Origin of the sequence: Kineosphaera limosa NBRC 100340, assembly GCF_000298215.1 — a bacterium.
Lineage (GTDB): Bacteria > Actinomycetota > Actinomycetes > Actinomycetales > Dermatophilaceae > Kineosphaera > Kineosphaera limosa.
The window spans coordinates 1-51,639 of sequence record NZ_BAHD01000051.1; the positions used below are offsets into that span (position 1 = coordinate 1).

Below are 51,639 nucleotides of genomic sequence, written 5' to 3' on the forward strand. Positions count from 1 at the left end.
TCTCCGGCGCGGGCTTGTCGGCCGCGACCGTGGCAGCCGGCTCCTTGCCCGAGGGCGCCGCATCCGAGGCAGCGTCCGCCGCCGGGTCCGAGACCGTGCTTGGCGCCGAGGTGCCCTGCCCGGCCTGCTGCGCGCGCATCGCTGCCAACGCATCCGAGGCCGAGACCGGACCGCCGGCGGGCGGCGCCCCCGTCGACGCGCCATCGGGCTCGGGCGAGTGAGCGCGCATCGCGGTGACGGCGTCTGAGGCGTGGGCCGCCGTGCTGCCGCCGCCGGATGGGGTCACTGAACCGGGGTCCTCGCCGCCGGCCGCCTGCGCGCGCATGGCCGCCAATGCGTCGGAGGCCGACACCGCCTGGCTCGAACCGGCACCCGCCTCCTCCGAAGCGGCCGGCGCCTCCTCGGTCTCCGGAGTGTGGGCGCGCATCGCCGTGACCGCGTCGGACGCGTGGGCGGCGGTGCTGCCAGCCCCCGACGGCTGCGGCGTGTCCGCCCGCGCCTCAGCGCGCTCGCTGGCGCTGGGGGCGGGCTGCGGGATGTGGTCCACCTCCGCATTGGAGTTCAATCCACCGCCGGGCACCGACACCTCGGCCCGGTCGACCGGCAGCGCGGCGGTCGCGGCCGAACCGCCAGCAACCTCCGGCGCCGCCGAGCCGGCCTCGACCGGCGGGGCGCCTTCCGGCGCCCGCACGGCCGCCAGCAGCATCTGCGCGACATCGACGACCTCGACCTCCGCGCGGGCCTTCCCGCTGGCCTGGGCTGCGGTCAGCCCGTCGGAGAGCATGACGCGACAGAACGGACAGCCGATCGCGATCCGGTCGGCCCCGGTCCCCACGGCCTCGGCCGTGCGGTCCTCGTTGATGCGGGTGCCGAGCTTCTCTTCCATCCACATGCGGGCGCCGCCGGCGCCGCAGCAGAACGACTTCTCGCCCGAGCGGGGCATCTCCTTGAGCTGGACGCCGGGCAGGGCGCCGAGCAGCTCCCTTGGCGGGGCGTAGACGTTGTTGTGCCGGCCCAGGTAGCAGGGGTCGTGGTAGGTGACGCTGGGCGCCGTCGAGGCGACATCCTGGGCCGACGCCTGCCCGGGGCGGGCGACCGGCACGAGCTTCTTCTCGCGCACCAGCCGGTTCAGCAGCTGCGTGTGGTGCACGACCTCGTAGTTGCCGCCGGCCTGCGGGTACTCGTTGCGGATCGTGTTGAAGCAGTGGGCGCAGGTCACGACGATCTTCTTGGCGCCGGCCTCGTTGAGGGTCTCGATGTTCTGCGCGGCGAGCATCTGGAAGAGGATCTCGTTGCCGGCGCGGCGAGCGGAATCACCGGTGCACGCCTCACCCTCGCCGAGGATCGCGAACGAGACCCCGGCGGTGTGCAGCAGCTCGGCGACGGCGCGGCTGGTCTTCTTGGCACGGTCCTCGTACGCGCCGGCGCAACCCACCCAGAACAGGTAGTCGACCTCGTCCAGCGACTCGACATCCGAGCCGACGACCGGCACGTCGAAGTCCAGGCCCTTGGCCCAGTCGAGGCGCAGCTTGCTGGCCATGCCCCACGGGTTCTGTCGCGACTCCATGTTCTTGAACAGGCCACCGAGTTCGGCCGGGAACGCGGAGTCGATGAGGACCTTGTGCCGACGCATGTCGACGATCGCATCGACGTGCTCGATGTCGACGGGGCACTGCTCGACGCACGCGCCGCAGGTCGTGCACGACCACAGCACGTCCTCGTCGATGATCGCCTCCGGGCCGAGGTGGTCATAGGCGGTCAGCGGGTGATCGAGGGTATAGTTGGTGGAGCCGACCAGCCCCACGTTGGCCAGTTGCCGCTGGTGCTCGGGCAGCGCCGCGCGCTCCGCCTCCGTCGCCAGCAGGTAGGGGGCCTGCTCGTAGGCGTGGTTACGCAGCGTGATCATGAGCATCTTGGGCGACAGCGGCTTGTCGGTGTTCCACGCCGGGCACTGGCTCTGGCAGCGGCCACACTCGGTGCAGGTCGTGAAGTCCAGCAGGCCCTTCCACGAGAACTGGTCGATCTTGCCGACGCCCATGGCGACTTCGGCGTCCTCGTCCTCGGCCTCCGCCATCTTCTCCATGACGTCTTCGAGGTTGGCCGCGGTGACCGGCTCGCCGTCGACGACCATCGGGCGCAGCGGGCCCAGCGCGGTGCGACCGTCGGCGTTGCGCTTGAACCAGATGTTGAAGAACGCGAGGAAGCGGTGCCAGGCCACGCCCATGGTCGGCGTCAGCGACACGGTGATCATCCACGCGAACGAGATCATGATCTTCAGGAACGCGAAGAGGTAGATCGCCTGCCGGATGCCCTCCTCGCCCAGGCCGCTCCACAGGCCGGCGGTCCAGCCGGTGAGGGGGAAGTGCAGCGCGACGCTCATCTGCGGGTCGGCGAACGGCGCGAGGGCCGCCTCAAGGCTGCGCAGCGCCAGGATGCACAGGCCGACGCCCAGGATGGTGAACTCGACGTAGTAGGCCTGCCACCAGTTGGAGCCGTAGAAGCGGGAGCGTCGCGGTGGCTTGGTGGCGCGCGGGTGGCGGGCCTGCCGCAGCACCATCAGGTAGACGATCGCGACGAGCATCGTCCAGGCGAGCACCTCGACGAGCCACTCGAACGGCGGGAAGTGGCCGATCAGCGGCAACGCGAAGTCGGCCTTGAAGAGCTGCCCGAACGCCGTGATCAGCGTGGTGAACAGCACGAGGAAGCCGACTGCTGTGATCCAGTGCGCGATCGCGACCAGCGGCAGGCGGGCCATTCGGGTGTGCCCGAGGAACTCGCGCAGCAGCGTCACCGTGCGCTTGCCCGGTTGGTTCGTCCGGGTCGGGTCAGGGGCACCCACCCGGAAGAGGCGGACGTATCCGTAGACCGTCCGGAAGAGCATGACCCATCCGATGGTGGACACAACGAGGCTCAACACGATGGCCACCAGCTGCAGCGCTGACATGGGGGCCAGCATACGGACGGGGCCGCCCTCTCGGCCTGTCGTTGGTGACGAAGCCTGAGACGGGCTGGGGTTTCGTTGCCGCTCAAGGCGTTTGACGGCGGCGCTCGGGAGGCGGTGCGGTCGGGTGGAGTGTCGGCGTCGCCGAGTCGGTCAGCAGCGCCCGTTCGACCGCTGAGACTGCGCGTGGTGATCCCAGGGCCGTGTCATAAGTTGACCTTGGAATACTCATAACATCACGGTTCGTTACCCGTTGTGAACGACGCAATCTCGCGACGCAACGGCGCGACCGCCTCAGCAGAACGACAGCGAAAGGCTCACCACCAGTGACCATTTACAACGACGTGACCGCCCTCATCGGCCGCACCCCGCTGGTGCGGATCAACCGGATCATCGACACCGACGCGACGGTCGCGGCGAAGCTCGAGTTCTACAACCCCGCCAGCTCGGTCAAGGACCGCATCGGCGTCGCGATCGTCGACGCCGCCGAGGCCTCCGGACTGCTCAAGCCGGGTGGCACCATCGTGGAGGCCACCAGCGGTAACACCGGCATCGCGCTCGCGATGGTGGGCGCCGCCCGCGGCTACAAGGTCGTCCTGACGATGCCCGACACGATGAGCAAAGAGCGGCGCGCGCTGCTCAAGGCCTACGGCGCCGAGTTGGTGCTGACCCCCGGTGCGGAGGGCATGAAGGGCGCCGTCAACAAGGCCGAGGAGATCGGCGCCGGCGACAACGCCGTGCTCGCCCGTCAGTTCAGCAACGAGGCCAACCCGAAGATCCACCGCGAGACCACCGCGGAGGAGATCTGGAACGACACCGACGGCAAGGTCGACATCGTCATCGGCGGCATCGGCACCGGCGGCACCATCAACGGTGTCGGTTCCGTGCTCAAGGAGCGCAAGCCTGAGGTCCAGATCATCGCCGTGGAGCCGGAAGAGAGCCCCATCCTCAACGGCGGCCAGCCCGGCCCGCACAAGATCCAGGGCATCGGCGCCAACTTCGTGCCGGACAACTACAACGCCGATGTCGTCGATGAGGTCATCGACATCAACGCCGCCACCTCCGTCGAGTGGGCCCGCAAGGCCGCCACCGACGAGGGTCTGCTGGTGGGCATCTCCTCCGGTGCCGCGCTGGCCGCCGCCGCGCAGGTCGCTGCCCGCCCGGAGAACGCCGGCAAGCTGATCGTCGTCATCATCCCTTCGTTCGGCGAGCGGTACCTGTCCACGATCCTCTTCGAGGGCATCGTCGACTGATCATCGTCGTGGCCGCCGGCTCCACGTCGGCGGCCACGGCACTCCCTCCGCACGATCAGAGCCGCCCCATCGAAGGAGATGACCACTCGTGTCACAGGCTCAGCTGCAGGATTCCGAAACCCCCCGTCGGCGCCGACCCGCTCTGCGTCTGGTCGAGCAGGCCCTGAGCGGCACGTTCCCCGGTGCTGGGCGCGACGACCGTTACGACGAGGCGACCGTCGGCGTCGACGGCGCCAAGGTCTCGCAGGACTGCGCCGCCAAGGACGACCCCGCCGGGCGCGGCCGGCCGCTGTGGCGGCGCGTGCGCGACGGGATCGTCGAGGACCTGGACGCCGCGATCGCCCGCGATCCGGCGGCCACCTCCCGGGCGCAGATGGCCATCGTCAGCCCCGGCCTGCACGCCATCTGGGGACACCGGGTGGCACACGAGATGTGGCAGCACGAGAAGCTGCAACTGCCGGCGCGAGTGCTCTCCAACGTCTTTCGGGCGACCACCGGCGTCGAGATCCACCCGGGCGCGACCATCGGCCGACGGTTCTTCATCGATCACGGGATGGGTGTCGTCATCGGCGAGACGTCGGAGATCGGCGACGACGTCATGCTTTACAACGGCATCAACCTCGGCGGTCGCACCCTGGAGAAGGGCAAGCGCCACCCGACCATCGGCAACGGTGTGACGATCGGTGCCGGCGCGAAGGTGCTCGGCAATATCACCATCGGTGATCACGCCCAGATCGGCGCCAACTCCGTGGTCGTCAAGCCCGTCCCGGCCAACTCGGTCGCTACGGGCATCCCGGCCAAGCACCGCTCCCTGGGGCGCCGCGAGGACCCCTACGAGGCGATGTTCGCCGAGCCGGAGCTGTGGATCTGAGGCTCTCGCGCAGCTGCGGCGTAGGGCTGCGGGTCGTGAGCGGTTACAGATGTCATGGCTCGGTCGTGACGTTCCACGGGCTCCGACAGGCCCGCGGCCGCACAGACTGAGCACATGATGATGCAGGCAGACCCCAGCATGACCGGTCCGAACACCACCGGCCGCGCGCCTCGTCGATCCGACGACGAGGCTCGTCGATCCGACGACGAGGCCCGTCGAGCGTTCGCCTTTCGGGCGATCGGCTCCACGGTGGGCCTCGTCGGCGGCACGGTGTTCGTCCTGGCCAACCGGGCGCAGCTGCCGGCGCCGCTGCCGACGGTGGCCCTCGTGGCCTGGGCCCCGCTGCTGGTGCTGGCGATCTGGGCCGTCTATCTGCGCCGCCCGCGGGGCAGGGCACGCGGTGGGGCCATGGACGTGACGAGGCCGCACCGCCGCGCCGGCCTCATCTATCTCCTCGCGTGCGCGGCGATGTTCGCCGTCATCGCCGCCGGTCGAGCGGTGCTGGAGCCCGCGGGCTTCGCGCAGGCGCTGCCGGCCCTCGTGGCTGCCGCCGTCGGGCTGCACTTCATCCCGTTCGCGACGGCCTTCGGAGTGCGCTTCTTCACCCTGCTCGGCCTGACCCTGGCCGCGATCGGCTCCATCGGCCTCCTCCTGGGCCTGACCTGGAGCATCACCGCCGCGCCCGCGGCCGCCGTCCTCGCCGGTGCGACGATGATCGCGCTGATCGCGGCCAACGCTCTGCGGTACTGAACCCGGGCGGCAGGGTAGCTACTGCATCCGCTGCCCGCCGCTCGCGCCTCGCCGCCGCCGGCGCGAGTACTGCTGCTGGATCCGGTGCTCGGCATCCGCAAGACCACTATCGGCGTGAAAGACGGTCGCGTCGGCTCCCGATGCACCATGCCAGTGAGCTGCCACTGACCCGCAGGCACCACCTGGCCTGATCCTGGGCGGCCAGCCCCGACGACAGCAACAACCGACCCGCCGGATCGTCCGAGCGACCGGGAAAGGAGCCCCGATGGATGTCGACCTGGTGTTGCGCGGGGGACGTGTGCACACCGTGGAGGAGTCTTGGCCGGGTCGCGGGGAGTTGCCCGGTGCGGTGGCCGTGCTGGCGGACCGGATCGTGGCGGTGGGCAGCGACGAGGAGCTGGCGGGTCTTCGTCCGAGGCGGGTCGTCGACCTCGACGGGGCTTGCGTGGTGCCGGGATTCGGCGATGCGCACAATCACATGGCCTGGTATGGCCTGGCGTTGGCGGAGATCGACCTCGTCGGGTTGACCTCACTGGAGCAGCTGTACGCCCTGGTCGCCGAGCGCGCCGAGGGCCTGGAGCCGGGGGAGATGGTCGTCGGCTCCGGCTACGACGACAATCTGCTCGGGGACCATCCCGATCGGGACGAGCTGGACCGCGTCGCGGGTGGACGACCGGTCTGGCTCAAGCACCGCTCCGGCCACGTCGCCGTGGTCTCCACGGGCCTGGCGGACACGCTGCGCATTCTCGACGGCTCGACCCCCTGCCCGGAGGGTGGGGTGATCTGCACCGACGAGCAGGGCCGGGTCACGGGGGTGCTGCAGGAGCAGGCGCAGAACATCGTGGTCGCGCACGTCACCCCGTACCCGCTGGGCGAGCTGGCTCAGGCGGTGGCCCGGGCCTCCCGCGTGTACGCCGGTCAGGGTCTGACGCACGTCACCGAATGCGGTATCGGCCGCGGCTGGCTGGGCAAGTCGCCGTCCGAAGCGGCCGCCTACCAAGCGGCGATCGACGCCGGTGAGCTGGCCGTGCGGGTGCAACTCATGCCCTGTGTGGACGCACTGCATCCGCTCGACGGGCATCCCGACGACGACCTGCGGTTCGGGATCGATCTCGGTCTGCGATCCGGCTTCGGCGGTGACGACCTCTCGCTGGGCGCGATGAAGATCTGGCTCGACGGCTCGCTGTTGGCATGCACGGCCGCCATGACGCAGGCGTACGACAAGCCGGGCGGCGAGCCCGCCAACCGTGGCTATCTGCAGGACGACGCGGATCGCATGCGCGAGGCGATCTTGGCGGCCCATCGCGGCGGCTGGAACGTCGCTGCGCACGCGATCGGCGACGCGGCGGTCGACCTGGCCCTCGAAACCTTCGCGCAGGCCCAGCGGCGCTGGCCGCGCCCGAGCGCCCGGCACCGCGTCGAACATGCCGGCGTGACGTCGCCGCAGCAGGTGCGCCGGTTCGCCGAACTGGGCGTGACTCCGGTGCCGCAGCTGCGCTTCCTGCACGACATCGGCGACTCGATGGCCACCAACATGGGGCCGCAGCGCGCCGGGATGCTGTATCGGCAGCGCTCGTTTCTCGACGCCGGCTGCCGGGTGCCCGGCTCCAGCGACCGGCCGGTGGCCGACGGCCGGCCGTTGGCGGCGATGAGTTCGATGATGCTGCGGCGCACCTCGGGTGGCCAGACGATCGGCCCCGACGAGGCGGTCGACGCCGCCACGGCGCTGCGCGCCTACACCCTGGATGCCGCGTGGATGGCCGGCCAGGAGGATCGGCGCGGCACCATCACCCCGGGCAAGCTCGCCGACCTCGTCGTGCTGGCCGACGACCCGCTGACCACCGACCCGGAGCGGCTGGCGGACCTGCCGGTGCTGGCCACCCTGCGCGGCGGGCTCGCAACGCACGACACCGGGCTCGACCTCCCGCAGTGAGGTCGAGCCCGGTGTCGGGTTGCGTCAGCCCAGTTGGCTGAGCGTCAGCCCAGTTGGCTGAGCATCAGCTCAGTTGGAGGGCGGTGGGGCCGGGGGGTAAGTCGTGCCGCTGCCCGACGAGCTGTCGTCCTTGTGCTGGCTGACCTTGTCCATGGCCGCGTCCTTGGCCTGCCCGGCCGCCTCGGCGAGCTTGGCCTGCACCTCGGGCGCCTTCTCCTTGACGGTGGCGCTCGCCGTGTGCACCTTCTCCTGCACTCGCGGGTCGTGCCAGAGCGAGTCGGCCTGCGACTTGATCTGCTCGTAACGACCCCGCCCGTCCCGCGCGCCGAGAACGTAGCCGATCGCGACTCCGGCGATGAACATCAGCCTCTTCACTGGGTTTTCCTTTCGTCGACTGCGTTGTCCCGACTCTATGGCCACGCCGCCGGCGGCGCGAGCAGAGGCAGCTCGCCGGGCGCGTTACCGTAGAGGGGCAGTTCGGGAGGGCTCGCATAGTGGCCTAGTGCGGCGGTCTTGAAAACCGCTATGTCGGTGACGGCATCGTGGGTTCGAATCCCACGCCCTCCGCTCACCTGCGGCTCGGTCGTTGCGGCGCAGTGGGTTCGGCTCGGTGGTTTCGGCTCGGTGGTTTCGGCTCCGTGCTACCGCCAGGCGTCCTTGAGTCGGTCGAGCAGTCCGCGACGTCGCTCCGGCTCCGGCTCTCGCTCCGGCGTTCGTCGCGATGCGGCGAGGCCCTGATAGCCGGCGGAACTCGACGACCGGAGGTCGGCGGCCGCAGGCGGGTGGGTGCCGGAGCGCGGTCGGCCGCCGGTCCCCCCGCAGGCGCATCGCTGCCCGGTCGGCACATCCCGCAGGGCCTGCTCGATGTGCTGGCCGCAGCCGCTCCACGTCGGCTTGCCGCACGCGCGGCACGTGACTTGTCGACACATAGCCCTCTCCGTCTCCTCTCGACCATGCTTCGTCCTGACTGGTCGATACCCCCTAGGGTATCAATCGACAGGAGCGCGTGGGCGCTGAGCTGGATCTCTTGCCGAGGTTGTAGAACCTGAGGCCCTTGCGCAAAAAGGTGGCCCTTGTGGGTGCTGAAGACACGATTTAGGGGCCTTGCTTGCGCAAAGATGGGGGACATGTCCGCGGTGACGATGACGATGGTGGCGAAGCAAGCTGGTGTGTCCGTAAGCACGGTTTCGCACGTCATCAATGGCACGCGCCCGGTGGCGGGGGCCACCAAGCAGCGCGTTTTGGCCACGATGGACGAGCTGGGTTTTACGCACAAACCGGTGGCGCGCTCGTTGGCCGCCGGCTCGACCACGACGATCGGTCTCTCGATGTCGTGGGTGTCGAGCATGTACGGGCAGGAGCTCGTCGCCGGAATCGAGGAGGAGTGCCTGCGGCAAGGGATGCAGCTGCTGCTGGCCGACACCCGTGACGACGAGGACCGGGAGGAGCGCGCGGTCGCCAACCTGCTGGCTCACCACGTGGGCGGCATGCTCGTCGCGCCTACGGCCCGATGGCATTCGGCGACGCTGCGGCTGCTGCAGGAGCACTCGGTGCCCTATGTCGTCATCGATCGGCTGCAAGACATGCGTGTCGATCAGGTGGGTGTGGAGAACGAGTCCGGCTCCTCCTCCGTCGTCGAGCACCTGCTGCAGATCGGGCACCGCCGGGTGGCCGCCATCACGGGCCGCGAGGGCCTGGCGACGACGCGCGAACGGCTGGCCGGCTATCGGCTCGCGCACCGGCGCCGGGGCCTGCGGGTCGACGAGCGGCTCGTGGTCAGCGGCGGCTCCACCGAGCAGGGCGGGCGACGGGCGATGGCGCAGTTGCTCGCCAGCGGGCCCGCCCCGACGGGGGTCTTCATCAGCAACGACTCCATGAGCATCGGCGCGCTGCGCGCCCTGCAGGAGGCCGGTATCTCGGTGCCGGGGCAGATGGCGGTCGTGTGCTTCGACGACTTTCCGTGGGGCGATGTCTTCCACCCCCGCCTGACGACCATCGCGCAACCGAGCTTCGCGATCGGCGCCCGAGCGGTGCAGTTGCTGGTGCGTCGCCTCTCCGACCCACAGGCCCCGGCGCAGACGCTGCGCCTGGCGGGCGAGGTGACTCACCGAGAGTCGTGCGGCTGCAACGGCCAGGGGCCGGACTTGGGTGAGTTCGTCGAGGTCCACACGCCGAATGTGGGTGTGCGCCACCGGGGAACGGCTGTGCGGGCCTGAACTGGCCCGCCCTCCTCCCGGTTGCGCCCCGCGGCTGTTCCCGTGCCGCCCCGGGGCAGTCACGGGATGACCAGGGCAGACGTGAACGGGTCAGTGGGACTTGCGGCCCGCTGGCCCTCGTGGGCTGCCGTGCTACCGTGGGCGCGGTTGCATGTGCAGGTCCTCGCAGTACGTGATGTTCTTTTCGAGTTTCACGGTCGGCGGCGATGAGTAGATCGTCGTCCGTCCCGATCGCGTGGGGTGAGTGCGGCAGCCTGGACACCACGATGTGTGGGGTCCATCGGCCGATCAAGATAGAGAGTGTTTTTCCCCATGGCACAGGGCACCGTCAAGTGGTTCAACGCCGAAAAGGGCTTCGGTTTCATTGCTCAGGACGGCGGCGGCCCCGACGTCTTCGTCCACTACTCCGCGATCCAGACGAACGGCTACCGTTCGCTCGACGAGGCGCAGCGCGTCGAGTTCGAGGTCACCCAGGGCCCGAAGGGCCCCCAGGCGGACGCGGTTCGTCCTCTCTGACGCTCTGACCAAGCGTTCAGACGCAGACTTCCCAACGACCCCCGGCGACGATGTCGCCGGGGGTCGTTGGCGTGCGCGAGACGGGCGCTGGCGCAGCCAGGACTACTGGTGTTCGGCAGCGCTGGCGCTCACGGTGGCCTACGGGCTGATCTTCCTGCCGCTGCGCCCGGTGCTGTTGGCGATGTCGCCGGAGGCGTTGGCGGCGATCAGCGGATCGCGGCTCGCGCTGGTGGCCCTGGGGGTCTTGGCCCGCACCGGTGAGGCGACGCTGTGGTGGCCGGTGCCGCTGGCGATCGTCTCGATCATGAAGTTCCACGCGATCTTCTGGTGGGCGGGCCGGCTGTGGGGGCCCGCGGTGCTCGAGCGCTTCGGTGGGTCCACGCCGAGGGCGCGCCGCCGGATCGCGCGGGCGGAGTCGCTGGTCCGGCGATACAAAGTTCTGGCGGTTGCCGTCACCTACGTGCCACTGCCCATCGCTCGGGAGGTCGTCCTCGCCGGCATCGGCGCCGCCGGCGTGCGGCTGCGCACGTTTCTCATCGTCGACCTGGCCGTCGCCCTCGTGACCCAGTTGGCCTTCCTCGGGTTGGGCCTGGCTATCGGTGAACGCGCCGTCCCACTCCTACGTCAGTACGCAGTGTGGGCCGGCGCGATCTCCCTGGCCATCGTGCTGGCGATGCTCATCACCTGGTGGCGCACCCGCCGCCGCACGTAGCGGGCGCCGGGGCTGCTGCGAGTCAGCTCGACCGCAGTCGGGGTCGCTCTTCTGGCCTGCGGCGAGTGGGGCTCAGCAGGCCGCGGCGATGTCCGTGAGGGTGTCGGGTGGGGTGGTGGTCGTGGCACCGGGCGTGGTTGCGCCGGGGGTGGGCGTCGCGGTGGGCGTCGGTGTGCGCGTCGGGGTGGCAGTGCCGGTGGCGCCCGGCGTGGCGGTCGGCTCGTCGCCCGGCATGGGGCGACCGTCGACGGCGGCCTGCACCATCTCGTGCATCAGCTCGAAGTCGGGGTTGCCGACCCGAATCACCTGGTTGCTGAACGGCAGGCTGCGGATGGTGCCCTGCTGCATGCGGGTGGCCAACACCGCCCAAGCGGGCAGTTGGTCCTGCGGGATGTTCGTGTAGATGTTGTCCTTGGCCACCTTGGCGATGGCCGGATACCGCTCGAGCATCATCGCGGGGTTGACCTGCTTGACGAGGGCCCCGACCATGCAGCGCTGGCGGCGCATCCGGTCGAAGTCGTCGGTGGTGGCGCGGCCGCGGGAGAACCACATCGCGTGGTAGCCGTCGAGGTGCTGGGCGCCGGGCTCGATCCAGCCGCGGATGCTGCCGGGCACGATCTGGCCGTGCTCGACCTTGCCGCCGATCGGCACGCGGTCACGGACGGTGATGTCGACGCCGCCCATGGCGTCCACCAGCGATGAGAAGCCCGCCATGTTGACCACCACGTCGTAGTCGGGGGTCAGCCCGGTGACGCCGGTGACGGCCTCGTTGAGGGCGGTGATGCCGGGCATCGGGTCGCCGGGGTAGAGGTCTTTGTGCTGCTCACCCTGCATCCACACGTCGTTGAGAAGGCAGTCCTTCTCGCAGCGAAAACCCTCCGGCCAGATGTTGTGCAGCGGGCTGTACGCGGGGAAGGGCACGCGCTCGAGGTTGCGGGGCAGCCCGAACAGCAGCGTGTTGCCGGTTTGGGTGTCGATGCTGGCCAGCATCATCGAGTCGGTGCGCACGCCGGGGCGGTCGGGGCTGGAGTCCGAGCCGATGAGCATGACGTTGACCCGCGGGTGCCCGGCCCAGGGGTCGGCCTGGCCGACGTCGGGCAGCACGCCGGTGCGGGTGAAGATCGGCTGGTTGAACAGGGCCTGCATGAGGTCGCGGTGCACCACGATGTCGCGGACTCCGACGACTGTGGGAGCCACGACGATCGCGCACAGGGCGAGCACGCACAGGGAGCTGAGGGAGTGCAGGAGGCCGCTAGCAGGGCGGGGCCACGTGACGATGCCGGTCCAGATGATGGAGGCGACGAGCACGATGGCTCCGGCGACGGCGGCGATGGTCAGCCACAGCAGGAAGTCGCCGTCGACCGCGAGGGAGACCACCGCGGTCTGCGGGCCCTTGACCCATAGGTAAGCCGCGGCACCCAGCACCAAGGCCACGAAGATCGCCAGCAGCGTGCCGCCGGTCTTGCGGAAGCCGGCCAGCAACAGCCCCGAGCCCGGCAGCACCGTGCCCAGCGCCGTGAGCCCGAGGAATCGTCCGAAGCCGGAGTCCGGCTCGGCCGGCCGGATCGTCACCGTGGCACCGCGCGGAATCTGCGGTCCTCCACCGGTCCCGCCGCCGCCCGAGCCAGGCTTGCCTGCTCCGCCCGCGCTCGATGGCTGCCCGCCGGCGCGCGCCGGCGCGCGACCGACCCCCGAGTCGGCCCGGGGGATGTTCGTCGGTCGCTGATAGCGATCGTGGGGCAGGTGGCTCATCCGTGTCCTTCGTCGCGTTCTCACGCGTCCGCGCGCGCCACCGGCACCCGTCGGAAGGTGAGAACTGTTCTCCCGTAATGCTCTTCGGCAGGATTGGCGCTCCCGTGCAGGTGAATTCGCCTGGTCGTGCCGTGATTCACCGAGCAGCACTGCCCCCGCCGGTGATCCTCGAGCAACCCCCAGTATCGTCGCGGCCCCTGTGCATCGCCTGCGAAGATGCGGGACAGGGGGCGTTTTGTGATCGAGCGGTGATGGCAGGTAGCCTGATCCCTGCTGTTGTCGCCCGGTTCGCCGGGCGTTTCGACGGTCTGGAGGTGTCGCCTAGTCCGGTCTATGGCGCCCGCCTGCTAAGCGGGTTTGGGGGTTAAACCCCATCGAGGGTTCAAATCCCTCCACCTCCGCCGCTGATGCTCCCGTGGTTCGCCGCGGGAGCATCGCTGTTTATCGGCCCGGAGGCCGGCGTGGGCCGCAGCAGCTGCCCGGTCAGGAGGCCGATCGGCACCCCGAGACTCCAGCCGACGAGTACGTCGCTGGCCCAGTGTGAGCCGAGATACACCATGCTCACGCCGACGAGCGCGACGAGCGCCGCCAACCCTGTGGTGATCAGCCGGCGCCGCTGTGGGCTTCGCCACAGCGTCACCGCTATGAGCGCGGCTGCCGCCGCCGACGTGAACGCCGCGTGGGTCGAGGGGAACGCGAAGCCTCCGCCCGGGAGCAGCACGAGCGCGTCCGGCGGTCGGGGGCGTTCGATGAGGTCTTTGAGCAGCCCGGTGGCGAATCGGGCGACGACAACCGCCAGGGCTACCGCCGCCAGGTGTCGCCACGCCCTGCGGGCCACGCCGATGACGACCCCCAGGAGTACCACGAGACCCATCGCGGCGGAGGTGCCCAGGAGGCCGAGGGCCATGGGGACCGCGGTCAGCGCGTCGCTGCGGTGGTCGACGAAGAACGTCAGGATCGACAGATCGAACGCATCGACACGGGGCAGGGACCACACCCCTTCATCGTCAGCGCGACTCCTGGACGGTTCCTGACCGTGGGCCTTCGCCCTCAGCGCCGACGAGCTGGGCTGTGTCCCGCCGTCAAGCCGAACTGGACACAGCCCAGCGCAACGGCACACAGCTGGACCCGTCTGGACACGTCTTGTCAGGTGTGTCCCGTCCCCTTTAGGTGTGTCCCGTCGCGCTGGGCTGTGTCCCGTCGCGCTGGGCTGTGCCCCGTCGCGCTGGGGCGTGCCCCGTCGCGCCGGGCTTCATGGGTGGCCCGGCCAACGATCCACAGCGATGGGGCGGCTGCTCACGCAACGGAAGTCAACGGGCGCGCCGTGACTGGCGAGTCCGGCGCAGGCTCGCACTGCCCGCGCCCGCCGTCGCCCCCACCGCGAGGATCGGCGCCCACGGCCTCCACGGCCTCCACGGCCTCTGCGGCCTCTGCGGCCACCGCGGTGTCGACCGCCGCCACGGTCCCCATGGCCGGGGCCGCTTGCGGCTCGAGGAGGAAGTGCCCCTTGCCGGCGGGGCGCAGCCGCGACCGGAAGAGCGCGAACTTGGCGAGGGTCGCCGCCACCGAGGCGGCCCCGACGACGCCGGTGGCGACCCACGTGGGCGCGCTCGGTGCCACCACGGCGAGCCCGGCGATGGCGGCCGCGCTGAACGCCCAGGTCAGCGCGAAGATCGCCAGGCCCTGTACCTGCAGCCGCAACGCTCCCTCCCGGCCGCGCGCACCGAACGTGAACCGGCGGTTGGCGGCGGTGTTGAACATGGTCGCCACGACGAGCGCGAGCGCGTTCGCGAGCTGCAGGGCCAGTCCGGCCGTACCCAGCGCCGCGAACAACCCGAGGTGCACGACGGTGCTGGCCGCACCGACTCCGGCGAACCGCCAGGCGTCGCGGCCGAGCCCGCCACGCAACTGGCCGCGGCCCATGCTCGCGGCGATCGCCTCGACGGGAATGTCGCCGCTGGCCAGGCGCTGGCGTACCGAACGCATCCCCCTCAGGTCGTCCAGGGCGGTCTGGACGACGTCGACGCGGCTGTCGGGGTCGTCGAACCAGTCGACGGGCACCTCGTGGATCCGCAGGCCGGCGCGCTCGGCGATGACGAGCAGCTCGGTGTCGAAGAACCACGCGGTGTCCTGCACGTGCGGCAGCAGCTGCGCGGCGACATCCGCGCGGATCGCCTTGAAGCCGCACTGGGCGTCGGAGAAGCCCGCGTCGAGGCCGGTGCGCAGCAGGAGGTTGTAGCTGCGGGAGATGAACTCCCGCTTCGCCCCGCGCACCACCCGCGCCCCGTGCGCCAGCCGGGTGCCGATCGCCAGGTCCGAGTGGCCCGACATGAGCGGTGCGACCAGCGGCCAGAGCGCGTCGAGGTCCGTCGACAGGTCGACGTCCATGTACGCCAGGATGTGCGCGTCGGAGGCCGACCACACCTGGTTGAGCGCCCGGCCGCGGCCCTTCTGCTCCAGGTGCACGACCCGGACCCGCCGGTCGCGCGCCGCGAGCATCCGCGCGACCTCCAGCGTCGCGTCGGTGCTGGCGTTGTCGGCGACGGTGACCCGCCACGGGTAGGGGAAATGCGTCTCCAGGTGCGCGGTGAGCCGTTGGACGCACGCCGCCAGCCCCGCCTGCTCGTTGTAGACCGGCACGACGACGTCGAGGACCGGCCGGATCGTGGTGCTCATGGTGCGTTCCTTTCGGCTGTTTCGTTCAGACAGTGGTTGGTTCAGGCGGGGCTGGTCGGGGTCAGTTCGCGGAGCTGACCGGGGCGGTCAGGTCGTAGAAGGTGGTGCCGCCGATGTCGACGGTCGTGAAGTTGGCCTGCACCCAGGTGGAGATCTCCGAGGAGGCGCTGGAGCCACCGTTCTGGCCGCCGAACCCGCCGCCGGCGAGGAAGTAGTGGATCTGCCCGTTGGCCACGTACTCCTGGAACTGCGCGAGGGTCGGGCTGGGGTCGGAGCCGTTGAAGCCGCCGATCGCCATGACCGGCTCGCCGCTGCCGAGCTGCAACCCGGCGGCGTTCTGGCTGCCGATCGCCGCGGCGACCCACGTGTAGTCGCTCGCGTTGGCCTGCAGCGCTGCGACGACCTCGGTGTTCGCCTCCGTGGCGTTGAGCAGGCCGCCCATGCCGCCCATGCGGCTCGTGCCGTTCGTCGTGGTGCCGTTGGTCGTGCTGCCGGTGGCATTCGGGGGAGCGGTGGGTGGCGTGCCGCCCGTGCCACCGCCAGGTCCGCCACTCATGCCGCCACCCATTCCACCCGGGCTGAAGCCGCTGCTCGGGCCGGCGGTGACGATCGAGCCGGTGGCCGCGGAGTTGACGGTCGTGATGCTGTAGGCGGCCGGGCCGGCGAGGCTGGACAGCAGCGCGGCGGCGAGCACGAACGGCACGAACCTGGTGTGCAGCCTGGTGCTGACGAGCAGCAGCAGGGCCGCGGTCATGCCGACGCCGAAGACGATGTAGCGCAGCGGACCGTAGGCCTCCACGCGGGTCAGCAGGAAGAAGCTCCACGTGGCGGCCATCGCGGTGGCGGCGGCCAGGGCGTAGGAGCCGGTGCGGGCGCGATTGCTGCCGGCCCGACGCCAGGCGGCGACCGCCCCGATGCCGATGACCGCGGCGATGTACGGGGCGAGGGCCACGGTGTAGTACTCGTGGAAGATGCCGGCCATGAGCGAGAACACCACCGCGGTGACGACCATCGAGCCGCCCCACACCAGGTAGGCGGCGCGGGTCAGGTCGGTGCGCGGGGCCTTGCGGGTCAGCCACAGGCCGACGACGAGCAGCAGCAGGGCGCTGGGGATGAACCAGGAGATCTGCCCGCCGACCGAGGAGGAGAACATCCGCCAGATGGAGGCGGTGCCCATGTTGGGGCCGACCGAGCCGGCCTCGTCGCCGCTGATGCGGCCCAGGCCGTTGTAGCCGAACGTCAGCTCGAGGAAGCTGTTGGTCTGCGAGCCGCCGATATAGGGGCGCATCGAGGCGGGGACAAGTTCGACGATGGCGACCCACCAGCCTCCGGCGACGATCATCGCGGCCAGCGCGGCGAGGGAGTGCAGGAGGCGCTTGCGCAGCGTGGTGGGGGCGACGATCAGGTAGACGAGGCCCAGGACGGGAAGGATGAGGAAGGCCTGCAGGGTCTTGGTGAGGAAGCCGAACCCGAGTAGCACGCCGACCGCGATGAGCCAGCGCGGGTTGGCCTTCTCGACGGCGCGCATCGTCGCGACGCAGGCGGCGGTGAGCAGCAGGGCGAGCAGCGCATCGGGGTTGTTGAACCGGAACATCAACGTGGCGACCGGGGTCAGCGCGAGCACGACACCGGAGAGCAGCCCGGCCGCGTGACCGAAGTAGCGCCGCACGCCGTAGTAGACGAGGGCAACGGTTGCGACGCCCATGAGCACCTCGGGCACGAGGATCGCCCAGCTGTTGAGCCCGAACAGCCGCACCGACAACGCCATGAACCACAGGGAGGCCGGCGGTTTGTCGACGGTGATGCTGTTGGCGGCGTCGGAGGAGCCGTAGAAGAACGCCTGCCAGTCGACCGAGCCGGCCTGCACCGCGGCGGTGTAGAAGGAGTTGGCGTAGCCGTTGGCGCTCAGCCCGTAGAGCCAGAACGCGAGCGTGCCGAGCAGGAGCGCCGCGAAGGTCACCTGCTCGCGCCGGGGCCGGTCGCGCCACCGGGAGGCATCGACGGCGCCGACCGACGTCGGCGTGCTGCCGCTCGACTCGTCGCGCCCGGTTCGGGGTTCTTGGGTGGGGTCGTCGGCGGAGCGCGACAGCCCACCAAGGCGGGGGATGCGCAGCCTCTCGGCGACGCGCTGGGTGATGGCGATGTCCATGACCAGCACGTTCCGCCCGAAGGCTATGCGTCCCCTGTGTCGCCCCTATCGCTCCCGGATGAGGTCTGCCCTGCGTCGATGGGACCCGGATGGGGCCGCCCGCTCGTAGATTGCGCACTGCTCGACTCGTAGATTCGCAGCCGTCGATTCGTTGTTTCGCAGGTGCAAGCGCAGCTCTGTCGGCGTTCGGGCGGTGCGATCAAGCCGGCTCAGCCTGCGGCTCGGCAGACGTAGCGACTTCTCGACGTACTCGGAAAGCCTGCCCGAACGCGCCCACATCGCTGACCTGCGGCGATGCGAAGAGTGCGGTGAGGCGGGAACCCCTGAGTACGTCGAGAAGTCGCTACGTCCTCAGCGAATCCGCGGCCGCGGTGCGGCGTGGACCCGGCACGCCCTCGCCCACCACGTGGGCGCGCGCCGACACAGTCATGGCGTCGCATGCGCGACGGCCGTGGGCTAGCGACGGTCAGGCGAAAACGTCGGAAACGTAGCGGCCGTGTTCGCGTTCCTGCTGCTCGACCCAGGCGACGGCGTCCTGTTCCGACGCCCCGGTGGCCTGCGCGTACATCCGCACGCACGTGTCGTGCACGGCCGGAGCCATGCGTTGGCCGTCGCCGCACACGTAGAGCGTCGCGCCGGCACGCACGAGGTCGGCGACGTCGGCGCGGTCGGCCCACAGCCGATCCTGCACGAAGCGCATCGGCCCCTCCGGCCCGTCCTGCGGTGCCGCGGAGAAGGCGGGGCGCACCTGCACGATGCCGTCGGCCTCCCACGCGGCCAGTTCGTCGCGGTAGAGGTAGTCGACATCGGGGCCGTCGCAGCCGAAGAACAGCAGGGCCGGAGCCGGAGTGACGCCTTCGCTCTGGGCCCGCAAGGCCCGGTCCTGGATGAAGCCGCGGAACGGCGCGAGGCCGGTGCCCGCACACACCATGATCATGGGGGTGGCCAGGCCGGCCGGCGGCGCAAAGTCGACATTGCTGGGCCGCACGGTCACCGGGATCTGCGCGCCTGGCCGGGCGTTCGCGAGGAACGTCGAGGCGACCCCCTCGTACGTACCCTCGCCGGAGAGTGCCGGGGCCGACAGGTGGGCGACGGTCAGCGTCGCGTGGTCCTGGCTCCAGCGGGCCGAGGAGCTGATCGAGTACTGCCGCGGGCTCAGCGGAGTCAGCATGCCCAGGTAGGTGGCCAGCGACACGTCGATGGAGGCGAACCGCTCCAGCAGGTCCAACACCGACAGCCGCTTGCCGAGCACCTGCGCGGAGTAGGTCGATTCGTCGGTGAGGGCGAGCAACTGCGCCTTCTCCGGCGGGCACGGGCACGCCGCGGCCAACTGCTCGATCTGGCGGCGACCGGCCGGGCGCGACAGCTCGACATAGGAGCCGAACAGCTCGCCGGCCAACACCGGAGCATCGACGGGCAGCGAGGTGGCGGCGCCGCTCAGTTGCAGCCGCGTGTCGTAGGCGAGGTCGAAGCGGGCCAGCGCGCGGTCGATGACCGGCACCGGGTTCAGCGGCAGCACGGCCAGGTAGTCGCCGGTCTCATACGTCTGCCCGGCGGGCAGCGCGATCTCCAGATGCCGCTTGCTGCGGGCGCCGGGCACGCTGGTGTCCACCAGCTCTCGGTTGGCGACGATCTGCCCGAGCTGCAGGTCCGAGGCGCGCAGCAGCTGCTCGCGGCCGGGGCCGATGATGTCAACGGACAGCTGCGGCGCGTCGGCCGCGGGGGTCGCGTCGATGCCCAGCGCCTCGCCGATCGCGGGCCACAGGCCCTCGTGCCAGGCGTCGAAGTCGCCGAAGAAGTCCCCGCGGGCGTTGGCCTCGCCGCGGTCGACGAGTCGGGTGGCTCCGGCGCGGGCGAGCGCCTCGTCCAGGTGCGTCGGCACGGCCTGGTAGGTGCGGGCCCAATCCGTGTTGCCGCAGCCGAAGACCGCGAACCGCACGCCGTCCAGCGCGCCGTCGGGCTGCTCGTCGAGCCAGCGCACGAAGGCCTTGGCGTTGTCCGGCGGCTGCCCCTCGTAGGAGGCGCTGACCACGACGAGCGCCCCGTCGGTAGGCAGGTCGTCGACCCCCTCGTCCAACGACGTCACGCGCGGCGCGTATCCCAGTCGCGTCGCCTGTTGCGCGACCTGCTGGGCGAACGCCTCGCTCGTGCCGGCGTTGGAGCCGAACAGGATCCGCACCGGCGTGCCGTGCTGCTGCTCGGGCGGCAGGGTCTGCGCGGCGCTCTGGGTCTCGCCACCGGCCTGGCCGTTCGCGCGGGGCTCCGCCTCCGGTCGGCGGGCGGAGACCCGGTCCGCGCTGCGGCCCGGACGCACAGTAAAGCGTGCGAAGAGTCCCTCCGGCTTGAGTGTCAGCGTCTCCTTGATCGCCAGTTCGTAGTCCGGGTCGGCGAGGGCGATGTCGAAGCGCTGCAGCATGAGCGCCAGCACGAGTTGCGCCTCCTGCAGTGCGAACCCGCGGCCGATGCAGGAGCGCTGCCCGTTGCCGAACGGCTTCCAGGCGTTGGCGGGGATCTGCTGGGCGCGCTCGAAGGAGAACCGCTGCGGGTCGAAGCGCTCGGGGTCGGCCCACACGGCCGGGTCGCGGTGGAGCGACGGGGTGAGCACGAGCACCGTGTCCTGCGGCTCGATGGCGTAGCTGGGGCCGCCGTCGCGCCCGCCGATCGTCGTCGGCTCGAGCGAGTGCAGCCCGAATGCGGGGGCGGTCGGCCACAGCCGCAGGCTCTCGCGCAGGATCTGGTCGAGGTAGCCCAGTTCGCTGAGGTCGGCGTACGTCGGGAAGCGGTCGCCGAGCACCTCGTCGACCTTGGCGCGAGCCGCCTCGAGGACGTCGGGGTTCTTCAGCAGTTCGTAGAGGGTGAAGCTCAGCAGCCCGGAGGTCGTCTCGTGGCCGGCGATGAGGAAAGTCACCATCTGGTAGCGCACGTTCTCATCGGAGAGCCGCTCGCCGGTTGTGGGGTCCTGCGCCGACAGCATCGTGTCGAGGATGTCGGTCTGTCCGTCGGGCAGCGGGTGTGCCTTGCGGTGGGCGATGACCTGGTCGGCGACCTCGTGCATGAGGCGGATGTCTTCGTCGTAACGGCGCTGGGTGGCCAGCATGAGCCGGTTCTGGATCGGCAGCCGCCGGCCGCGCTGCCCGGACTCCTCCAGCGCGTCGACCATGGCGCCGACGAACGGGTGCATCGACTCGCTGTAGAAGGAATTGAACCGGTAGCTGAAGGAGCACAACGCGATGGTGTCGAGCGTCAGCCGGGTGAAGTCGTGCACGACGTCGATGTCGGCCTGCGGGCCGAGGCGCTCCCACTTGAGCATGAGCTGCTCGGCGATATCGGCCATGCCGTCGTACATGCCCTTGAGAGCGAATGGCGAGAACGCCGGCATGAGAATGCGGTGCGCCTTGCCCCAGTTCTCCTCCGGCGTGTGGACGGTGAAGAGTCCGTCGCCGGCGAACGCGCGAATGTTCTCCAGCGGCTGGTGCACCCGCTTGTCGAAGCGGGATTCGTCGCACAGTTCGTCGACGAGCCGCTGCGAGGACACCATGTACAACGGCGGTCGGCCCATGATGCGGTGCCGGAAGATCTCCCCGTACTCGCTCGCCAGCGCCATGCTGCTCTGGATGGGCGCGTGGGAGTCCATGGCGTAGAGCGTGCCGATGACCGGGCGCGGCTCCGGGCCGGGCACGGGGGTGCTGGCCGGCGCTGCTTGCGTGGGCTTGCTGGCCTCGGTGGGTGTGTGGGCCTGGGTGGTCTGGGTGGTCTGGGTGGTCTGGGTGGTCGAGGTGGGCGACGGGCTGTGCGAACGGTTTTCGGTCATGTCGGTATCAACGCCACCGAGCCGGCCCAGAACTTGACTTCACGCGACAGTTATTTGACTTCTCGCGACACCCGTCGTGAGTGCTGCCGGCGGCGGGGCCGTTTGACCGCTGGCGGCGATCGCGGTTGACCCTGGCGGCGGGCGCCGGGTCTGATGGTCAGGTGACCGCGATGATCCGAGCCGCCGCGCTGCGCGGATTCGCGCCGCTGGTCACCGAACTCGGCGGTGAGCCCGCCGAGTACCTGCAGCGAGCGGGGCTCGACCCGGCGGTGCTGGGTGACGACGAGGCGCTGGTGCCGGTTGAGCGGTTCGCGGCGGCGCTCGCGCTGGCCGGAGCGGAGTTGGACTGCCCGCACCTCGGCCTCCTGTTGTCGCAGCGCCAGGATCTGGAGGTACTCGGCCCGCTCGCGGTGGTGCTGGAGAGTGCGCCGACCATGGGGGAGGCGCTGCACAGCGCGGAGCGCTTCCTGTTCGTGCATTCCTCGACAGCCGGGGTGCAGCTGCTGCCCGATCCGCGCGGTGAGCCCGGGGTGATCGCGGTCGAACTGACGCCGGCCGACATGCCGTTGGGCTTGGAGCTGGGGCTCGGGCTACTGCACCGGATCGCCGGCATGTTCACCGGAGGCGACTACGGATTGCGTGGGGTTCACCTGCCGGGGCCACCGGTGGCGACGGAGTCGGTGTACGCGCAGGTCTTCGGGGCCCCGGTGCGCTTCCGCACCGGGCGAGGGTTGCTGCGGGTGCCGGCCACCCTGCCCGAGCAGCGGCTGCGCACCGGCGATGAGCTGCTGCACCGGATGGCCGTGCAGTATCTGGAGACCAACGCCGCCACCCACGCCGCCACGACCTCCGGGCAGGTGACCCGGGTCCTGGCCGGATCCCTGAGCAGCAATGTGCCGCTTATCGGCACGGTTGCGGGGCTGCTCGGCCTGCACCCGCGGACCCTCCAGCGTCGCCTGGCTGCCGAGGGCACGACCTTCGCCCAGGTGCTCGACGAGGTGCGCCGCGACCGCGCCTACTACCTCATCGTGTCCACGGACTTGCCGTTTCGCCAGATCAGCGCGCAGGTCGGCCTCTCGGACCCGGCGGCCCTGACTCGAGCCTGCCGCCGCTGGTTCGCCGCGCCACCGCGCGCCTTGCGTCAGGCGGCCAGCGGCGCGGGCAGCCCGACAGCCCCCAAGTCGGCGCCGAAGTAGCGCCTCTGACACGTCGTGGGAGCGGCGCCACAAGCAGCCCAGTGCCTCAGCGCCCGGTCAGCCCGGTCAGTCCCGGCACGAGCGTGGCCGGCGTGATCGGCAGGTCGCGCACCCGGATGCCGGTCGCGTCGAAGACGGCGTTCGCGACGGCGGCGGAGGCTCCGACGATGCCTATCTCCCCGACTCCGCGGGCCCCGAGTGGGCCCATGAGCGGGTCGACCTCGTCGAGCCAGATCGCGTCGATGTCGGCGATATCGGCGTGGGTAGGCACGTGGTAGCTGGCCAGGTCACCGGTGGCGACATGGCCCAGCTCGTCGCGCACCCCCGCCTCGTGCAGGGCGGCACCGATGCCCATGACCATGCCGCCGATGAATTGGCTACGCACCAGCATCGGGTTGAGCACCCGGCCCACCGAGAACACCCCGAGCATCCGCGCTACCCGCACCTCGCCGGTCACCGCGTGCACCCGCGCCTGCACGAAGTGCGCCCCGAACGAGTGCATCGCGTGCTTCTTGTACTCCTCAGGCCGCGTTCCGCCGGCGCGCAGCTCGTCGCCCTGGCCCGGATCGTCCCCGAACTTCTCGCGGAAGGCCTGCGCGGCGCCGATGATCGAGGCACCCCACGAGGCGGTGCCGCTGGATCCGCCCGCCACCGTCGCCGGCGGCCCGGCGCTGTCGCCGATCTGCAGGTCGATGTCGTCGATGCCGACTCCGAGGGCGTCGGCGGCGATCTGGCCGAGCACGGTCCACGCCCCCTGGCCGATGTCGGCCGACCCCATCCGCACCCGATAACGCCCCGAGCCCAGCGCCTCGATGGACGTCTCGCTGCCGCGCTGCATGAGGGCCGGGTAGGTCGCCGACGCCACGCCGAGGCCGACGAGCCATTCCCCGTCGCGCGTCGTACCCGGCTCCGCCTGCCGTTCCGACCAGCCGAAACGCATTGCGCCCAGCCGCAGGCAGTCGACGAGTCGGCGGCCGTTGAACGGTTTTCCGGTGGCCGGATCGGTGGCGACGTCGTTGCGGATGCGCAGCTCGACCGGGTCGAGATCGCAGGCGCGGGCCAGCTCGTCCATGGCACATTCGAGCGCGTGCGCCCCCGGCATCTCGCCGGGCGCGCGCATCCACGAGGTGACCGGCACGTTGAGGGTCGCGACCTTCTGCCGCAGCGTCCGCCGCTCGCCGCCGTACATCATCGCTGGCACGCCGGTGGCGCCCTCGATGAACTGTTTGACGGTGCTGACCTGCGTGTACGCGGTCATGTCGAGGGCCAGGAGACGGCCGTCGGCGTCGGCTCCGAGCCGGATCCGCTCGATCGTCGGCGCCCGGTATCCGGTGAGCACGAACATCTGTTGGCGCGTGACGGTCAGCCGCACCCAGCGACCCGGATGCGCGCGGGCCGCGAGCGCACCTGCGACATCCGGTGCGTGCACCACGCCCTTGCTGCCGAAGCCGCCGCCGACGTACTCCCCGCGCACCCGCACCTGGTCGGCGTCGATGCCGAACGTGGTGGCCAGCGTCTTGGCCGCGCCCGTGGCCCCCTGCGTCGACAGCCAGGCCTCGAGCTGCGGGCCGCCGCCGGGGGAGTCGTTCCAGCGTGCGACGATCGCGTGCGGCTCCATGGGGTTGTTGTGCTCCGGCGGCGTCGAATACGTGGCGTCGACCACGTGTGCCGCGCCGGAGAGGGAGGCGAGCGTGCGGGCGGCGTCATCGCCGTGCGGCTCCCTCTCGGCCTCGAATTCGGCGTCCAGGTCGAACCGCGTCCGCGCGGCCGTGGCCTCTTGCGCGACGCGCACGAGCCGCGCGCCCTCGCGGGCTGCCTCGCTGGACTCGGCGATGACGATCGCGACGATCTGCCCCCGAAACTCGATGCGCTCGGACTGCAGCACGAGGTGTTCGTCGTCGTCCCCCGCCAGCCGCGGGGCGTTGGTGTGGTCGAGCACGGCGACGATCCCGGGTTGGGCCAGTGCCTGCGCGGCGTCGACCGCCGTCACCCGACCGGAGGCGATGCTCGAGAGCACGAGGGCGGCGTGCCAGGCGTCGTGCACGCCCTGTGCGGGGCCGACCTCGGCGGAGTAGGGGGCGCGGCCGGTGACCTTGAGCAGCGCCTCGCGGCGGGGTAGCCCCCGGCCCGTCTCGTGGGGCGTGAAGGCCGTCATCGCTGCTCCTGCCCCGCGAGGTCGAGCACGAGCCGCGTCGTCACGTCTCGCAGCAGGTCGACCTTGTAGGCGTTGTGCTCGTTGGGGGCGGCCGCAGCGAGATCGGAGTCGACCGCGCGACGCACCAGCGCCTCGTCCAGGGGCGCGTCCAGTGGCGCGTCCAGGGACGCGTGGCGCAGGGCCTCCTCGGCCAGGCCCGCCCGCCAGGGCGTGGTCGCCACACCTCCCCAGGCGATCCGCGGGCCGTCATCGCGCAGCACCACCGCGACGCTGACCAGCGCGAACGCGTAGGAGGCGCGATCGCGCACCTTGCGATAGGCCGATCGGGGCGCCGGCCGCCCCAGCTCGACGGCGGTCACCAGCTGCCCGTGGGTCAGGGTGGTGTCGCGTTCGGGGCTGTCCCCGGGGCGGCGATGCAGGTCCAGCAGCGGCACGCGCCGTTCGCCGGCCGCGTCGACGACGACGACGTGCGCGTCGAGCGCCGCCAACGCCGTCGCCATGTCCGAGGGGTAGACCGCGACGCAGTGCGCCGACCCCCCGAACAGCGCGTTCTGCCCTGCGTAGCTGTGCAGCGCGGAGCAGCCGACGCCTGGGGTCCGCTTGTTGCAGGCCATCGACACATCCTGGAAGGAGGTGCAGCGGGTGCGTTGGAACAGGTTGCCGCCGGTGCTCGCCTGGTTGCGGAGCTGGCCCGAGGCTCCGGCCAAGATCGCCCTGGCCAGCACCGGATAGTCGCGGCGCACCCGCTCGTCGGCGGCCAGGGCCGCGTTCGAGACGGTGGCGCCGACCCGCAGCCCACCCTCGGTCTCTTCGATCTCATCGAGCGGCAGCCCGGAGATGTCGACGATGCGCGAGGGTGTGGCGACGCCGAGTTTGAGGTGGTCGACGAGGTTGGTGCCGCCGGCGAGATAGGAAGCCTGCGGGTCGGCGGAGAGGGCCTCCACGGCCTCACCCACCGACTGCGCGCGCACGTACTCGAAGGTCCTCATCGGGCCTCCGCCACATCGCGGACCGCGGCAACGATGTTGGGGTAGGCGCCGCAGCGACACAGGTTGCCGGACAGGCGTTCGCGGATCTCCGCCTCGCTCAGCTGCGGGGTCCCGCTCAGGCCGGCCGTGACATGACTCGGGTGTCCGGCGTCGGCCTCCGCGAGCATGCCAAGCGCCGAGCACAGCTGCCCCGGCGTGCAGTAGCCGCATTGGAAGGCGTCGCGCTCGATGAACGCCTCCTGCAGGGGATGCAGTTCGCCGTTCTCGCCGAGTCCGGCGGCGGTCGTGAGGTGCGCGCCGTCGCACGCGGCGGCCAGCGACAGGCAGGTGAGCCGTCGCTGTCCGTCGAACAGTACGGTGCAGGAGCCGCATTGGCCGTGGTCGCACCCCTTCTTGACCGACGTGACGCCGAGCCGTTCGCGCAGCGCGTCGATGAGTGTGGTGCGCACGTCGATCTGCACGCGGTGTTCCTGGCCGTCGACGGTGAGGGTGATCTCCAGTTGCGACATGGCGGTTGGTCGCCTCTCAGGTGGTCGGTCGAGCCGCGGCGCCGCTGCCATGGCTGAACCCATCGAAGCATCGACAGGGCCGGCGTGCCTCCTCGCGCCTCCACCCGATTGATGGCGCGCGCAAAGCAGGAGCGCAGGAGTGCCAACGGCCTGGACAACGGACAGGCCGCGCCCAGTGGAGCCGCCGGCGTTACACGCTCGCGACGTGGCGAGCGGGCGCGCCGACTTCGAGGGAATCCAGGGTCTGTGCGGCGATGCCGAAGGAGAGGGTCATGCCGATGCCGCTCGTCACAGTGATGCAGCGCGTCGCGGCGTCGATGTCTTCGATGAGCAGGGAGGTCTGCGGGCTGGAGGCGTACACGCCCTGCCAGCGTTGGGTGATGGTCAGCGGCCGGCCCAGCAGCGTCGAGATCTCCGAGACGAGCCGTCGCGTGATGTCCTCGTCCTGGAAGGGGGGCATCGTGCGCGAGTAGACATGGCTGTCGCCGAGCAGCAGGGTCCCGTCGGGGCGTCGGGTCACCATGACGTTGGCGCCCATGTCGATGAGCTCCGGCTGGTTGGCGACCAGTTCGGCGTGCAGCGCGGCGTAGCCGGGCATCGTCGTGAATCCGTCGTAGCGCGTCATCGACGTGCCGCTGAGTACGGCGGAGTCCAGCGCGTAGCCGGCCGGGGCCGGCGCCAACGCCATCTGCAGGGCGCAGCGCGTCACCTCGTAAGCATCGGCAACACGCGGGTACAGGTAGTCGAGGTCGTGGCCGACGCAGACCAGCACGCGCGCCGCGTGGAACTCGCCCCGCGAGGTCGTCACGGCTCCGTTGTCGATGCCACCGACCGTCGTGCCCCACTCGATGCTGACGCCGTCACGAGAGGCCAACCAGTCGGCGATCTGTGCGGCCGTCGTCCGCGGGTCGACACGCAGATCGGCGGGGAGGAAGGCGCCCCCGACGATCGCCTCATCGGCGCCCGTGCCGAGTCGGGCCCGCACACCCTCGGGCGTGAGCAACGTGACGGCAGCAGCGCCGCGCTGGGCGTGCAGTTGCTCGAGCACGCCCAGTTCGAGGGGGCTGCGGGCCACGACGACGGCCCCGGCGGCCGGTGCCCAGAAGCCGACGGACTCGGCCGCCCGCAGCCACCCCTCGCGCGAGCGATAGGCCACGGGGAGCAGGTCGCCGCCCTGAGCCGTGATGCAGGCGTGCCCAAAGTTGCGGATCGAGGCGCCGTTCGGGGCCAGGTCGCGCTCCACGACGCGGACGCTGAGCCCGCGCCGATGGGCCTCGAACGCGTGCGCCAGGCCGATTATCCCGGCGCCGACGATGAGCAGGTCGGTGGAGGCAGACATGGGAATTCCTTCCGGTGCAGGCTGCGTGCTCAGGTGCATGCGCACAGTCCACCATCGGCGTGGCAGCGCCAGCCGGGCGCCGAGATGACTATCCGTCGAACTCTGCCCCGACGTCGCGACGATTGTGGCTCGACCGACGCCTCAGCCGGTGGGCAGGGTGACGCGGAAGACGGTGTGGCCCGGGACGGATTCGACGTCGACGTGGCCGTGGTGGGCGGCGACGACGGCTTGGACGATGGATAGGCCCAGCCCGGTGGAGCCGCCGGCGCGCACGCGGGCGGTGTCGCCGCGGGTGAAGCGGCCGAAGATGTTGGGCAGCAGCGCCGCGTCAATCCCGGGGCCGTCGTCGACGATCTCCACCACGACGTCGCCGTGCGGCCCGCCGGAGGAGGGGAACGCGCTGCCGGGGATGCCCTGCACGTCGGAGCGCAGCACCCGGGCCGTGACCGTGGTGCCCGGCGGGGTGTGCACCCGGGCGTTGGCCAGCAGGTTGACGACAACCTGGGTCAGGCTCGCCTCGTCGCCGGTCACCTCGACGGCCTCGTCGGGCAGGTCGAGTTGCCAGCGGTGGTCGCGGCCGGCGACCTGGGCGTCGCTCACGGCGTCGAGCAGCAGCCGGGTGAGGTCGACCGGCTCGGCCTGCAACTGCCGGCCCGCGTCGAGGCGCGCCAGCAACAACAGGTCTTCGACGAGCGAACCCATGCGGCCCGACTCCGATTCGATGCGGTCGAGCGCGTGCCGGATGCTGGCGGGCACCGGCTCGCGCTCGCGGCGCGAGAGCTCGGCGTAGCCGCGGATCGAGGCCAGCGGTGTGCGCAGTTCGTGGCTGGCGTCTGCGACGAACTGCCGCAGCCGCTGCTCGGAGGCGTGCCGGGCGTTCAGCGCGGAGTCGACGTGGTCGAGCAGGCCGTTGAGCGCGGCCCCCACCTGGCCGACCTCCGTGCGGCGGTCGGTGTCGGCGACCGGCACCCGCTCCGCCAGGCGTACCTGTCCCGTCGACAACGGCAGCGTGGAGACGCGAGTGGCCGTGGCGGCGACCCGCTCCAAGGGGCGCAGGCTGGTGCGGATGAGGAACGTCGTGCCCGCCCCGAGCACCAGCAGACCGGCGACGCCGAGGCCGAGGATGAGGTCGCGCAACTGATCTACCTGCGCATCGACCCGGGCCGTCGGCAGCCCGGAGACCGTGGTCGTCGAGCCCGAGGTGGTCGCGACGAGGCGGTAACGGCCCAGGTCGCCGCCGAGGTCCACGGTCTGCGGGCGCCCGCTCAGTCCAGCGCCCACGAGCGCCGTCATTTGTTGGGTGGTGAGCTGGGTCGGCGTGCCGTCGCGGGTGAACGCCAGGTTTTGTCGGGCGAGACCATCGCTGACCTGCAGCAACAGAAAGTCGCCGCCGAGCCCGGGTGGGGGCCGACGCCCGCCGCCACCACCGCCTCCGAAAATGTCGCCGTCCAGATCGGGACGCAACCGGCTCGCCTGCGAGACGACCTGCTGATCGAGGGTCGACTCCAGCGAACGCTGCATGGTCACCAAGGTGCCGAGGCCGGTCAGCAGCGTGACCAGAACGAACAGCACGACGGTCGAGAACACCAGTTTTCGGCGCAGCGTCCAGCCGCGCAGCGGGCCGCCGCGCGGTGCGGGCACACCAGTGGCGCCGCCGACCACGATGGGTTCGGCGGCGACCGGAGGGGGAGGGGCGCCCCGCGCGTCGTCGAGGACGGGGCGCTGCGGGTCGGTCACGTCGCCGGCTTGAGCACGTAGCCCGCGCCGCGCATCGTGTGGATCATCGGCTCGCGCCCCGCGTCGATCTTCTTGCGCAGGTAGGAGATGTACAGCTCGACGACGTTCGCCTGGCCGCCGAAGTCGTAGTTCCACACGCGGTCCAGGATCTGCGCCTTGGACAGCACCCGCTTGGGGTTACGCATGAGGTAACGCAGCAACTCGAACTCGGTGGCGGTGAGGCTGATCGCGTCGCCGCCGCGGACCACCTCGTGTGAGTCCTCATCGAGGGTCAGGTCACCGACGACGAGCACGTGGTCGGCGTCGACGGCGGCGATCACGGTGCGGCGCATGAGGGCGCGGACGCGGGCGACGATCTCCTCGAGGCTGAACGGTTTGGTGACGTAGTCGTCGCCGCCGGCGGTCAGGCCGGCGACGCGGTCTTCGACGGCGTCCTTGGCGGTGAGGAAGAGGACCGGGATGTTCGGGTCCGCCTCGCGCATCCGGCGCAGCACCTCGAGCCCGTCGAAGTCGGGCAGCATCATGTCGAGCACGACGGCGTCCGGCTTGAACTCCTTCGCGGTGCGTACCGCGCCACTGCCGGTGCCGGCGGAGCGGACGTCCCAGCCTTCGTAGCGCAGGGCCATGCTCAGCAACTCGGTGAGGTTGACCTCGTCGTCGACGACGAGGACGCGCACGGGGGAGCCGTCCAGGCGGGTCAACGCGGGGCTCTTCGCGGCATTCGCGGATGAACTCGACATGACCTCAGTACACCTCCCCAGAGGGGGAGATTGCTATGTCATTCCTGTGTGATTGCTATGAGAGTCAGCCGGCGAGGGAGCTGAGCGTGGCCAGATCGGCGGTCGCACGCTGTCCGACAGACCGTCCGTGGCGGATCAGCCAGTCCTGCGTGAACTCGCGTCCGGTGTCGCGCAGGGACTTCAGGAACGGCAGATGCGGGATCGCCCGGGTCTGCGGGTCGAGCATGCCCAGGTGCGGGCCGGCGTCGATGAGGTGCCAGCGCATGCGGCGCAGCGTCTTCTCGAGGTCACCCAGGAACGGCCAGCGGGAGGCCTGGGCGCGCGCGGTCGCGGCAGCCACCATCTCCGTCTCCCGCAGGAAGGCGGTGGTGAACGCCAACTCTTGCTGGCGGGCGCGGATGCCGGCCGTGCGCTCGGGGACGCCCTCGTGCCGGGTCGGCACGATGAGCACGAGCAGCACGTCGGATCGGCCGTCGGCCACAAAGGGCTGCAGCGGCGGGTTGGCGCTGAAACCGCCGTCCCAGTACGGCTCACCCTCGATCTCGACGGGCTTGGAGAGCGTGGGCAGGCACGCCGAGGCGAGTACCGAGCGGACGCTGAGCTCGGCGTTGCTGAAGATCCGCAATCGGCCGCTGTCGGCGTGGGTGGCGGCGAGGTGCACGCGCGGCGCGGCCGGGTCGGTGCGCAGCCGCTCGAAGTCGATGTGCGTGGTGAGGATGTCGCGCAGCGGGTCGACGCCCAGCGGGTTCAGCTGCGCGGGCGACATCGACATGCTCATGGAGAGGGCGGTCTTGGCCAGCAGCGTCAGCGTGGGGCGATCGGTGCTGCCGGTCATCATGAACTCGGTCGGCGCCTGCGAGCCCACCGCCTGCCACACGGCATCCAAGGTGTCGCGGGCGCCGTCGGCGCCGCCGACCAGGAGTCCGTGAGCGAGCGCGATCGCGTTGACGGCCCCGGCGCTCGTGCCGGTGACGGCCGGGAACTCGTACCGATCCGCCTCCAGGAGGCGATCGAGCACTCCCCAGGTGAAGGCGCCGTGCGCGCCGCCGCCTTGGAGGGCGAGCGACAACGGGGGCCGCCGGCCGTCCGAACGGACGCGTGGTATCTCGATCATGCGCTCAAGATACTGACCGAAAGTTACAAATCCAGCAGGCCATGCCTACATGGACAGTAAAAGCATGAGCGGCGCGAGGTCCTAAGTAACGCGCTAGATGACGCACAGACACTGCATAGACAACGGGCGGACAGTCGAGGTCATCGACCACGAAGAGGTCGGCTGGGCACCCCACAGCGCCCGTCGACGACCACGTCACCCCAGGAGCCACTCATGTCGAAGTTCTCGTCCGCGTCGCCGACCTCCGAGCCGACCGCCGCGCCGACCGACTTGCCGAGCGACAGCACCCCGCAGGTCACCGTGCCGGTCTCCCCGGCCCTGCGCCCACCGCGGTGGAGCGGCAAAAAGACCGCGATCGTCGCCGCCTTGGCGATCACCGTCGCGTCCGTGGGAACCGCTGGGGTAGCCGCCGCCGTGCCGCAGGGCACGGGAGCCGACGCCGGGCAGGGGCGCATGGGCATGGGACGCATGAACCACGTGCCGCCGGGCCAGGGAGGTCCCGGCGGCCAGCTCGATCCCGGCCAGTTCGGCCGCCGGGGCGGTCAGTTCGGTCGCCCCGGCGGGCAAGTCGATCAGGGTCAAGCCGACGGATCGAGCGCCACGACAGCGAATCAGTCCAGCTCAGGCCTGGCCGACCCCAGCCAGATTCCATCGACGACCACTCAGGAGATCTGATGAGCCTGCACCTGCCCCAGCTGACCTTGCCCGTCCGGCGCCGTCGCCTCGCTGGGCGTCCCACGACCTCCGTCGTCGACAGCTCTGCCGCCTCAGCCTCGTCGGCGTACGGAGTGCTGCCCGCGTGCGGGTCGTCGGTGCGGCCGCGCGCCTCCCAGCGGGCCCTGGCCATCAGCCTGGGCAACGGGCGCCTTTGACGTCGGGCAAACCGAGGCGACGACCTCAACTCGCGGTGAGGAAACCGGCCTCCTGCAGCCAGGCCCAGGCGACATCGACCGGCTCCAGGCCGTCGACGTCGACCTGGGCGTTGAGCCCGATGAGCACGTCGTCCGTCAGCGCTGCGGTGATGGGCTCGAGCAGTTCGCGCAGCTGCGGATGCTCCTGCAGCGCCTGCTCGCGCAGCACCACGGAGACGTTGTACTTGGGGAAGAAGTTCTCGTCGTCCTCCAGCACGAAGAGGTTGAGCGACTTGATCCGGCCGTCGGTGGTGAAGACCTCACCGAAGGTGCATTGCCCGGAGTCGATGGCGGCGTAGATCGCGCCCTCGGTCATCAGCCGCACGTCGGCATCGGTCACGTCTTGACCGTAGGTGAGGCCGTAAGAGGCCAGCATCGGCTGGAAGCCGTCACTGCGGGCCGCGAACTCGGAGTCGACGCAGAACGTGCGCTGGTCCCGCGGCACGTCCTTGAGCTCGGACAGGTCGTTGATGCCGAGACGTTCCGCGGTGTCCTGCCTGGTGGCGAAGGCGTAGGTGTTGTTCATCGGCGCGGCCTTGAGCCATACGAGCTGGTTGCGCTGCAGGTCTTCGTCGCGCACCGCGTCGAACTGCTGCTGCTCGTCGGGGATCGGCTCGGAGTGGCCCAGGTAGTTGACCCAGCCGGTGCCGGTGTACTCCCACATCGCGTCGACCTGACCCTCGACCTGCGCCTGCCGGGAGCTGGCCGAGCCGGGAATGTTGGTGTAGTCGCGCACGGTGGCGCCGGCGGACTGCAGCACGATCACGAGCATCTTGCCCAAGACCAGCTGCTCGGTGAAGTTCTTCGACCCCACGGCCAGGGTCGCCCCGTCGAGGGACGGCACCTGCGCAATCGGCCCGGCGAGCCGGCCGGTGGGGGAGTAGCCCCCGGCGGTGCCGAGGCCGCACGCGGCGCTCGTGCCGAGGAGCCCGGCGGTCAGGCCCGCCGCGACGAGGCTGCGTGCCCGGAGCCGGAGCCGGAGCCGGAGCCGGAGCCGGAGCGGCCGACCGGCCCGACGGCGCGTATCGCGACGGTTCGTCATGAGAGTCCCTTGGGTCGGGCGAGCACTTCGAGCACGCGCCCGGCCCAGTCGACGAGCAGCGCCAGGAGGGCCACGATGAGGGCTCCGCTGACGAGCACGGGGTAGCGGAACAGCTGGATGCCGGTGGTGATGAGCTGCCCGAGGCCACCGGCGTTGACGAACGTCGCGAACGTCGCGGTGCCCACGAGCAGCACGAGGGCGGTGCGCACGCCGGCCATGATGACCGGCACGGCCAGCGGCACCTCGACCCGCAGTAGCACGGCGGCGCGGGACATGCCCATCCCGCGGGCGGCCTCGACGAGGGTGCGGTCGACGCCCTGCAGCCCGGTGATCGTGTTCTGCAGCACCGGCAGGATCGCGTACAGCGTCAGCCCGATGATCGTCGTGCTCCGGTCGAAGCCCAGCCACATCGCCAGCAGCACGAGCAGCCCGATGGCCGGGGCCGCCTGCCCGAAGTTCGCGACGGCCACGACGGGCCCGGCGAAGCGGCGCAGACCGGGCCGAGTCAGCGCGACACCTAGCGGATGGCGATGAGCATGACGAAGAAGGCGGAGACGACGGTGATGACGATGTGCTGCCACGTCAGGGTCGCCACCTGGCTCCAGGCCAGGGCCCGCAGTTCGATGTCGTCGAGGTCGGCGGTGGCGCGCCAGATCACCCAGCCGCCACCGACGAGCAGCACGAGGATCGGCAGCCCGAGCAGCATGCCGAGGTGTCCGCGGCCCGGCGCGGCCTGGATGTCCGGCTGGGTGGTCGTCGTCACGGCCGGTCCCCGGGTTCGCCCTCGGGTGCGTCGCTTGAAGCCTCGGCGCGCTCCTGTGCGGCGTTCGTCATCTTGCGCATGTGGTCGGTGACGGCGTCGAACGTCACGACCCCGATGAACTCGTCGCGGTCGCCGGTGACGATCGCGCCGCCGGAGGTGTCGGCGAGCATCGTGTCGAGGGCGTCGTTGAGGGTGGCCCGACGGTCCAGCACGGCCGCCGCACGCCCCTGCGGCTCGCCGATTCGCTCGCCGCGCAGCGCCCGATCACGCACCCAGCCGAGCGGTCGGGAGCGATCGTCGAGCACGACGATCCACGTCTCGCCGGCTTTGGCGGCGCGCTCGCGGACCTGGGCCACGCTCTCTCCGAGGGTCGCGGTGACCACGCTGACCAGCGTGAGGTCGTCGACGCGGGCGAGGCTCAGTTGCTTGAGGGCCGAGCCGGAGCCGACGAAGTCCTCGACGAACTCGTTGGCGGGGGCGGCCAGGATGGTCTCGGGGGTGTCGTACTGGGCGATGTGCGCGCCCTCGGTGAGGATGAGGATGCGGTCGCCGAGCTTGATCGCCTCGTCGATGTCGTGGGTGACGCACACGATCGTCTTGCGCACCTCCCGCTGGATGCGCAGCAGCTCGTCTTGCAGGCGCTGCCGGGTGATGGGGTCGACGGCGCCGAAGGGCTCGTCCATGAGCACGACGGGCGGGTCGGCGGCGAGTCCGCGGGCTACGCCGACTCGCTGCTGCTGGCCGCCGGAGAGCTCCCGGGGGAAGCGGTTGCGGTAGCGCGCGGGGTCGAGGCCCACCAGGTCGAGCAGTTCGTCGGTGCGGGCCGCGATGCGCTTCTTGTCCCACTTGAGCAGCCCCGGCACGAGTCCGACGTTCGCGGCGACGGTCAGGTGCGGGAACAGTGAGCCGCCCTGGATGACGTAGCCGATCGTGCGGCGCAGCTCGTCGACATTGTGGTTCTTGATGTCGTCGCCGTCGATCGTGATGGTGCCGGAGGTCGGTTCGATGAGTCGGTTGATCATCTTCAGCGAGGTTGTCTTACCGCAGCCGGACGGGCCGACGAACATGACGATCTCGCCGGCGGGGATGTCCAGGCTCAGCGCATCGACAGCCGGCTTGGCCTGCCCGGGGTAGAGCTTGGTGACCTCGGCCAGGTGCAGGGCGGCGCCGCTGACCTCGTTGGGCGCGCCGGCGTGCGCTGACTCGCTGGATTCGGCGGTGGTCTCAGACACGGATCCCCCTGGAGGTGGTCAGGCGCGCGAGCAGCACGAGCAGCCCGTCGAGCAGCAGTGCGAGGATGACGACGCCGATGGTGCCGACGAGCGCGTAGTTCAGGGCGTTGGCGCCGCCGATCTGACTGAGGCCGGTGAAGATGTACCCGCCCAAGCCGGGCCCGAGCGCGTAGGCGGCGATGGCGGCCACCCCCATCGACATCTGCGTGGAGACCCGCAGCCCGGCGACGATGACCGGCCAGGCCAGCGGCAGACGCACCCGCAGGAAGGTCGTGACCGGACCCAATCCCATGCCCCGCGCGGACTCGACGAGAGTCTCGTCGACGGAGTCCAACCCGACGACGGCGTTGCGCAGGATCGGCAGGATGGCGTAGAAGGTCACGACGACGACGGACGGCAGCACGCCGATGCCCACGATCGGGATGACCAGGCCCAGGAGGGCGAACGAGGGGATCGTCAGGCCGACGGCGGTCACCGCGTTGGCCGTCGACCGCAACCCGCCGACTGCCGTGACGATCACCGCGAGCACGATCGCGATGAGGGTCGCCAGCGCCACCGATTGCACGACGAGGCTGACGTGCTGAAAGGAGCGGTAGGCCACGTCGGCCCAGCGGTCTACGAGAAAGGACCACATGCGAAGGACCCCAATGGTCGGTTCGTCTGGCGACGACCTGGGTCTCAAGCCGCAGTGGAGCAGGAAGGCCAACGCAACAGCAAGGAGGTGGGCCGAACAACAGCTCGGCCCACCTCGTTACCACTTCGTCATCGCAGCGGTGTCTGTGACGTCACCTCAGCGAGCTCGGGTCGCGTCCCACTCGGGAAACTGCAGGTCGCCGCGGGTGCGGGCGGCGCGGAACAGCAACCACGAGGCGCCGGCGATGACCGCCAGGCACGGGATGAACCCGAATCGGTTGTAGGCGAACGCGATTGAGACCGGAGCCCACCAGGCGAGGGCGGCCTGCGCGGCGGCGGAGGCGAAGAAGACCGCGGCGAAGACGACGGTCACCTGTCGGGAGATGGCCCGGACATCGGGACGAGTGAAGAGCTCGGCCAGCCGCGCGCCCTTGGCGGTGTCCTCGGGGGCCGCGCCGGTGGCGAACAACTCGATGAGTGTGCGCCGGGTGGCCAGGGTGACGAGCGCGAAGGTGCCGGCGACGGCGGAGGTGACGGCCCCCTCCAGGAGGATGAAGCGCGGGTCGTCGGTGATGAGCGCGGCGATGACGGAGATCGCGATGCCGCCGAGCACCAGCAGGCTCAGGCCGCCGACGCGGCGCCCGCGCACCAGGTCGAGGCCGATGCCGACTGCCGGCAGCGCACCGGAGATGACCAGGGCCGGGACGATGTCGACGCCCTGGCGGATCAGCAGGTGGTAGAGCGCGATGGGGCCGACGATGTCGAGCCCGAACGTGCGCGCCAGGCTGCGTCGCTCCGCCCGCCGCTCCGCGCGCTCGTCGGCCGGTGCGGCGGCGGGCTCGGTCGTGCTGTCGAGAGCGGTGGTCGTGGTCTGCTGCGTCATGGCTCTGGCCTCTCCACGTCGGTTGCGGCGTAAGTGCTTGCTTGACCTCCACTTTTCCGCGAACCCCCGCCGCAGCAGATCCCCCCGACGGGCGAAACCGGAGGGGGAGCCTGCCGCAGATCGGCGCAGGATCGGCTCGGCCGCCTCCCCCTTGAGGTGGAGGCGGCCCCACGACATGCAGCGGCGGCGCGCCCCCACAAGGGGGACGCGCCGCCGTCGAAAGGTGCGTAGGCCGTGGTCAGCGGCCTACGCGGGAGCGAAACTTCAGTCGAGGGCCTTCTTGAGGTTGTCGAGCTCGGCGGAGAGCTCCGGCGGGAGCTTGTCGCCGAACTTGGTGAACCACTCCTCGATGAGCGGCACCTCGGCGCGCCACTCCTCGGAGTCGAAGCGGGTCGCGGCCTCGAGCTGCTCGGCCGAGACGTCGAGGCCGTCGGTGTCCAGGTCGCCCGCGGCCGGAACCAGACCGATGGGGGTCTCGACCGCATCGACGTTGCCTTCGAGCCGGTCGACGATCCACTTGAGCACGCGGCTGTTCTCGCCGAAGCCCGGCCACGCGAAGCCACCGTCGGCGTCGCGGCGGAACCAGTTGACGAGGAAGACCTCCGGCATCGCGCCGGCGTGCTCCTTACCGAGGTTTACCCAGTGCTGCAGGTAGTCGCCGGCGTTGTAGCCGATGAAGGGCAGCATCGCCATTGGGTCGCGGCGCACCACGCCGACCGCACCCGCAGCGGCGGCGGTCGTCTCCGAGGAGACGGTGGAGCCGATGAACGTGCCGTGGTCCCAGTCGCGGGCCTGCGTGACCAGCGGAACCGTCGTCTTGCGGCGGCCGCCGAACAGGATCGCGGAGATCGGCACCCCGTTGGGGTCGTTGAACTCCGGTGCCGCGCAGGGGGTCTGCACGATCGGGGTGCAGAACCGGCTGTTCGGGTGCGCGGAAAGGGTGCCCGCTTCACCGTCGGCCGGCGTCCACTCGTTGCCGTGCCAGTCGATGAGGTGCTCGGGCGCCTCCTTGGTCATGCCCTCCCACCAGACGTCGCCGTCGGGCGTGCGCGCGACGTTGGTGAAGATCGAGTTGCCGCCCTCGATGGCCAGGATCGCGTTGGCGTTGGTCGCCTTGCCGGTGCCTGGCGCCACGCCGAACAGGCCGTTCTCGGGGTTGACGGCGTACAGCTTGCCGTCGCGGAACCGCATCCAGGCGATGTCGTCGCCGACCATCTCGGCCTTCCAGCCGGGGATCGTCGGCTCGATCATGGCCAGGTTCGTCTTGCCGCAGGCGCTCGGGAAAGCCGCCGCGATGTAGTGCACCTTGCCCTCGGGGTTGGTCAGCTTGAGGATGAGCATGTGCTCGGCCATCCAGCCCTCGTCGTGGGCCATCGCCGAGGCGATGCGCAGCGCGTAGCACTTCTTGCCCAGCAGGGCGTTGCCGCCGTAGCCGGAGCCATAGCTCCAGATCGTGCGCTCGTGCGGGAAGTGCACGATGTACTTGGTGTCGTTGCACGGCCACGGCACGTCCGCCTGGCCCTCTTCCAGCGGGTAACCCACCGAGTGCAGGCCCTTGACGTAGCCGGCGTCGGTCTCCTCCATCTGCTTCAGGACCGCGGAGCCGACGCGCGCCATGATGTGCATCGAGACGACGACGTAGGCAGAGTCGGTGATCTCGACGCCGTACATGGGGATGTCGGCCTCGAGGTGACCCATGACGAACGGGATGACGTACATCGTGCGCCCGCGCATGCACCCCCGGTACAGGTCGCTCATGAGCCCCTTCATCTCGTCGGGGTCCATCCAGTTGTTGGTCGGACCCGCGCCCTGCTCATCGGGGGAGCAGATGTAGGTGCGGTCTTCGACGCGAGCGACGTCGGTGGGGTCGGAGGCGGCCCAGAACGAGTTCGGCTTCTGCTCCAGGCGCACGAAGGTGCCGGAGTCGACGAGGTCGCTGGTCAGCTGGTCCCACTCCGCGCGGGATCCGTCGCACCAGACGATGCGGTCGGGGGTCGTCAGTTCGGCGACCTCAGCTACCCACTGGGCCAGCTCGGCGTGGCTGGTGCCACCGGTGGTGGGGATGTTCGTAGTGGTGGTGGTCGCGGTCATGGCTCCTCGCTCCTGCGCATCTCGACGGTGAGTTGCCCACGAGCCGACCGGGTCGCAGCCACCACCTCGCGGTGGCGAGTAGCGGCCGTGTGGTCCCGGTTGGTTGACCAGGGTGGGCGCTTACAGTGCCAACCACGGTACGGGATTTCTGCCACTGCGGTGTGGTCGTTGCCCGAACCGATTGTGATGACGCTCACAAAGTAGGGCCAGGTGCGTTGCGGCGGTAGGGCCCTTCGACCCGGTATTTTGCACACTCCCACGATTCGGGCCGCTCGATATCCCTTTTGTCCTGTTTTCGAGGGAGGGGAGCGGGAGTTGTGCGCGGCGCTTGACCCTCACGTGACGTGAGGCGTCACCGTGGAGTCATGACCGAGACAGGCGGGCTTCCCACGCAGGCGCAGGGGCTTCCCACGCAAGCACAAGGTCTTCCCACGCAAGCACAGGGCGCGCGGATGAGCGTCGGAGCGGTGGCAGACCTCTTCGATCTCACCGTGCGCACCCTGCACCACTACGACGAGATCGGCCTGGTCGTCCCCGGCGAGCGCAGCCCTGCCGGCTACCGGGTGTACACCCACGACGACCTGGTGCGGCTCTCGACGGTCGTGGTCTACCGGCGGCTGGGCTTCTCTCTGGATGAGGTGGCGCAGCTGCTGGCCGACCCGGCCAGCGTGCGGGATCACCTGACCCGTCAACGCGCAGCGGTCATGCACCGGCTGGACGAGTTGCGCGAACTCGTGACGGCCATCGACCACGCATTGGAGAAGGACATGAGCAACGAGCAGATGACGACGGCCGACATGAGGGAGCTCTTCGGCGATGGCTTCAAGGAGGAGTACCAGGCCGAGGCGCAGGAGCGCTGGGGCGACACCCCGCAGTGGGCGCAGTCGGCGAAGCGGACGGCGGCCTACACCAAGGCCGACTGGGAGGCGATCAAGGCCGAGGGTGACGCGATCAACGCGGCGTTCGTCGCGGCCCTGACCTCCGGTCAGCCGGCGACGAGCGAGGCCGCCATGGACGCGGCCGAGGCACACCGGCGGCACATCGCCGACCGGTTCTACGACCTCGACCACGACTTTCACCGCAACCTGGCGGAGATGTACGTCGGCGACGAGCGGTTCACCAAGACGTATGAGGACATCGCCGCGGGCCTGGCCCAGTACGTGCGGGACGCCGTGCACGCGAACGCCGACCGGCACGCCTGAGCGGTGCCCTGCGACGGCCACCGGACGTCATTGTCCGGTGGCCGTCAGTCGTTGGTCGCCGTGCCAGATCGGCAGCTCGCGCCAGCTCGTCACGCGGCTTCGTTGCGTCGGGCGACGAGCACCGGGCAGGTTGCCGTCTCGATGACCTCGTGCGTCGTCGAGCCGAGCAGCATGCCGGTGAATCCGCCGCGGCCACGGCTGCCGAGCACGATCAGCCCGGCCTCCTTCGACATCGCCGTGATCACCGAGGAGGGGTGACCGCCCAGCACCTTCACCTCCACCTCGACCTCCGGGTAGTTCTGTCGCACCTGCTCGACCATCTCCTGCGTGACCGCGCGAGCGTGCTCCTGCGCCGACTCCCAGGAGGCGGTGGTGCCGGCCTCAGTGACGACGACCCCTTCCTCCATGCGCAGGGTGAAGGTCGTGACGACGATGAGCTGGTCGCCGCGAGTCCGGGCCACCGTGAAGGCGCGGTCGAGCGCGAAGCGGCTGTGCCCGCTGCCGTCGACCGCGACGACGACCGGGCCATCGGGTTCGGGACGCACCCCGTGGGGGACGATGACGACCGGGCAGGCCGAGTGCATCGCCGCCGCCAGCGACGGTCGGGAGAGGAAGAAGCGTTGCAGGCCGGTGCGTTTGGGCGCGCCGACCACGCTCATGTAGGCGTTGGGGCTGGCGTCCAGCAGCACCTTCTCGCGGCGGCCGAACGGAGCGGAGCCGGAGATCTCCAGCTCGGGCCAGCGCTCACGGGCCTGTCGCAGGGTGTCGTCGAGGAAGGGATCGCCCTTGGGGACCTCGATCGTGTGAACGGCCCAGCCGCCCATCGCGGGATCGGGGCCCATCAGTGCTGCCTCGTCGCGGGCATGCACCACGTGCAGGGGACGGCCCGTGCGTTGGGCCGCCGCAGCCGCCCACGCCAGGCACGTTTCGTCGAGATCGTCGCCCGCAACGCTGACCAGCACAGCGCCGTCGGGGATGTCGTTGGTCGGGACCGGTTCAGCGCTCATGGCTCAGCTCCGCACACCCAAGTGGCGGACGCAGCGTCACCGTGGACGCGGGTCGATGGATCGCGCGCGAACTCACCGTCAGGGCCGGGCCGCGTGCCACCACTTCGAATAGAAATACGAAACGGCCCTGCGACCAGGCTAGACGGCATCCAGTAGCGGCGACAATGGCCTGCCCACCCACAGGACGGTCGGGCGCCCACCCACAGAGACGCCAACGCCCCGACCTGCGCGTGCAGTGTCGGGGCGTCTTGGTGTCGTGGTGTTGCTGGCGCACCCGTAGGGATTCGAACCCCAAACCTTCTGATCCGTAGTCAGATGCTCTATCCGTTGAGCTACGGGTGCTCGTCGCGCCGAGCGCAACGGAAAGAAACTGTACCGCGACCTGCCCGCAGCACGAAATCGGCGGCTGTCAGGGGGTGGCGGCGCTGCTCTCAGGCTCCGTGACCTGCGTCGAGGGCGGCGGGGCCGGTGCCGGGGCGGTGACGCCGAGCTTGCCGAGCAGCGGCCCGACGATGTCCATGGGCAGCGGGAAGACGACGGTGGAGTTCTGGTCGGCGCCCAGCTCCAGCAGCGTCTGCAAATACCGCAGCTGCAGGGAAGCGGGGCTGCGGCTGAGGGTGTCGGCGGCCTGGCGCAGCTCCTCGCTGGCCTGCAGCTCACCGCGGGCGTTGATGACCTTGGCCCGCCGCTCCCGCTCCGCCTCGGCCTCGCGGGCCATCGCACGCTGCATCTGCTCGGGGATCTCGACGTCCTTGATCTCCACGAGGCGCACCGTGACCCCCCACGGCTGGGTGAGGTTCTCGATGATCTCGCGCAGGGCGGCGTTGAGGTCGTCGCGGTGGGCCAGCAGCGTGTCGAGGTCCGCGCGGCCGAGCACCGAGCGCAGCGTCGTCTGGGCGATCTGGCTGGTGGCCACCGCGTAGTTCTCGACCTCCATGATCGCGGGGATCGGGTCGATGACGTTGAACAGCACGACGGCGTTGACCCGTGCCGGCACGTTGTCCTTGGTGATGACCTCCTGCGGCGGGATCGTCAACGTCACGATGCGGGTGTCCACCCGCTGCATCCGATCGACTCCCGGGATCAGCAGGTGCAGCCCCGGGTCGTACAGCGGCCGCAGCCGCCCGAGCCGAAAGACCACGCCGCGCTCGTACTGCGGCACCACCTTGATCGACAGCCACGCCAGAATCCCGATCGCGACCACGAGTGCCGCGACCGGCACGCTCCAGTAGGGCATTCAGGCTTTCCTTTGCTGGGTGGGTCGTTCGCCGGGTGTGTCGCTGGGTGTGTTGCTGAGCCGGTCGCTGCGGTAGCGGGGAGTCGGCAGCTGGGTGCCGGCGCGGCGGTGCCGCGCGAGCACGGCGTCTACGTCGGCGGTCGCGAGCGGGCCGGGCGCACCGACGGGGTCGCCGGCGCCGCTGGCCTCCTGCACGAGGTGCTGGGGAAAGCCGTCGGGGGTGTTCCACAGATGCCGTGCCAGCGGGATGCCGACCGCGGCCGTCAGGGCCAGTGCCGCGACCAGCAGGATGACGTCAGCGCCGTCGGTGGCCCCGAACAGCAGCATCACCAGCACCATCATGAGCGCGACGGCCGCGATGGCCAGGCTCACGCCGCGGTGGAACCGGCCCGCCTCGCTGTGCGGCCACGGGTCCACCTGACGGGTCAGCTCGCGCGGGCCCGGGGTGGGCGAGCACTCCGCCTTGGCCGGGCAGCGACCGCAGATCGCGTGCTGCCCGGCGTAGCGGATGACCCGCTTGTCGGGGTCGAACGAGGCCGGCCACAACCACTGGTCCTCGTGGCAGCGCCAGGCGTCGGCATCCTCGTGGTAGATGAAGTTGCCGGTGCGCCACGCCGCCGACCGCAGGGCGCTGCGGGCGCCCAACCGGTCGAAGAGGACCGCCACCACGAGCAGGCACGCCGCGTACAGGCAGACCAGCACGACCGCGGTCGAGGGCGGGCTCACGACAGGCTCACCACTTCGACTTCTTGCCGGGCTCGATCTCCGTGTAGAGCACCTGCTCGGGAAACTCCTCCACGGTCTTGCCGTGCCGGAAGTGCCGCAGCCCCTGGAAGGCGACCCACAGGAACGGGAGGCAGCCCCCGAAGATGAAGATGAGGTCGCCGGGCAACCGGCCCCACTCCAACAGCGTGTTCGTCGTGTTCGTGAGGTAACCCAGGGAGCGCGCCTCGTAATAGCCGTTGCCGACCGACTGGTACAGCTGGAGCACGCCGAGCGGCAACAGCGTCGCGAAGACCATCCACGCCAGGCCGATGTTCAGGCTCCAGAACGAGACCTTGACGAGCTTCTCGGGCCATTTGTCGCGGGGGATGAGATAGCGCAATGCGAAGATCGCCAATCCGACCCCGAGCATGCCGTAGACGCCCATCATCGCGGCGTGCCCGTGGTTGGCGGTCAGGGCCGTCCCGATTTCGTAGTAGGAGATGATCGGCAGGTTGATGAGGAAGCCGAAGACGCCCGCTCCGAGGAAGTTCCAGAAGCCGACGGCGACGAGGAACATGACCGCCCAGCGGTGCGGGAACGGCGCGTCGGTGCGCGACTCCTGCCGGGCTCCCAATTGCATGAAGGCCCACGCCTCGACTGTCAGGAACGTCAAAGGGATGACCTCCGCGGCGCTGAAGAAGGCGCCGAGCGCCATGTGCTCGACCGGAGTGCCGGAGAAGTACAGGTGGTGCATCGTGCCGATGACGCCGCCCAAGGAGTAAAGAATGATGTCGAGGAAGATGATGCCGAGCGCGATCTTCTCCCGCACGACCCCGAGCATCACGAAGATGTAGGCGACCATGACGGTCGTGAACAACTCGAGGAAGTCCTCGACCCACAGGTGCACGACCCAGAACCGCCAGAACTCCGCCACCGTCAGGTGCGAATCCGTGCGGGCCAGCAGGCCGACCGCGTAGAAGGCGGGAATCGCCAACGCGGCGAAGAAGAACATCCACGGCATGTTGCCCTTGGACTCGCCCTTCAGGCGCGAGCGGATGCCGCGGTAGATGATGGCGATCCAGATGAACAGGCCTGCAGTGAGCAGCACCTGGAAGACGCGCGGCAGGTCCAGGTACTCCCACTGCTGCGCGAACAGCGGACCCTTGGCCCACGAGACTCCGTGGATCGAGAGGGCCTCGGCGGCCAGGGATCCGAAGACGACGAAGGCGACGGCGCCGAGCAGGATGTAGGCCAGCACGTGCTGGTACTTCGGCTCCTTCTTGGCGATGAACGGGGTGAGGAAGATGCCGGCCGCCAGGAAGGACGCGGCGGTCCAGAACAACGACAGTTGCAAGTGCCAGGTGCGCGCGAGGTTGAAGGGCAGCAGGTCGACGATGAAGTCGAGACCGAAGAAGCTGCTGATGTCGGCGCGATAGTGCTCCGCGAGGGCGCCGAGCAGAGTTTGGATGAGGAAGAGCAGGGCGACCACGAAGAAGAACCACGCCGTGGCCCGTTGCGATCGGGTCAACCCGACCTCCCCGGGTTGCCGGAAGTGGATGGTCGGTGCCTCTTCGGAATGCCAGCCGATCTTGCGACTCCACCGCCCATAGATCGCGAACAGCAGGCCGGTGCCGCCGATGAGCGCGATCAGCGAGAGCGTCGACCAGACGATGAGGTCGGCCGTCGGGTGGTTGTCGACGCGCGGCTCCATGGGCCAGTTGTTGGTGTAGCTGTAGTCGTGGCCCGGGCGTTGTGCGGCGCTGGCCCAGGCGGTCCAGGAGAAGAACGCCGTGAGTTGCCGGATCTGCGTCGGGTCGGTGATCGCGTCGGCTTTGAGGCCATTGCTGCGGGCTTGGGGGCCGAAGAAGTTCGTGTAGTGGGCGACGAGTTGCTCGTAGGCCGCGATTTGCGACGGGGTGTAGACGAGATCACCGGAGGCGGGATCGAAGCGGTTCGCGCGGAACTCGCTGATGACCGTCCCGCGCGGGTCCTGCACCCCTTGGGTGCGGTATTGCCCTTCGACGTACTCGGTCGAGCGGCGCAGGTAATCGGCGGTGAAGTCGGGGCCCAGGTAGCCGCCGTGGCCCATGATCGAGCCGTACTGCATGAGGCCGCGGGCCTGGAACAGCTCTTGACCGGCGGTGATGTCGGCGCCGGTGAAGACGGTCCGGCCGTCCTGGGCAACGACCTTGGTGGGCATCGGCATCGAGGCCGTGTAGGTGCGGTAGGCCAGGATGCCCATGACGAAGAAGCCGAAGATCATGACGAGGGCGACGGCCTGCACCCAGCCCTTGCCGATGAGCATCTGGCTGCGGTCGCCGCCGCCGGCCGAGCCGTTCGAGTCCTGTGCGCCGGGCCGCAGGTCCGGTGAGCTAGCCATGGCTGCCCTGCCTCTCGTTGCGCGTCGGGTCGCCCGAGTCGAGGGCGAATTAACCCGATACCGTCCGTACTAAGCGACGGAAACCTAGCATCCAAACGGTTCTTTGCGCAGAGTTGTGTGGCAGTCCGTCGCCGAACTGAAACAAAGGCGTGCGTCGGTGCGGTCCCAGCGGGGCGGGCCCGACGCTGGAGCGAGGAGTTGAGTACGAATGGCTATCGAACACAGCAGTTTTCGCACAGGGGTGACGGGTGAGGTGCCGATCGAGGCGGGCGGCCGCCAGACGAGCGTCGTCGTCAGCGAGCCGGGGGTGCGGGTCGTGCACTTCGCCCTCGACACGCAGCAGGGGCTCACGGAGCACTCCGCCCCCAAGAACGCCATCGTGCAGGTGCTCGCCGGCGCCATCGCCTTCACCCTCGAAGGGCAGACGCAGACGCTGTCTGTCGGCGACCTGGTCGTCATGGCCCCCGGCGCCCGCCACGCCCTCGTCGCCGTCGAGCCCTCCCGGTTCTCGCTCACCCTCATCGACTGAACGAGTGCGTCGGCGGCGACACGACGAGCGCCCCCGTTCGTGCCGGGGGCGCTCGTCGGTGATGGCGGCAGGGGCTCAGGCGCGCGGGCTGCGGATGGGGATGCGCCGCGCCTGCAGATGGATCGCGACGAGCGCGGCGCCGACCAGGGCGAGGCCGACGAGCGCGCCGGCGACGCCACTGCCCGGACCAGTCAACCAGCTGACCGGGAGGCCTTCGATGCGGATGACCGCGGGCACGAACATGGTGGCCGTGTCGAAGGCGAACAGGCCGCCGAGCAGGAGCGGCGACAGCGTCAGCGGCAGCAGGAACGTCGCGACCGTGCCGAGGCGCACGTAGCTCAGGCCGACGACCAGGCCCGTGAGGGCGGCGAGGAAGAGCAGCAGGAAGAGTCCCCAAAGGTAGGGCAGCAGCGGCGCCTGCGTCGCCAGCACCCGCCCCGAGTCGGCACCGGCGCTCCAGCCGAGCAGGCCGTAGATCCAGCGCTCCGCGAACAGCAGGACGACCAGGCCCAGGGCGCCGAGTGCCGCACCCCCGGCCGCCGCGACGACCGCGGCCTTCACGAAGCTGCGGCGCGGCAGCCCGGCGACCACGTGCGGGCCGAGCCAGCTGGTGCAGTAGTGGATCGCGACGCCGAAGAGGAACCAGGGCGCCGCCTGCTGGGCGAACTGCAGCGCCGAGATCGTCGGGGTCGTGCTGCGGGCGACGACGGTCAGCACGACGGCGGCGATGACGGCCGCCGCGAGCAGGAAGCAGCCGAGGATGATCACGTAGCCCCAGACCTGCCAGCCGGCCAGGCGCAGCCAGCGGGTAGTGCCGGAGGTCGTGCGGGTCGGGGTGGTGGCGGTCATGACAGTGCCTCCGGATCGGACGTGGCTGTGTTGCCGGACGTGTTGCCGGCCGTCGGGTCGGCCGTGAGATGGATGAAGAGGTCCTGCAGCGGCGCCGCGCTGACCTCCAGGCCGGCGCGCTCGGCATCGGCCAGCAGCCGTTCGTCGAGCTCGCCGTAGGCCGTGATCTGCCGAGTCGGGCCGAGGTCGCGCATGGCGACCACGGACAGCTGGCGGCCCAGCGCGTCGACCGCGGCGACCGGGCCGGTGATCGTCACCCCGCGGCGGCGCACGTCGTCGGCCTCCGCCGACAGCAGCAGCCGTCCGTGGTGCAGCACGGTCACGGTCTCCAGCAGGTGTTCGATCTCGCTGATCAGGTGGCTGGACAGGATGATCGTGCGCGGGTGCTCGACCACGTCGGCGATGAGCAGGTCGGTGAACAGCTGCCGCGTGGGTGCGTCCATGCCCAGGTGCACCTCGTCGAACATCGTCAGCGGCGCCCGGGCGGCCAGCCCGAGGATCGCGTTGGCTGCGGAGCGCTGGCCGCGGGAGAGCTTGTCCGGCTTGGCGTCCGGGCTCAGTCCGAATTGGGTCACCAGGTGACCGGCCCAGTCGCGGTCGAAGGTCGGGCGAATCGCCGCGTGCAGGTCGAGGTTCCAGCTCAGCGTCTCGTCGCCGACGGTGTTGCCGCCCTCGCGAATGAGGCTGATCTGGCTCATCCGCTCCTCGTCCTCGAACGGATCGCGACCGCCCACCTCGACGACTCCGCCTCCGGAGGGCAGTAGCGAGGCCAGGATGGACAGCAGCGTCGTCTTGCCGGCGCCGTTGCGGCCGAGCAGTCCGTGGATGCGGCCCGCGCCGAGGTCGAGGTCGAGGTCATCGAGGGCGCGGGTCTTGCCGTAGCGCAGGCTCAGGTCGCGGGTGTGAACGTCGAGCCCGCTCGGGTCGGCACCGGAGCCGCCGCTGCCCCCGGTCTGCGATCGGCCGGTGTGGGGCTGGGTCATTGTCGTCATCGTCCTCTCCCGGTTGCGCTGGCTTGCGTGGATAGCTCTTGCGTGGATAGCTGTGGGGTGGAGTCGCTCAGCGTGTACTCGACGTGCTCGACGATCTCCGCGGTGCTCAGGCCGAGGCGGCGGGCTTCGTGCAGCACGGGGTCCAGGCGGTCGGCGAAGAACGTGCCGCGCCGCTGCCCGCGCAGCCGGTCGGCGGCTCCGTCAGCGACGAACATCCCGATGCCGCGCCGCTTGAGGAGCACGCCCTCGTCGACGAGCTCGGCGAAGGCCTTGGCGGCGGTCGCCGGGTTGATGCGGAAGGTCGTGGCGTACTGCGTCGTCGACATCACCTGGTCGCCGTCGGTGAGGGCCCCGGAGAGCACCTCGCCGCGGATCGACTCCGCGATCTGCACGTAGATCGGCTCGCGCCCGTCGAACATGCTCGGCTCCTTCAGTGGTTCATTACATGACTAATGAACCACTGAACCGAAGAGGTGTCAAGAGAAGGCTCCACTGTGGGGAGCGTTACGAAAGGCTAGGTACTTAGCCTTTCGTATGATGGGATCATGGAAAGGGATACGTGGCCTGCTGCGGGCTCACGAACGCTCCACTGGCGCCCGGTCGAGTCGGCGATGACCGTCTCGCGGCGTCGGCTCGCCGCGGCAACAGGGCCGTACGAGGTAGCGGTGCTGCCGAACATCGCGCCCTCGCCCGTCGCTCTGCCGTCCCGCCTGATGGCCGAGACCGAAGAGGCGACCCGGGCGATGGCCTCCTTCGATGCCGTCGCCGGCCGCACGCTGACGCCGTACAACTCCCTCCTGCTGCGCTCGGAGTCGGCCGCCTCCAGCCGCATCGAGAACCTCACGGCGTCGGCGCGCGCCATCGCCGAAGCCGAGATCGGGGAGAACGCCAAGGTCAATCCCACGATGATCCTGGGCAACGTGCGAGCGATGGAGGCGGCCCTGGCGGCTTCCGACACTCTCGCCGACGATGCGCTCGGCGCGATCCTGGCGATGCACCGGGCTCTCATGCAGGGATCATGGCCGGCCATCGCGGGGCGGCTGCGCCTCCAGCAGGTATGGATCGGAGGCTCCGCCCTCGGGCCCGTCGGTGCCGAGTTCGTGCCTCCGCAGCCGGAGGATGTGCCCCCGGCCATGGCGGACCTGGCCCGGTTTCTGGCCCGCGACGACCTGCCGCCGCTGGTGCACGCGGCCTTGGCGCATGCCCAATTCGAGACCATCCACCCGTTCGCGGACGGCAACGGGCGGACCGGCCGGGCGCTGCTGCATGCGCACCTGCGGCACAGCGGCGTGACCACGCACGTGACGGTGCCCATCTCTGCGGGGCTGCTCGTGGAACGGGACCGCTACTTCGCGGCCCTCACGGCGTACCGGCAGGGAGACCCCGAGCCGATCGTCGCCTGCGTGGCGCGCGCGGCCCTGGCTGCAGTCGAGTCCGCCACGGTGCTGCTCGACGAGCTCGCCGCAGTGCGGACGAACTGGGCGAGCACGATTCGTGCGCGCAGCGACTCGGCCATCTGGCGGACGCTCGACGTGCTGGTGCGCCGCCCGGTCGTGACCGCCGACGTGCTCGCCGCCGACCTGGGTGCATCGACCGTCACCGCGCGGGTGCATCTGCGCGACCTCGTGGCGGCCGGCGTCGTTCGAGAATCCACCGGCAGGTCACGCAATCGGGTCTGGCGGGCGCCCGACATCCTGGAGGTCCTCGATGCCTACGCCCAGCGGGTCGGTCGGCGCTGTTAGCCCGCCGCAACCACCGGCCGGTCAGGGTGCCCGGGCCTTCGGCCACCCGAGTAGCGTGCGGGTTGCGGGCGGCCCGTTGGCGGTCGCCTCGGCGCCAACGGCAGTCACAGCGAGCGACAGGGGGATTCGGATGCGAATCGGGGTCATGGGAGCCGGCGCGGTCGGGTGCTACTACGGCGGGATGCTGGCCCGGGCCGGGCACGACGTCACCCTCGTGGGGCGTTCCGCGCACGTCGAGGCGATGCGCGAGGGGCTGCGGGTGCAGACCGCGTCACTCGACGAGTTGGTGCCGGTGCAGGCCGCCACCGACGCCGCGGCGCTCGCCGACTGCGACCTCGTGCTGGTCGCGGTGAAATCGGGCGACTCGACCACCGCGGCCCGCGAGCTCGCGGGGCAGCTGCGGCCTGAGGCGCTCGTGTTGAGCCTGCAGAACGGCGTCGACAACGCCGATCGCCTTGCCGCCGAACTGCCCGGCCAGCAGGTCGAACCCGTCGTCGTCTACGTCGCCACCGAGATGGCCGGCCCCGGTCACGTGCGACACCACGGTCGCGGTGATCTGGCCGTCGCGCCGAGCGCCGCGCGGGTCGTGCCGCTGTTCGAAGAGGCCGGCATCCCCGTGGCGATCGGTGACGTGCGCGCCGCCCTGTGGGGCAAGCTCGTCGCCAACTGCGCCTGGAACGCACTCTCCGCGATCACCGATCGTCCCTACGGCTGGTTGGCCGAGGTCGACGGGGTGCCCCAGACGCTCGCGGACATCGTCGCCGAATGCCGGGCGGTCGCTGCGGCCGACGGCGTCGAGTTCGCGGCCGAGCAGCTTGCGTCGGTGGCCTCGCTCGCCACCTCGATGCCGGCGCAGCGCTCCTCGACCGCGCAAGACCTGGCCCGGCGCCGGCCCACCGAGATCGACCACCTCAACGGGTACGTCGTGCGCCGCGGCGCCGACCTGGGCGTGCCGACGCCCGTCAATGCGCTGCTGGTCACCCTCGTGCGCGCCCTGGAACGCAAGGGCACCGAAGCCTGAACCCCAGTCCCGGATTACAGTGTTCGTTTTTGCGCGGTCTGGTGAGCAAAAACGAACACTCTATTCTCTGGCAGGCGTCGCGAGCGGCCTCAGCCGGCGCGGGTCGGCCCGGTCTGGCCGGGTACAGAGCCGTCCGCGGGGATCGGCGGCAGCTTGGCGGCGCGCTCATCGATGATTTCGGCGGCTTCGGTCTGCTGATCGGCGGAATCGCGGGCGGCCTGGCGCGCGGCGTGCTCGGCCTCTTGCAGGCGGCGCTCCTCCGCGGTGGTCAGCTGGCGCGCCGAGAGCAGCTGGTAGAAGCCCAGGGCGTTGCCCCAGTTGTCGGAGAAGTTGGCGAACGCCACGACCTCGGGCACCCGCACGATCTCGCCGATCGGCACCTGGGCCTGGGCCATGCGTCCCACCGCCTCGTCGATGTCGCGCACCTCGAACCGCATGCGGGCGTTGTTGGCGCCGGGCCGATCGTGCCCGGTGGACAGCTGCAGCCACGTGCCGGGGCAGATCTGCCACTCGAGAAAGTCGTCCATCGGGGCGGTGTCGGGGCCGCGCCCGAACACGCGCGTGTAGAAGTCGAGGACGTCGTCGATGTCACCGGCGTTGATGGCGATCGTCATCCCGAGCAGCTGTGCCATAGCAGCCAGGGTAAGCCAGAGGCAGGGCCTCGTGATTCGGTCGATCGACCAAGAAAGCGCAGGTCGGAGGCGGCTGAGGCCTAACCGGGGCCCTCCTGCGGCCGCGCGGCGACGAAGGCGGGCACGGCGGAGCCAGATTCACGACGATTCGCGCTGGCCCGGTCGATAGGGGGGCAGCGGTGCGAAGGGGGTGGGCCATGCAGCTGCCCAACGCGGTGATCGTCGGAACGGTCGCGGCGCTCCTCATGCTGTGCGCGCACGTGGGTGTTTTCGTGGCACGCCGCCGCGCCCGGCAGGCCGGCGAACCGGAGTCGCCGATGCCGGCGCTGGCGGCCATCGGCGTCGGCGTGCTGGCGCTGGCCGCAGTCATCGCACGGCTCATGGAGTCCGCGACGCTGGCCGACGTGCTCTTCCTGCTCGGTGTCGCGG

Annotated in this window: 45 protein-coding genes and 3 tRNA genes; 17 read left to right on the forward strand and 31 right to left on the reverse strand. The window is 70.3% G+C overall.

Annotated features, from left to right (window positions below; all coding sequences use genetic code 11):
• Positions 1–2,944: heterodisulfide reductase-related iron-sulfur binding cluster (locus KILIM_RS14120; protein WP_040563480.1), on the reverse strand; the 2,944-nt coding region annotated here is incomplete at its 3' end.
• 323 nt (positions 2,945–3,267) lie between these two features.
• Here KILIM_RS14120 and cysK point away from each other — a divergent pair.
• From cysK to KILIM_RS14140, 4 genes are all read left to right on the forward strand, one after another.
• Positions 3,268–4,194, forward strand: a complete 927-nt coding sequence (gene cysK, locus KILIM_RS14125; protein ID WP_006593393.1) for a cysteine synthase A — start codon at positions 3,268–3,270, stop codon at positions 4,192–4,194.
• A 289-nt stretch (positions 4,195–4,483) separates the two neighbouring features.
• On the forward strand, positions 4,484–5,065 hold the full coding sequence (gene epsC / locus KILIM_RS14130) for a serine O-acetyltransferase EpsC (RefSeq protein ID WP_040563481.1): 582 nt from the start codon (positions 4,484–4,486) through the stop codon (positions 5,063–5,065).
• A 114-nt stretch (positions 5,066–5,179) separates the two neighbouring features.
• Positions 5,180–5,815 (forward strand): hypothetical protein, encoded by a 636-nt coding sequence (locus KILIM_RS22500; protein WP_051988801.1) that lies wholly within the window; start codon positions 5,180–5,182, stop codon positions 5,813–5,815.
• A gap of 265 nt (positions 5,816–6,080) precedes the next feature.
• Positions 6,081–7,748 (forward strand): amidohydrolase, encoded by a 1,668-nt coding sequence (locus KILIM_RS14140; protein WP_006593396.1) that lies wholly within the window; start codon positions 6,081–6,083, stop codon positions 7,746–7,748.
• Between the two features lie 69 nt (positions 7,749–7,817).
• On the opposite strand, the gene KILIM_RS14145 is transcribed toward KILIM_RS14140, so the two are convergent.
• Positions 7,818–8,123, reverse strand: a complete 306-nt coding sequence (locus KILIM_RS14145; protein ID WP_006593397.1) for a hypothetical protein — start codon at positions 8,121–8,123, stop codon at positions 7,818–7,820.
• Positions 8,124–8,228: 105 nt separating this feature from the next.
• Here KILIM_RS14145 and KILIM_RS14150 point away from each other — a divergent pair.
• Positions 8,229–8,315, forward strand: a tRNA-Ser gene (locus KILIM_RS14150).
• Between the two features lie 74 nt (positions 8,316–8,389).
• Here KILIM_RS14150 and KILIM_RS23365 read toward each other — a convergent pair.
• Positions 8,390–8,677 carry a DUF8730 family Cys-rich protein gene (locus KILIM_RS23365; RefSeq protein WP_006593398.1) on the reverse strand — a complete coding sequence of 96 codons (288 nt, stop codon included), beginning with the start codon at positions 8,675–8,677 and terminating at the stop codon, positions 8,390–8,392.
• A 198-nt stretch (positions 8,678–8,875) separates the two neighbouring features.
• On the opposite strand from KILIM_RS23365, the gene KILIM_RS14155 reads away from it, so the two are divergent.
• The 3 genes from KILIM_RS14155 to KILIM_RS14165 all read left to right on the forward strand — a co-directional run bounded on the left by KILIM_RS14155 (position 8,876) and on the right by KILIM_RS14165 (position 11,192).
• Positions 8,876–9,964, forward strand: coding sequence for a LacI family DNA-binding transcriptional regulator (locus tag KILIM_RS14155; RefSeq protein WP_006593399.1), 1,089 nt, complete (start codon positions 8,876–8,878; stop codon positions 9,962–9,964).
• A 312-nt stretch (positions 9,965–10,276) separates the two neighbouring features.
• Positions 10,277–10,480 (forward strand): cold-shock protein, encoded by a 204-nt coding sequence (locus KILIM_RS14160; protein ID WP_034805904.1) that lies wholly within the window; start codon positions 10,277–10,279, stop codon positions 10,478–10,480.
• Positions 10,481–10,613: 133 nt separating this feature from the next.
• Positions 10,614–11,192 (forward strand): DedA family protein, encoded by a 579-nt coding sequence (locus tag KILIM_RS14165; protein WP_006593401.1) that lies wholly within the window; start codon positions 10,614–10,616, stop codon positions 11,190–11,192.
• Positions 11,193–11,264: 72 nt separating this feature from the next.
• On the opposite strand, the gene KILIM_RS14170 is transcribed toward KILIM_RS14165, so the two are convergent.
• Positions 11,265–12,944 (reverse strand): LCP family protein, encoded by a 1,680-nt coding sequence (locus KILIM_RS14170; protein ID WP_006593402.1) that lies wholly within the window; start codon positions 12,942–12,944, stop codon positions 11,265–11,267.
• A gap of 310 nt (positions 12,945–13,254) precedes the next feature.
• Here KILIM_RS14170 and KILIM_RS14175 point away from each other — a divergent pair.
• A tRNA-Ser gene (locus tag KILIM_RS14175) sits at positions 13,255–13,345 on the forward strand.
• On the opposite strand, the gene KILIM_RS23370 is transcribed toward KILIM_RS14175, so the two are convergent.
• From KILIM_RS23370 to KILIM_RS14195, 4 genes are all read right to left on the reverse strand, one after another.
• On the reverse strand, positions 13,327–13,941 hold the full coding sequence (locus KILIM_RS23370; protein ID WP_006593403.1) for a phosphatase PAP2 family protein: 615 nt from the start codon (positions 13,939–13,941) through the stop codon (positions 13,327–13,329). The genes KILIM_RS14175 and KILIM_RS23370 overlap by 19 nt on opposite strands.
• Positions 13,942–14,240: 299 nt before the next feature.
• Positions 14,241–15,620 (reverse strand): bifunctional glycosyltransferase family 2/GtrA family protein, encoded by a 1,380-nt coding sequence (locus KILIM_RS14185; RefSeq protein WP_006593404.1) that lies wholly within the window; start codon positions 15,618–15,620, stop codon positions 14,241–14,243.
• A gap of 61 nt (positions 15,621–15,681) precedes the next feature.
• Positions 15,682–17,769 (reverse strand): ArnT family glycosyltransferase, encoded by a 2,088-nt coding sequence (locus KILIM_RS14190; RefSeq protein ID WP_083876185.1) that lies wholly within the window; start codon positions 17,767–17,769, stop codon positions 15,682–15,684.
• Between the two features lie 466 nt (positions 17,770–18,235).
• Positions 18,236–21,580 (reverse strand): bifunctional cytochrome P450/NADPH--P450 reductase, encoded by a 3,345-nt coding sequence (locus tag KILIM_RS14195; RefSeq protein WP_006593406.1) that lies wholly within the window; start codon positions 21,578–21,580, stop codon positions 18,236–18,238.
• Between the two features lie 170 nt (positions 21,581–21,750).
• Between KILIM_RS14195 and KILIM_RS14200 the strand changes: the two genes are divergently transcribed.
• Positions 21,751–22,776, forward strand: a complete 1,026-nt coding sequence (locus KILIM_RS14200) for an AraC family transcriptional regulator (RefSeq protein WP_006593407.1) — start codon at positions 21,751–21,753, stop codon at positions 22,774–22,776.
• A gap of 46 nt (positions 22,777–22,822) precedes the next feature.
• Here the strand turns inward: KILIM_RS14200 and KILIM_RS14205 are convergent, their stop codons facing one another.
• From KILIM_RS14205 to KILIM_RS14235, 7 genes are all read right to left on the reverse strand, one after another.
• A complete protein-coding gene (locus KILIM_RS14205) occupies positions 22,823–24,931 on the reverse strand; it encodes a xanthine dehydrogenase family protein molybdopterin-binding subunit (protein ID WP_006593408.1) in 2,109 nt (702 codons plus the stop codon).
• Positions 24,928–25,920 (reverse strand): FAD binding domain-containing protein, encoded by a 993-nt coding sequence (locus KILIM_RS14210; protein ID WP_006593409.1) that lies wholly within the window; start codon positions 25,918–25,920, stop codon positions 24,928–24,930. The genes KILIM_RS14205 and KILIM_RS14210 overlap by 4 nt, the downstream gene beginning before the upstream one ends.
• A complete protein-coding gene (locus KILIM_RS14215) occupies positions 25,917–26,429 on the reverse strand; it encodes a (2Fe-2S)-binding protein (RefSeq protein WP_006593410.1) in 513 nt (170 codons plus the stop codon). Before KILIM_RS14215 ends, KILIM_RS14210 begins: the two co-directional genes overlap by 4 nt.
• Positions 26,430–26,619: 190 nt before the next feature.
• Complete coding sequence (locus KILIM_RS14220; protein WP_006593411.1) at positions 26,620–27,768, reverse strand: TIGR03364 family FAD-dependent oxidoreductase; 1,149 nt, start codon at positions 27,766–27,768, stop codon at positions 26,620–26,622.
• Positions 27,769–27,909: 141 nt separating this feature from the next.
• Positions 27,910–29,505 (reverse strand): sensor histidine kinase, encoded by a 1,596-nt coding sequence (locus tag KILIM_RS14225; protein ID WP_006593412.1) that lies wholly within the window; start codon positions 29,503–29,505, stop codon positions 27,910–27,912.
• Positions 29,502–30,245 (reverse strand): response regulator transcription factor, encoded by a 744-nt coding sequence (locus KILIM_RS14230; RefSeq protein ID WP_006593413.1) that lies wholly within the window; start codon positions 30,243–30,245, stop codon positions 29,502–29,504. Before KILIM_RS14230 ends, KILIM_RS14225 begins: the two co-directional genes overlap by 4 nt.
• Positions 30,246–30,309: 64 nt before the next feature.
• The gene (locus KILIM_RS14235; RefSeq protein WP_006593414.1) at positions 30,310–31,359 is read right to left on the reverse strand and encodes a patatin-like phospholipase family protein; all 1,050 of its coding nucleotides are present in this window, start codon (positions 31,357–31,359) and stop codon (positions 30,310–30,312) included.
• Positions 31,360–31,572: 213 nt separating this feature from the next.
• Here KILIM_RS14235 and KILIM_RS14240 point away from each other — a divergent pair, with 213 nt between their 5' ends.
• Both KILIM_RS14240 and KILIM_RS14245 read left to right on the forward strand, forming a co-directional pair.
• Positions 31,573–32,034, forward strand: coding sequence for a hypothetical protein (locus tag KILIM_RS14240; RefSeq protein ID WP_040563475.1), 462 nt, complete (start codon positions 31,573–31,575; stop codon positions 32,032–32,034).
• The gene (locus tag KILIM_RS14245; protein ID WP_040563476.1) at positions 32,034–32,231 is read left to right on the forward strand and encodes a hypothetical protein; all 198 of its coding nucleotides are present in this window, start codon (positions 32,034–32,036) and stop codon (positions 32,229–32,231) included. Before KILIM_RS14240 ends, KILIM_RS14245 begins: the two co-directional genes overlap by 1 nt.
• 25 nt (positions 32,232–32,256) lie before the next feature.
• Here KILIM_RS14245 and KILIM_RS14250 read toward each other — a convergent pair whose 3' ends face one another.
• From KILIM_RS14250 to KILIM_RS14275, 7 genes are all read right to left on the reverse strand, one after another.
• Positions 32,257–33,312 carry a glycine betaine ABC transporter substrate-binding protein gene (locus KILIM_RS14250; RefSeq protein ID WP_006593416.1) on the reverse strand — a complete coding sequence of 352 codons (1,056 nt, stop codon included), beginning with the start codon at positions 33,310–33,312 and terminating at the stop codon, positions 32,257–32,259.
• On the reverse strand, positions 33,309–33,782 hold the full coding sequence (locus KILIM_RS14255) for an ABC transporter permease (RefSeq protein ID WP_006593417.1): 474 nt from the start codon (positions 33,780–33,782) through the stop codon (positions 33,309–33,311). The genes KILIM_RS14250 and KILIM_RS14255 overlap by 4 nt, the downstream gene beginning before the upstream one ends.
• A 47-nt stretch (positions 33,783–33,829) precedes the next feature.
• Positions 33,830–34,075 (reverse strand): hypothetical protein, encoded by a 246-nt coding sequence (locus KILIM_RS25475; protein ID WP_006593418.1) that lies wholly within the window; start codon positions 34,073–34,075, stop codon positions 33,830–33,832.
• Positions 34,072–35,307, reverse strand: coding sequence for an ABC transporter ATP-binding protein (locus tag KILIM_RS14260; protein ID WP_006593419.1), 1,236 nt, complete (start codon positions 35,305–35,307; stop codon positions 34,072–34,074). Before KILIM_RS14260 ends, KILIM_RS25475 begins: the two co-directional genes overlap by 4 nt.
• Positions 35,300–35,941 (reverse strand): ABC transporter permease, encoded by a 642-nt coding sequence (locus KILIM_RS14265; protein ID WP_006593420.1) that lies wholly within the window; start codon positions 35,939–35,941, stop codon positions 35,300–35,302. Before KILIM_RS14265 ends, KILIM_RS14260 begins: the two co-directional genes overlap by 8 nt.
• A 156-nt stretch (positions 35,942–36,097) precedes the next feature.
• Complete coding sequence (locus KILIM_RS22505) at positions 36,098–36,823, reverse strand: VC0807 family protein (protein WP_006593421.1); 726 nt, start codon at positions 36,821–36,823, stop codon at positions 36,098–36,100.
• Positions 36,824–37,087: 264 nt separating this feature from the next.
• On the reverse strand, positions 37,088–38,914 hold the full coding sequence (locus tag KILIM_RS14275; RefSeq protein ID WP_006593422.1) for a phosphoenolpyruvate carboxykinase (GTP): 1,827 nt from the start codon (positions 38,912–38,914) through the stop codon (positions 37,088–37,090).
• A 452-nt stretch (positions 38,915–39,366) separates the two neighbouring features.
• Here KILIM_RS14275 and KILIM_RS14280 point away from each other — a divergent pair, with 452 nt between their 5' ends.
• The gene (locus KILIM_RS14280) at positions 39,367–40,116 is read left to right on the forward strand and encodes a MerR family transcriptional regulator (RefSeq protein WP_040563477.1); all 750 of its coding nucleotides are present in this window, start codon (positions 39,367–39,369) and stop codon (positions 40,114–40,116) included.
• 89 nt (positions 40,117–40,205) lie between these two features.
• On the opposite strand, the gene KILIM_RS14285 is transcribed toward KILIM_RS14280, so the two are convergent.
• The 5 genes from KILIM_RS14285 to KILIM_RS14305 all read right to left on the reverse strand — a co-directional run bounded on the left by KILIM_RS14285 (position 40,206) and on the right by KILIM_RS14305 (position 45,445).
• Positions 40,206–41,123, reverse strand: coding sequence for a universal stress protein (locus KILIM_RS14285; protein WP_006593424.1), 918 nt, complete (start codon positions 41,121–41,123; stop codon positions 40,206–40,208).
• A 266-nt stretch (positions 41,124–41,389) separates the two neighbouring features.
• Positions 41,390–41,465, reverse strand: a tRNA-Arg gene (locus KILIM_RS14290).
• A gap of 67 nt (positions 41,466–41,532) precedes the next feature.
• The gene (locus KILIM_RS14295; RefSeq protein WP_006593425.1) at positions 41,533–42,360 is read right to left on the reverse strand and encodes a slipin family protein; all 828 of its coding nucleotides are present in this window, start codon (positions 42,358–42,360) and stop codon (positions 41,533–41,535) included.
• Positions 42,361–43,086, reverse strand: coding sequence for a hypothetical protein (locus KILIM_RS14300; protein ID WP_006593426.1), 726 nt, complete (start codon positions 43,084–43,086; stop codon positions 42,361–42,363).
• A 7-nt stretch (positions 43,087–43,093) separates the two neighbouring features.
• On the reverse strand, positions 43,094–45,445 hold the full coding sequence (locus KILIM_RS14305) for a nitric-oxide reductase large subunit (protein ID WP_006593427.1): 2,352 nt from the start codon (positions 45,443–45,445) through the stop codon (positions 43,094–43,096).
• 208 nt (positions 45,446–45,653) lie between these two features.
• On the opposite strand from KILIM_RS14305, the gene KILIM_RS14310 reads away from it, so the two are divergent.
• Complete coding sequence (locus tag KILIM_RS14310; protein ID WP_006593428.1) at positions 45,654–45,974, forward strand: cupin domain-containing protein; 321 nt, start codon at positions 45,654–45,656, stop codon at positions 45,972–45,974.
• Positions 45,975–46,049: 75 nt separating this feature from the next.
• Here the strand turns inward: KILIM_RS14310 and KILIM_RS14315 are convergent, their stop codons facing one another.
• From KILIM_RS14315 to KILIM_RS14325, 3 genes are read right to left on the reverse strand one after another with little or no spacing between them, the layout of a single operon-like run.
• The gene (locus KILIM_RS14315; RefSeq protein ID WP_006593429.1) at positions 46,050–46,823 is read right to left on the reverse strand and encodes a hypothetical protein; all 774 of its coding nucleotides are present in this window, start codon (positions 46,821–46,823) and stop codon (positions 46,050–46,052) included.
• Positions 46,820–47,815, reverse strand: coding sequence for an ATP-binding cassette domain-containing protein (locus KILIM_RS14320; RefSeq protein ID WP_255247663.1), 996 nt, complete (start codon positions 47,813–47,815; stop codon positions 46,820–46,822). Before KILIM_RS14320 ends, KILIM_RS14315 begins: the two co-directional genes overlap by 4 nt.
• Positions 47,812–48,234, reverse strand: a complete 423-nt coding sequence (locus tag KILIM_RS14325) for a GntR family transcriptional regulator (protein ID WP_006593431.1) — start codon at positions 48,232–48,234, stop codon at positions 47,812–47,814. The genes KILIM_RS14320 and KILIM_RS14325 overlap by 4 nt, the downstream gene beginning before the upstream one ends.
• 126 nt (positions 48,235–48,360) lie before the next feature.
• Here KILIM_RS14325 and KILIM_RS14330 point away from each other — a divergent pair, with 126 nt between their 5' ends.
• Together KILIM_RS14330 and KILIM_RS14335 are read left to right on the forward strand one after the other, a co-directional pair.
• Positions 48,361–49,557, forward strand: a complete 1,197-nt coding sequence (locus tag KILIM_RS14330) for a Fic family protein (RefSeq protein WP_051988802.1) — start codon at positions 48,361–48,363, stop codon at positions 49,555–49,557.
• Positions 49,558–49,687: 130 nt separating this feature from the next.
• The gene (locus tag KILIM_RS14335; RefSeq protein ID WP_006593433.1) at positions 49,688–50,578 is read left to right on the forward strand and encodes a ketopantoate reductase family protein; all 891 of its coding nucleotides are present in this window, start codon (positions 49,688–49,690) and stop codon (positions 50,576–50,578) included.
• An 89-nt stretch (positions 50,579–50,667) separates the two neighbouring features.
• Here KILIM_RS14335 and KILIM_RS14340 read toward each other — a convergent pair whose 3' ends face one another.
• Entirely contained in the window at positions 50,668–51,210 is a 543-nt protein-coding gene (locus KILIM_RS14340) for a VOC family protein (protein ID WP_006593434.1), read from the reverse strand.
• 197 nt (positions 51,211–51,407) lie between these two features.
• Here KILIM_RS14340 and KILIM_RS14345 point away from each other — a divergent pair.
• Positions 51,408–51,639: hypothetical protein (locus tag KILIM_RS14345; RefSeq protein ID WP_040563479.1), on the forward strand; the 232-nt coding region annotated here is incomplete at its 3' end.

Coding starts and splice junctions, on each gene's coding strand:
- KILIM_RS22500 (WP_051988801.1), top strand. CDS start 5,180: ATGATGATGCAGGCAGACCCCAGCATGACCGGTCCGAACACCACCGGC.
- KILIM_RS14140 (WP_006593396.1), top strand. CDS start 6,081: ATGGATGTCGACCTGGTGTTGCGCGGGGGACGTGTGCACACCGTGGAG.
- KILIM_RS23365 (WP_006593398.1), bottom strand. CDS start 8,677: ATGTGTCGACAAGTCACGTGCCGCGCGTGCGGCAAGCCGACGTGGAGC.
- KILIM_RS14155 (WP_006593399.1), top strand. CDS start 8,876: ATGTCCGCGGTGACGATGACGATGGTGGCGAAGCAAGCTGGTGTGTCC.
- KILIM_RS14160 (WP_034805904.1), top strand. CDS start 10,277: ATGGCACAGGGCACCGTCAAGTGGTTCAACGCCGAAAAGGGCTTCGGT.
- KILIM_RS14170 (WP_006593402.1), bottom strand. CDS start 12,944: ATGAGCCACCTGCCCCACGATCGCTATCAGCGACCGACGAACATCCCC.
- KILIM_RS14185 (WP_006593404.1), bottom strand. CDS start 15,620: ATGAGCACCACGATCCGGCCGGTCCTCGACGTCGTCGTGCCGGTCTAC.
- KILIM_RS14190 (WP_083876185.1), bottom strand. CDS start 17,769: ATGGACATCGCCATCACCCAGCGCGTCGCCGAGAGGCTGCGCATCCCC.
- KILIM_RS14195 (WP_006593406.1), bottom strand. CDS start 21,580: ATGACCGAAAACCGTTCGCACAGCCCGTCGCCCACCTCGACCACCCAG.
- KILIM_RS14200 (WP_006593407.1), top strand. CDS start 21,751: ATGATCCGAGCCGCCGCGCTGCGCGGATTCGCGCCGCTGGTCACCGAA.
- KILIM_RS14205 (WP_006593408.1), bottom strand. CDS start 24,931: ATGACGGCCTTCACGCCCCACGAGACGGGCCGGGGGCTACCCCGCCGC.
- KILIM_RS14210 (WP_006593409.1), bottom strand. CDS start 25,920: ATGAGGACCTTCGAGTACGTGCGCGCGCAGTCGGTGGGTGAGGCCGTG.
- KILIM_RS14215 (WP_006593410.1), bottom strand. CDS start 26,429: ATGTCGCAACTGGAGATCACCCTCACCGTCGACGGCCAGGAACACCGC.
- KILIM_RS14220 (WP_006593411.1), bottom strand. CDS start 27,768: ATGTCTGCCTCCACCGACCTGCTCATCGTCGGCGCCGGGATAATCGGC.
- KILIM_RS14230 (WP_006593413.1), bottom strand. CDS start 30,245: ATGTCGAGTTCATCCGCGAATGCCGCGAAGAGCCCCGCGTTGACCCGC.
- KILIM_RS14235 (WP_006593414.1), bottom strand. CDS start 31,359: ATGATCGAGATACCACGCGTCCGTTCGGACGGCCGGCGGCCCCCGTTG.
- KILIM_RS14240 (WP_040563475.1), top strand. CDS start 31,573: ATGTCGAAGTTCTCGTCCGCGTCGCCGACCTCCGAGCCGACCGCCGCG.
- KILIM_RS14245 (WP_040563476.1), top strand. CDS start 32,034: ATGAGCCTGCACCTGCCCCAGCTGACCTTGCCCGTCCGGCGCCGTCGC.
- KILIM_RS14250 (WP_006593416.1), bottom strand. CDS start 33,312: ATGACGAACCGTCGCGATACGCGCCGTCGGGCCGGTCGGCCGCTCCGG.
- KILIM_RS14265 (WP_006593420.1), bottom strand. CDS start 35,941: ATGTGGTCCTTTCTCGTAGACCGCTGGGCCGACGTGGCCTACCGCTCC.
- KILIM_RS22505 (WP_006593421.1), bottom strand. CDS start 36,823: ATGACGCAGCAGACCACGACCACCGCTCTCGACAGCACGACCGAGCCC.
- KILIM_RS14275 (WP_006593422.1), bottom strand. CDS start 38,914: ATGACCGCGACCACCACCACTACGAACATCCCCACCACCGGTGGCACC.
- KILIM_RS14280 (WP_040563477.1), top strand. CDS start 39,367: ATGAGCGTCGGAGCGGTGGCAGACCTCTTCGATCTCACCGTGCGCACC.
- KILIM_RS14285 (WP_006593424.1), bottom strand. CDS start 41,123: ATGAGCGCTGAACCGGTCCCGACCAACGACATCCCCGACGGCGCTGTG.
- KILIM_RS14295 (WP_006593425.1), bottom strand. CDS start 42,360: ATGCCCTACTGGAGCGTGCCGGTCGCGGCACTCGTGGTCGCGATCGGG.
- KILIM_RS14305 (WP_006593427.1), bottom strand. CDS start 45,445: ATGGCTAGCTCACCGGACCTGCGGCCCGGCGCACAGGACTCGAACGGC.
- KILIM_RS14310 (WP_006593428.1), top strand. CDS start 45,654: ATGGCTATCGAACACAGCAGTTTTCGCACAGGGGTGACGGGTGAGGTG.
- KILIM_RS14315 (WP_006593429.1), bottom strand. CDS start 46,823: ATGACCGCCACCACCCCGACCCGCACGACCTCCGGCACTACCCGCTGG.
- KILIM_RS14320 (WP_255247663.1), bottom strand. CDS start 47,815: ATGACGACAATGACCCAGCCCCACACCGGCCGATCGCAGACCGGGGGC.
- KILIM_RS14325 (WP_006593431.1), bottom strand. CDS start 48,234: ATGTTCGACGGGCGCGAGCCGATCTACGTGCAGATCGCGGAGTCGATC.
- KILIM_RS14330 (WP_051988802.1), top strand. CDS start 48,361: ATGGAAAGGGATACGTGGCCTGCTGCGGGCTCACGAACGCTCCACTGG.
- KILIM_RS14335 (WP_006593433.1), top strand. CDS start 49,688: ATGCGAATCGGGGTCATGGGAGCCGGCGCGGTCGGGTGCTACTACGGC.
- KILIM_RS14340 (WP_006593434.1), bottom strand. CDS start 51,210: ATGGCACAGCTGCTCGGGATGACGATCGCCATCAACGCCGGTGACATC.